53 protein-coding genes, 1 tRNA gene, 1 other RNA gene and 1 riboswitch (2 of these 56 only partly in view) are annotated in these 56817 nt (G+C 58.3%); of the genes, 22 read left to right on the top strand and 33 right to left on the bottom strand.

The features are described 5' to 3' along the window. Positions 1 to 22, bottom strand: partial view of a nicotinamide riboside transporter PnuC gene (pnuC, locus tag HMPREF2681_RS02470; protein WP_049192843.1) — the 5' portion only. 698 nt of this gene lie to the left of the window's left edge; 22 of the gene's 720 nt are visible here — the first part of the coding sequence; its start codon is at positions 20 to 22; the stop codon falls past the left edge of the window. 10 nt (positions 23 to 32) lie between these two features. After that, a riboswitch (FMN riboswitch) is annotated at positions 33 to 202 on the bottom strand. A 109-nt stretch (positions 203 to 311) separates the two neighbouring features. Between pnuC and HMPREF2681_RS02465 the strand changes: the two genes are divergently transcribed. Together HMPREF2681_RS02465 and HMPREF2681_RS02460 are read left to right on the top strand one after the other, a co-directional pair. Continuing rightward, positions 312 to 1106: a YwiC-like family protein gene (locus tag HMPREF2681_RS02465; RefSeq protein ID WP_065421705.1), complete on the top strand. Its 795-nt coding sequence runs from the start codon at positions 312 to 314 to the stop codon at positions 1104 to 1106. A 51-nt stretch (positions 1107 to 1157) separates the two neighbouring features. After that, a complete protein-coding gene (locus HMPREF2681_RS02460) occupies positions 1158 to 2114 on the top strand; it encodes a MinD/ParA family ATP-binding protein (RefSeq protein ID WP_246822697.1) in 957 nt (318 codons plus the stop codon). On the opposite strand, the gene HMPREF2681_RS02455 is transcribed toward HMPREF2681_RS02460, so the two are convergent. From HMPREF2681_RS02455 to ftsE, 4 genes are all read right to left on the bottom strand, one after another. After that, the gene (locus tag HMPREF2681_RS02455) at positions 2111 to 3238 is read right to left on the bottom strand and encodes a 3-hydroxyisobutyryl-CoA hydrolase (RefSeq protein WP_070545964.1); all 1128 of its coding nucleotides are present in this window, start codon (positions 3236 to 3238) and stop codon (positions 2111 to 2113) included. The genes HMPREF2681_RS02460 and HMPREF2681_RS02455 overlap by 4 nt on opposite strands. A gap of 100 nt (positions 3239 to 3338) precedes the next feature. Then, on the bottom strand, positions 3339 to 4244 hold the full coding sequence (ppk2, locus tag HMPREF2681_RS02450) for a polyphosphate kinase 2 (protein ID WP_049189557.1): 906 nt from the start codon (positions 4242 to 4244) through the stop codon (positions 3339 to 3341). 83 nt (positions 4245 to 4327) lie between these two features. Continuing rightward, on the bottom strand, positions 4328 to 5230 hold the full coding sequence (gene ftsX / locus HMPREF2681_RS02445; protein WP_070545962.1) for a permease-like cell division protein FtsX: 903 nt from the start codon (positions 5228 to 5230) through the stop codon (positions 4328 to 4330). 48 nt (positions 5231 to 5278) lie between these two features. Then, positions 5279 to 5968 (bottom strand): cell division ATP-binding protein FtsE, encoded by a 690-nt coding sequence (gene ftsE, locus HMPREF2681_RS02440; RefSeq protein WP_048759837.1) that lies wholly within the window; start codon positions 5966 to 5968, stop codon positions 5279 to 5281. Positions 5969 to 6392: 424 nt separating this feature from the next. On the opposite strand from ftsE, the gene HMPREF2681_RS02435 reads away from it, so the two are divergent. Then, a complete protein-coding gene (locus HMPREF2681_RS02435) occupies positions 6393 to 7766 on the top strand; it encodes an HNH endonuclease signature motif containing protein (RefSeq protein WP_246822696.1) in 1374 nt (457 codons plus the stop codon). Positions 7767 to 7768: 2 nt separating this feature from the next. Here HMPREF2681_RS02435 and prfB read toward each other — a convergent pair whose 3' ends face one another. Continuing rightward, entirely contained in the window at positions 7769 to 8881 is a 1113-nt protein-coding gene (gene prfB, locus HMPREF2681_RS02430; protein WP_038626269.1) for a peptide chain release factor 2, read from the bottom strand. Positions 8882 to 8928: 47 nt separating this feature from the next. Between prfB and HMPREF2681_RS02425 the strand changes: the two genes are divergently transcribed. Continuing rightward, a complete protein-coding gene (locus HMPREF2681_RS02425) occupies positions 8929 to 9813 on the top strand; it encodes an inositol monophosphatase family protein (RefSeq protein WP_070545958.1) in 885 nt (294 codons plus the stop codon). Between the two features lie 10 nt (positions 9814 to 9823). Next, entirely contained in the window at positions 9824 to 10624 is an 801-nt protein-coding gene (gene hisN / locus HMPREF2681_RS02420; protein WP_070545955.1) for a histidinol-phosphatase, read from the top strand. Positions 10625 to 10666: 42 nt separating this feature from the next. On the opposite strand, the gene HMPREF2681_RS02415 is transcribed toward hisN, so the two are convergent. Further along, a complete protein-coding gene (locus tag HMPREF2681_RS02415) occupies positions 10667 to 11005 on the bottom strand; it encodes an ArsR/SmtB family transcription factor (RefSeq protein ID WP_070437520.1) in 339 nt (112 codons plus the stop codon). 72 nt (positions 11006 to 11077) lie between these two features. On the opposite strand from HMPREF2681_RS02415, the gene arsB reads away from it, so the two are divergent. Together arsB and HMPREF2681_RS02405 are read left to right on the top strand one after the other, a co-directional pair. Further along, positions 11078 to 12145 (top strand): ACR3 family arsenite efflux transporter, encoded by a 1068-nt coding sequence (gene arsB, locus HMPREF2681_RS02410; RefSeq protein WP_070545954.1) that lies wholly within the window; start codon positions 11078 to 11080, stop codon positions 12143 to 12145. A 15-nt stretch (positions 12146 to 12160) separates the two neighbouring features. After that, entirely contained in the window at positions 12161 to 12589 is a 429-nt protein-coding gene (locus tag HMPREF2681_RS02405; RefSeq protein ID WP_070545952.1) for an arsenate-mycothiol transferase ArsC, read from the top strand. On the opposite strand, the gene HMPREF2681_RS02400 is transcribed toward HMPREF2681_RS02405, so the two are convergent. Further along, positions 12586 to 12984: a hypothetical protein gene (locus HMPREF2681_RS02400; RefSeq protein WP_246822695.1), complete on the bottom strand. Its 399-nt coding sequence runs from the start codon at positions 12982 to 12984 to the stop codon at positions 12586 to 12588. The two genes, HMPREF2681_RS02405 and HMPREF2681_RS02400, sit on opposite strands and share 4 nt — an antisense overlap. A 318-nt stretch (positions 12985 to 13302) precedes the next feature. Here HMPREF2681_RS02400 and HMPREF2681_RS02395 point away from each other — a divergent pair, with 318 nt between their 5' ends. The 3 genes from HMPREF2681_RS02395 (at position 13303) to HMPREF2681_RS02385 (ending at position 16917) form a co-directional block, all read left to right on the top strand. After that, positions 13303 to 14259 carry a DUF418 domain-containing protein gene (locus tag HMPREF2681_RS02395; protein WP_049192834.1) on the top strand — a complete coding sequence of 319 codons (957 nt, stop codon included), beginning with the start codon at positions 13303 to 13305 and terminating at the stop codon, positions 14257 to 14259. Between the two features lie 2 nt (positions 14260 to 14261). Further along, entirely contained in the window at positions 14262 to 15350 is a 1089-nt protein-coding gene (locus HMPREF2681_RS02390) for a trypsin-like serine protease (RefSeq protein ID WP_070545950.1), read from the top strand. 229 nt (positions 15351 to 15579) lie between these two features. Then, positions 15580 to 16917 carry a sodium/glutamate symporter gene (locus tag HMPREF2681_RS02385; RefSeq protein ID WP_070429513.1) on the top strand — a complete coding sequence of 446 codons (1338 nt, stop codon included), beginning with the start codon at positions 15580 to 15582 and terminating at the stop codon, positions 16915 to 16917. 462 nt (positions 16918 to 17379) lie between these two features. Here the strand turns inward: HMPREF2681_RS02385 and HMPREF2681_RS02380 are convergent. Beyond that, positions 17380 to 17453, bottom strand: a tRNA-Met gene (locus tag HMPREF2681_RS02380). 184 nt (positions 17454 to 17637) lie between these two features. Beyond that, a complete protein-coding gene (locus tag HMPREF2681_RS02375; protein ID WP_049189694.1) occupies positions 17638 to 20625 on the bottom strand; it encodes a UPF0182 family protein in 2988 nt (995 codons plus the stop codon). A gap of 151 nt (positions 20626 to 20776) precedes the next feature. Here HMPREF2681_RS02375 and HMPREF2681_RS02370 point away from each other — a divergent pair, with 151 nt between their 5' ends. Together HMPREF2681_RS02370 and HMPREF2681_RS02365 are read left to right on the top strand one after the other, a co-directional pair. Continuing rightward, entirely contained in the window at positions 20777 to 21358 is a 582-nt protein-coding gene (locus HMPREF2681_RS02370; protein ID WP_016423245.1) for a PPA1309 family protein, read from the top strand. A gap of 262 nt (positions 21359 to 21620) precedes the next feature. Beyond that, complete coding sequence (locus tag HMPREF2681_RS02365; RefSeq protein WP_049193069.1) at positions 21621 to 22460, top strand: GDSL-type esterase/lipase family protein; 840 nt, start codon at positions 21621 to 21623, stop codon at positions 22458 to 22460. A gap of 105 nt (positions 22461 to 22565) precedes the next feature. On the opposite strand, the gene HMPREF2681_RS02360 is transcribed toward HMPREF2681_RS02365, so the two are convergent. Together HMPREF2681_RS02360 and ssrA are read right to left on the bottom strand one after the other, a co-directional pair. After that, positions 22566 to 24278, bottom strand: coding sequence for a heavy metal translocating P-type ATPase (locus HMPREF2681_RS02360; RefSeq protein ID WP_246822694.1), 1713 nt, complete (start codon positions 24276 to 24278; stop codon positions 22566 to 22568). A 125-nt stretch (positions 24279 to 24403) separates the two neighbouring features. After that, positions 24404 to 24788: a transfer-messenger RNA gene (ssrA, locus tag HMPREF2681_RS02355) on the bottom strand. Between the two features lie 357 nt (positions 24789 to 25145). Here ssrA and HMPREF2681_RS02345 point away from each other — a divergent pair. After that, positions 25146 to 25541: a hypothetical protein gene (locus HMPREF2681_RS02345; protein WP_070545946.1), complete on the top strand. Its 396-nt coding sequence runs from the start codon at positions 25146 to 25148 to the stop codon at positions 25539 to 25541. A gap of 28 nt (positions 25542 to 25569) precedes the next feature. On the opposite strand, the gene smpB is transcribed toward HMPREF2681_RS02345, so the two are convergent. Then, positions 25570 to 26073, bottom strand: coding sequence for an SsrA-binding protein SmpB (gene smpB, locus HMPREF2681_RS02340; RefSeq protein ID WP_070545944.1), 504 nt, complete (start codon positions 26071 to 26073; stop codon positions 25570 to 25572). Between the two features lie 178 nt (positions 26074 to 26251). On the opposite strand from smpB, the gene HMPREF2681_RS02335 reads away from it, so the two are divergent. From HMPREF2681_RS02335 to HMPREF2681_RS02325, 3 genes are all read left to right on the top strand, one after another. Further along, the gene (locus HMPREF2681_RS02335) at positions 26252 to 27895 is read left to right on the top strand and encodes an AbgT family transporter (RefSeq protein ID WP_049189696.1); all 1644 of its coding nucleotides are present in this window, start codon (positions 26252 to 26254) and stop codon (positions 27893 to 27895) included. Positions 27896 to 28058: 163 nt separating this feature from the next. Continuing rightward, positions 28059 to 28826 (top strand): alpha/beta hydrolase family protein, encoded by a 768-nt coding sequence (locus HMPREF2681_RS02330; protein ID WP_048733555.1) that lies wholly within the window; start codon positions 28059 to 28061, stop codon positions 28824 to 28826. 20 nt (positions 28827 to 28846) lie between these two features. Further along, the gene (locus HMPREF2681_RS02325) at positions 28847 to 29821 is read left to right on the top strand and encodes a cation diffusion facilitator family transporter (RefSeq protein WP_016423250.1); all 975 of its coding nucleotides are present in this window, start codon (positions 28847 to 28849) and stop codon (positions 29819 to 29821) included. A 29-nt stretch (positions 29822 to 29850) separates the two neighbouring features. Here the strand turns inward: HMPREF2681_RS02325 and HMPREF2681_RS02320 are convergent, their stop codons facing one another. The 6 genes from HMPREF2681_RS02320 to metG all read right to left on the bottom strand — a co-directional run bounded on the left by HMPREF2681_RS02320 (position 29851) and on the right by metG (position 37168). Beyond that, positions 29851 to 31680, bottom strand: a complete 1830-nt coding sequence (locus HMPREF2681_RS02320; protein WP_049171263.1) for an ABC-F family ATP-binding cassette domain-containing protein — start codon at positions 31678 to 31680, stop codon at positions 29851 to 29853. Next, positions 31664 to 32179: an NUDIX hydrolase gene (locus HMPREF2681_RS02315; RefSeq protein WP_049171266.1), complete on the bottom strand. Its 516-nt coding sequence runs from the start codon at positions 32177 to 32179 to the stop codon at positions 31664 to 31666. The genes HMPREF2681_RS02320 and HMPREF2681_RS02315 overlap by 17 nt, the downstream gene beginning before the upstream one ends. 23 nt (positions 32180 to 32202) lie before the next feature. Next, entirely contained in the window at positions 32203 to 33117 is a 915-nt protein-coding gene (rsmA, locus tag HMPREF2681_RS02310) for a 16S rRNA (adenine(1518)-N(6)/adenine(1519)-N(6))-dimethyltransferase RsmA (RefSeq protein WP_049171269.1), read from the bottom strand. A 65-nt stretch (positions 33118 to 33182) separates the two neighbouring features. Then, on the bottom strand, positions 33183 to 34334 hold the full coding sequence (locus tag HMPREF2681_RS11295; RefSeq protein WP_272715417.1) for a resuscitation-promoting factor: 1152 nt from the start codon (positions 34332 to 34334) through the stop codon (positions 33183 to 33185). A gap of 167 nt (positions 34335 to 34501) precedes the next feature. Next, positions 34502 to 35326 carry a TatD family hydrolase gene (locus tag HMPREF2681_RS02300; RefSeq protein ID WP_049171274.1) on the bottom strand — a complete coding sequence of 275 codons (825 nt, stop codon included), beginning with the start codon at positions 35324 to 35326 and terminating at the stop codon, positions 34502 to 34504. Positions 35327 to 35341: 15 nt separating this feature from the next. Next, positions 35342 to 37168: a methionine--tRNA ligase gene (gene metG, locus HMPREF2681_RS02295; protein WP_049171277.1), complete on the bottom strand. Its 1827-nt coding sequence runs from the start codon at positions 37166 to 37168 to the stop codon at positions 35342 to 35344. Positions 37169 to 37283: 115 nt separating this feature from the next. On the opposite strand from metG, the gene HMPREF2681_RS02290 reads away from it, so the two are divergent. Next, positions 37284 to 38549 carry an aminodeoxychorismate synthase component I gene (locus HMPREF2681_RS02290; RefSeq protein ID WP_069359638.1) on the top strand — a complete coding sequence of 422 codons (1266 nt, stop codon included), beginning with the start codon at positions 37284 to 37286 and terminating at the stop codon, positions 38547 to 38549. Here HMPREF2681_RS02290 and HMPREF2681_RS02285 read toward each other — a convergent pair. Beyond that, on the bottom strand, positions 38546 to 40222 hold the full coding sequence (locus HMPREF2681_RS02285; protein ID WP_049171282.1) for a BCCT family transporter: 1677 nt from the start codon (positions 40220 to 40222) through the stop codon (positions 38546 to 38548). The two genes, HMPREF2681_RS02290 and HMPREF2681_RS02285, sit on opposite strands and share 4 nt — an antisense overlap. 160 nt (positions 40223 to 40382) lie before the next feature. Next, a complete protein-coding gene (rsmI, locus tag HMPREF2681_RS02280) occupies positions 40383 to 41237 on the bottom strand; it encodes a 16S rRNA (cytidine(1402)-2'-O)-methyltransferase (protein ID WP_187269939.1) in 855 nt (284 codons plus the stop codon). Between the two features lie 82 nt (positions 41238 to 41319). Between rsmI and HMPREF2681_RS02275 the strand changes: the two genes are divergently transcribed. Further along, on the top strand, positions 41320 to 42876 hold the full coding sequence (locus HMPREF2681_RS02275; protein ID WP_070545942.1) for a dolichyl-phosphate-mannose--protein mannosyltransferase: 1557 nt from the start codon (positions 41320 to 41322) through the stop codon (positions 42874 to 42876). Here the strand turns inward: HMPREF2681_RS02275 and HMPREF2681_RS02270 are convergent. The 6 genes from HMPREF2681_RS02270 to HMPREF2681_RS02245 form a co-directional block, all read right to left on the bottom strand. Beyond that, positions 42873 to 43655, bottom strand: a complete 783-nt coding sequence (locus HMPREF2681_RS02270) for a zf-HC2 domain-containing protein (protein WP_049193057.1) — start codon at positions 43653 to 43655, stop codon at positions 42873 to 42875. The two genes, HMPREF2681_RS02275 and HMPREF2681_RS02270, sit on opposite strands and share 4 nt — an antisense overlap. Before the next feature lie 51 nt (positions 43656 to 43706). After that, a complete protein-coding gene (locus tag HMPREF2681_RS02265; RefSeq protein WP_049193070.1) occupies positions 43707 to 44111 on the bottom strand; it encodes a DoxX family protein in 405 nt (134 codons plus the stop codon). A 236-nt stretch (positions 44112 to 44347) separates the two neighbouring features. Next, complete coding sequence (gene glpR, locus HMPREF2681_RS02260) at positions 44348 to 45619, bottom strand: divisome protein SepX/GlpR (RefSeq protein ID WP_016423263.1); 1272 nt, start codon at positions 45617 to 45619, stop codon at positions 44348 to 44350. 173 nt (positions 45620 to 45792) lie between these two features. After that, positions 45793 to 46425, bottom strand: a complete 633-nt coding sequence (locus HMPREF2681_RS02255) for a GNAT family N-acetyltransferase (protein WP_049193056.1) — start codon at positions 46423 to 46425, stop codon at positions 45793 to 45795. Between the two features lie 30 nt (positions 46426 to 46455). After that, positions 46456 to 47727 carry a molybdotransferase-like divisome protein Glp gene (gene glp, locus HMPREF2681_RS02250; protein ID WP_005511382.1) on the bottom strand — a complete coding sequence of 424 codons (1272 nt, stop codon included), beginning with the start codon at positions 47725 to 47727 and terminating at the stop codon, positions 46456 to 46458. Positions 47728 to 47805: 78 nt separating this feature from the next. After that, entirely contained in the window at positions 47806 to 48780 is a 975-nt protein-coding gene (locus HMPREF2681_RS02245) for a UTP--glucose-1-phosphate uridylyltransferase (protein WP_070545940.1), read from the bottom strand. A 132-nt stretch (positions 48781 to 48912) separates the two neighbouring features. Between HMPREF2681_RS02245 and HMPREF2681_RS02240 the strand changes: the two genes are divergently transcribed. From HMPREF2681_RS02240 to mscL, 3 genes are all read left to right on the top strand, one after another. Continuing rightward, positions 48913 to 49587, top strand: coding sequence for a 5-formyltetrahydrofolate cyclo-ligase (locus HMPREF2681_RS02240; protein WP_049171297.1), 675 nt, complete (start codon positions 48913 to 48915; stop codon positions 49585 to 49587). 105 nt (positions 49588 to 49692) lie between these two features. Further along, positions 49693 to 50238, top strand: a complete 546-nt coding sequence (locus HMPREF2681_RS02235) for an SAF domain-containing protein (protein ID WP_224433571.1) — start codon at positions 49693 to 49695, stop codon at positions 50236 to 50238. Positions 50239 to 50490: 252 nt separating this feature from the next. Then, on the top strand, positions 50491 to 50907 hold the full coding sequence (gene mscL, locus HMPREF2681_RS02230) for a large-conductance mechanosensitive channel protein MscL (RefSeq protein WP_016423268.1): 417 nt from the start codon (positions 50491 to 50493) through the stop codon (positions 50905 to 50907). A 292-nt stretch (positions 50908 to 51199) separates the two neighbouring features. On the opposite strand, the gene HMPREF2681_RS02225 is transcribed toward mscL, so the two are convergent. From HMPREF2681_RS02225 to HMPREF2681_RS02200, 6 genes are all read right to left on the bottom strand, one after another. Continuing rightward, positions 51200 to 51769: a MogA/MoaB family molybdenum cofactor biosynthesis protein gene (locus tag HMPREF2681_RS02225; protein WP_126108175.1), complete on the bottom strand. Its 570-nt coding sequence runs from the start codon at positions 51767 to 51769 to the stop codon at positions 51200 to 51202. A 72-nt stretch (positions 51770 to 51841) separates the two neighbouring features. Beyond that, positions 51842 to 53161 carry a S1C family serine protease gene (locus tag HMPREF2681_RS02220; RefSeq protein WP_070545938.1) on the bottom strand — a complete coding sequence of 440 codons (1320 nt, stop codon included), beginning with the start codon at positions 53159 to 53161 and terminating at the stop codon, positions 51842 to 51844. A 158-nt stretch (positions 53162 to 53319) separates the two neighbouring features. After that, positions 53320 to 54876, bottom strand: a complete 1557-nt coding sequence (locus HMPREF2681_RS02215) for a sensor histidine kinase (protein WP_049189711.1) — start codon at positions 54874 to 54876, stop codon at positions 53320 to 53322. Further along, a complete protein-coding gene (locus HMPREF2681_RS02210) occupies positions 54876 to 55568 on the bottom strand; it encodes a response regulator transcription factor (RefSeq protein ID WP_005511429.1) in 693 nt (230 codons plus the stop codon). Before HMPREF2681_RS02210 ends, HMPREF2681_RS02215 begins: the two co-directional genes overlap by 1 nt. Before the next feature lie 242 nt (positions 55569 to 55810). Continuing rightward, positions 55811 to 55984 (bottom strand): 50S ribosomal protein L32, encoded by a 174-nt coding sequence (gene rpmF / locus HMPREF2681_RS02205; RefSeq protein ID WP_005511439.1) that lies wholly within the window; start codon positions 55982 to 55984, stop codon positions 55811 to 55813. Positions 55985 to 56005: 21 nt separating this feature from the next. Beyond that, entirely contained in the window at positions 56006 to 56272 is a 267-nt protein-coding gene (locus HMPREF2681_RS02200; RefSeq protein ID WP_005511390.1) for a type B 50S ribosomal protein L31, read from the bottom strand. 456 nt (positions 56273 to 56728) lie between these two features. Between HMPREF2681_RS02200 and rpmB the strand changes: the two genes are divergently transcribed. Continuing rightward, positions 56729 to 56817, top strand: the start of a protein-coding gene (gene rpmB, locus HMPREF2681_RS02195; protein WP_016423274.1) for a 50S ribosomal protein L28. Its footprint extends 148 nt past the window's final position; only the first 89 of its 237 coding nucleotides appear in the window; its start codon is at positions 56729 to 56731; the stop codon falls past the right edge of the window.

Here is a 56817-nt window from a genome sequence, read left to right as displayed (position 1 = left end):
AAAAATCCGACACGTATTCCACGAATTATTCAACTCCTTCTCTTTCATCCGGACTATGACCGTCGGTTTCGGATTCCAACCGAAATCTGCTTGTCCCCTACCTGACGACCCTTCTGGCCACAGGTAGGGCGCTCGTGGACTTGTCTGCGTCAGCCGCAGCATCACCACCGGTGAGGAATTTCACCTCGCCCTGAGAATGCGAGTTCAACGTTAGCACTGTCGCCTTGCGCGCATGTGCATTTTATTCAATGAGGTTTCAATATGAGGTTCTAATACAGCCTCGACATAATTACGCATCTACAATGCGTAGTATGAGCCAAAAGCCCCGCCAACCACGTCCTCCCCGCCCCGCCCGCCGCTCCCATCACAAGCGCTCCGCTGGCTGGGTTCCGGACCAGCACGGCGCCTGGTTCATGGTCACCATTCCCCCGCTGACCGCTCTCGCCCTCACCCCCACAGGGACAGGCCTTGCCGTCACCGCGACCTGGCTGCTCGGCTACTTCGCATTCTTCGCCGTGAGCGTCTGGCTCCGCTCTCGTCGCCAACGCCGCCACCTCGCACCCGCCGCCACATACACCGCGCTCACTGCCGTCGCCGGCTGCATCACACTGCTTGCCGACGTTTCCCTCCTCACCTGGGTCGCCCTCATTGCCCCTCTTGCCGCTATCGCTATTTGGGAGACCTACCGCCGCCGACCGCGCTCACTTCTCTCTGGTGTCTCCACCGTTCTGGCCGCTAGCCTCATGGTGCCTATCATCGCCGGACCAACCCCGAAAGCTTGGGCAATTGCGGCTATCTACGCTGGATATTTCGTCGGCACCGTGCCCTATGTAAAAACTATGATTCGCAAGCGCGGCAACCGCCAGTGGCTCATTGGCTCGGTCACGTATCACGTTCTCATTACCGCCGTGGCCATCATCGGGTGGCTCCTCCTCCACGACCGGAACCTCATCAGCATCGGTGTGCCCATCGTCGCAATTGGGCTTCTCATCAGGTCTTTTGCCATGCCAATCTCCGGCGCTCGCCGCGCTCGGCCGTGGACTCCGAAACAGGTCGGAATTCTCGATGCCTTCTTTGGAGTCGCCGTCGTTCTGGCTGCGTGGTAAAAACGACGGCGGGGACATACTTTGGGGATTTTTGGGGAGGGGATGAAGTCTATGACTTCCACCAAACACGCAGTCAATCACGCAGTTTCCGTCTCAGACTTGGCCGCTAGCCTGAACTCGCGGCAGGCACCACAGTCGGGCTGGCGCAGCTGGGTTCATAAGGCCACCTGGGGCGCAATTTCACCGCGGGAATCATCGTCGGCACGCAAGCAACGCGAGCTGATAGAGCGGGTGCGACAGCCTATCTACGGTGACTACAACATCGCTGTTGTCAGCGTGAAAGGTGGCGTCGGCAAGACATCGACAACCATGTGCCTGGGCGCCACGCTTGCAAGCCTGCGCAGTGACCGAATCGTCGCAATCGACGCGAATCCGGACTTTGGCACCCTCGGCGCACGCGTCACCGCGGCCAATCCCGCATCAATTCGCGATCTGCTCCGAGCCCCGGATACGGACAAATATGCGCAGGTCCGCGCGTACACATCTCACACTCCATCGCGCCTGGAGGTTGTCGGCAGCGACCAAAACCCGACATCGACGATCGCGCTTTCCGACGGTGAATACTGCGCAGCCCTCGACATCCTTCGGCGTCATTACAATGTGAGCCTGACTGATTGTGGTACCGGCCTGACGCAGCCCATCGCCGCTTCGATTCTTTCTGCGGCCAATTGCCTGGTGCTGGTCACCACGCCCGCACTGGACGGCGTGAAAAGCGCCTGGACGACGTTGGATTGGCTTTCAGCGCACGGCTTCGAACGGCTGGTTTCTACCACTGTCGTGGTGGTCAACGAGCTAAATAAACAGGGGCTGTCCACAGAGACCGTGCACGAACTATTTGCCCAGCGCTGCCGCGCAGTGCAGGTCATCCCCTATGACCCGCACATTGCGAATGGCGCGAATATCGAGCTGGACAATCTCCAGCCCGCCACTACCCAGAGCTATCTCGAATTGGCGGCCATGATTGCCGATGACTTCGCGCCGACTACGGGCCGTCACAGTTTTGTTTAGCTCAGGTGCTGACGAATCCCCTCGACATCGACCTCCTGAACGGAGGCGGGCTTGAAGGTGGCGTCGCGGTCCTTGTCCACCAAAACCGCCCGCACGCCTTCGGCAAAATTGGGGTGCTGACGCATGTAAGCGCCGAGCTTCATCTCCCGGTTCAGAGCCTCCTGCAGCGTAACCCCCGGACCCGCGTTCGCTGCATAGAGCTCCGCTGCCGCCACGAGACTCTCCGGGTTGGCGGGTGCCAGCAGGTCGCGAAAAGTCTCCACTGTTGACGATGCACAGGAGCCCGCCTCAGCGGCTTCGTTGAGAGCTCGCTCAATCTCCGCCCAGGTATCAGCCCCAAAGCAAGCCTCAATGCAGTCGCTCCACTCGGCCAACTGCGGATCCCCGAGCAGATCACGAGCCTCAGCTGAGTCCACATCGAGCGCATACTCCGCGAGCGCCGAATCAATTCCATCGCGGTCCAGAGCCGCAACAAACTCGTCCAGCTGCGCGGATGGCACCGCATGTGTCGCCCATCCAGACCACAGCATGTCCGCCGCAGTTAGGCGGTAACCGGTCAGCCCGGTAAACCTCGCGATTGCCGACGAGGGCCCTCCTAACCGCGTGTTCACATGCTGCGAAAAGTGGGTAATTCCAACGTCGGGAATAAAGCCGATTGCCATTTCTGGCATGGAAGCGCTGGCACGCTCGGTCACGATTCGGTGGGAGCCGTGCATGGAAACACCAAGGCCACCGCCCATAGCGATGCCATCAATAATCGCGATATATGGCTTGGACTGCGCGAATTCCGCAATCATCGCGTTCATCTCGTACTCATCCCGGAAAAACTCCTCCCCCTGCTCCGGAACGCCATCGAGCACAGCCTGCCGAACTGCGCGCACATCACCACCGGCACAAAACGCCTTGGGGTGACCGGATGAAACAACAATGTGGTCCACCGAGTCGTCGTCACGCCATGCGCGGAGCCCCTCGACGACCTCGGTGACCATATCCAAATCGAGCGAATTAAGTGCCTTCGGCCTATTCAGCCGAAGGTGACCAGATCGCCCGTGGACTTCTCGCAGCACCTTCGGCTCATCGACCTCGGTGCGTGCAGTGCCAGAACCGTTATCAGTAGCAGTCATGTCACCCAGTGTGACACAGATAACTAACCAGGGAAAGGTTCTGACGGGAAGGTTCTGCTGCGAAGGTTCTGACGACCAGAACCTCACTGAGACTAAGGAGCTACTTCTTCTTGCTCTTCTTGTCCTTTTTGCCCTTCTTGTGCTTCTTGCCCTTCTTATCGGACTTGCCTGCGCCCTTTACGCGGTCAGCCTCGAGATTGGCGGCAACGTCCGGCACATAGCGGAACTCCGTGCGCGGCGGACGCTCGTAGCTTCCCTCCGACTCCGGACGCTCCGGGATTTCCGGAACATCGCGGTGAATGCGCTCGTACGGAATGGTCGTCAACAGGTGGTTGATGACATTGATACGCGAACGCTTCTTATCCTCAGACTCAACCGTGAACCACGGTGCGGACGGGATATCGGTGTGGATGAACATCTCATCCTTTGCACGGGAGTAATCCTCCCAGCGGGTGATGGACTCCAAATCCATCGGCGAGAGCTTCCAGCGGCGCAGCGGATCCTCACGGCGGGACTTGAAGCGGGCAACCTGCTCCTCGTCCGACACAGAGAACCAGTACTTACGCAGGATAATGCCATCTTCGACCAGCAGACGCTCAAAAATCGGCGCCTGATGCAAGAAGCGACGGTACTCCTGGGAGGTGCAGAAGCCCATGACCCGCTCAACGCCGGCACGGTTGTACCAGGAGCGGTCGAAAATCACGATTTCGCCGGCAGTCGGCAGCTTTTCGACATAACGCTGGAAGTACCACTGACCCTGCTCACGGCTCGTCGGAGCCGGCAGAGCCTCAATGCGACAGGTACGGGGATTCAGGTACTGCGTGATGCGCTTAATGGCCGACCCCTTGCCGGCGGCGTCACGACCCTCCATCACGATGACAATTCGGGCACCGGTTTCTACCACCCACTGCTGCATTTCGACGAGCTCTGCCTGGAGCTTTTTGAGCTCGGCCTCATAAGCCTTCTTGTCGAGCTTCGGTGGGCGCTGGACGTCGTCATTATTCATAGCTTTCAGCTTACCTGGCACCCTGCCCTGACCCTATTCACCGGGTTTAACCGAGGGGTCTAATCGCAAACCTAATTGGAACCCTAGTCACGCGAGTAAAGACGCAGCGTGACCTGTGCAACAAGCCCAGCAAAGACCATGCCGATAATGACCACGATTGGCGCCACCACACCAATATCGCCGTTGGTCAGCGGCGCCAGAAGCTGTGCCTTGTACAGGTTACTCAGCGCCGGATCGATGACCGTCGCCTTACCCAGGAACAGCGCACCGATAGCCAGCAGACCACCAATCAGCGACGCAATCACAGCCTCGAGGACGAACGGCGCCTGTGTGAACCAGCGGCTGGCACCGACCATGCGCATAATCTCAACTTCCTTACGACGCGAGAACGCCGCAATCTGGACCATGTTCGCAATCAGGAACACAGCGGCAACGGCCTGCACCGCCGCCAGCAGGAAGGTCGCATTTCGCACCGAGTCCAGGTTCTGAGCTGCAGTACCGATCTCTTCATGCTGGTCAGTAACGTGGTCGACCTGTGGCAGCTCCCGAATCGGATCGAGCGGGCTGACATCGGTCGGATCGCTCAGACGCACCATCACGACAGCCGGCAGCGACTCCGGCGTCGCGTTTTCCACGAGCACGGGGTCGCTATCCTTGAACATCTCCACAAAGTGGTCAAAGTTTTGCTGACGATTTCGGAAGGTCACCGAATCAACGCCGTCAGTCTCTTCAAGCTTGCCGACGACCTCAGCACACTCCGGCGAGGAGCAAGTTTGGTCTTCGGCGGAGATTTGTTCATTCAGTTCGATCTGCACTTCTACGCGATCGAGATAGAGATCCTTCGTGCGGCTGGTCTGCTCAGTAACCAGGATGCCAGTCGCAAGCAGCGCCAACGACACCGCAGTCGTAATAATCATCGCGATGGTCATCGTGATGTTTCGGCCCAAGGAGGAGAAAGCCTCACCGAGGACAAAGCGAGTCTTCATAGGTCAGTAATACCTTTCGAATGAGTTCTTCTACCGATGGACTGTCTGCTAGTTGTTCAGGCCGTAAACACCCGTGGCGTCGTCACGCACGAGACGCCCCAGCTCCAGCTCCAGCACGCGGCGACGCATGGAGTCCACGGCATCGTTGTCGTGAGTCGACACAATAACGGTCGTGCCCATGCGATTGATGCGGTCAAGCAGGAGCATGATGTCACCGGAGGTGCTTGGGTCGAGGTTGCCGGTGGGCTCGTCGGCAAGCAAGATGAGCGGGCGGTTGACGAAGGCGCGAGCAATGGCGACGCGCTGCTGCTCACCACCAGACAACTCGTGCGGGTAGCGGTTTTCCTTGCCCGAGAGCCCGACCATTTCAAGCGTTTCCGGAACAGCTTTGTCGATTTTCGCCTTCGGCTTGCCAATTACCTGCAATGCGAACGCGACATTTTCGTACACGGTCTTCTTTGGCAGCAGGCGGAAGTCCTGGAAGACGTACCCTACCTTTTGGCGCAATTTCGGGATGTTGCGGCGAGAAATCTTGGTCAAATCCTGGCCTGCGACCGTCAGTTTTCCTGAATCCACTTTCTCTTCACGCACCATTAGGCGCAGAAAGGTCGACTTACCAGAGCCCGACGGTCCAATGAGAAAGACAAACTCACCTTTATCTATGTGGACTGAAACGTCGTCTAGAGCTGGTCGGCTAGAAGTCGAGTAGGACTTGGTAACCCCGTCGAAAGTGATCATAAATAGACACTCTAATCACTTAAGCCACTCAAGTCACTCTGGAATGCGTGGAATTGGACGCTGGAATAGCGAGGCTGCGGCGCAAGGTGGCGTTGCCCCCCCCCCCGGAGCGCGCGACCACACAGAAGTACACACTACGACAGAATTCGAAACCATTTTCCCCAAAAATCTTTACCCCCCCCTTTACTTCGCCTACCTGTTCGATTAAAATGAGCGATGAAAGATTAAACGCGAGGATTAAAAACACCAAATAACGTCGCCGAGCTGCTTAAAGCTCGGAAAATTGACGCTCAGAGTTAGTCGAAAATATTTTCTCTACCTCTTCCTTATTTCAACATTTCAACGTCCAGGCCTTATCTTTCAGGGGGATTCAACAATGGCCAGCGGGGAACATATACCACGGAAACGCACGTACGCTGCGGCGATGGAAGCAACAGCGCCACGCTTTCACCATGAGATTTCTCAAACAGCACCAGCACGTCTTGGAATTGACCGTAATCGAGCTGATCTGCAGCTTGCCCTTGCTTGTGTTCCGTCTTCTTCAACAAAAGATGTCGAAGATTACATCGCCAAAATCGCTCCAGCTCTTGGCATGTCGCGCGGGAGAACACTCCAGTACATCGATATCGGGATGCAGCTAGAGCGGCTCCCGCGGTTGAAAGAGCTTCTGCTCAAACGCGCACAGCTACCGCTTCCACACATGCGGGTCATTGCCACAGCCATCCTCCCCTTGGATGACGCCTCTACTGTGAAATATTTCGAAGACCATCTCCTCGAACTGATCACGCCGAGAGTCAATGGTGAAGTTCTTCGCGGGGTTCGGAGTCTTCAACAGAATATTCAGCGATTGATTAATGAAGTCAGCCCGCTATTGCGCCCTAAAAATGAGTACGACCCGCCGATTACTTCGTTTCAAAAAGGCATCGAGCAAAAAGCTGGCGAATCTATAAAGTTCGAGTTAAAGGACAACCTCACTGAAGTCACCATGGAACTGATGCCTGAGCGGGCAATTGAGTTTCAGAAGGTCTTGGAAGAAATTACCGCTGATCAGGACTGCGGCTTCGTCGAGGCTTTTTCACACCTTCTGCACGGGACTGCTCAGGTCACCGCCACGTTGAATCTGTACTGCCCACTTACTCAAGACAAGCCGCAGGAGGCATGGATCGGCGGTCTGGGGTGGATCAACAAAATCGCCACTGAATCCTGGCTCGATCGAGTCACTAGCATCCGGCTACTAGCGGACGAGAAAACGGAAAAGTACTCGCCAACAGAGCGACAGCGTACTTACGTCCAAGGTAGAGACGGCACCTGCCGCTTTCCCGGATGCGATGTCGATGCGACGAAGTGCGACATCGACCACATTCAGCCGTATAACCACGAGAATCCCGACGAAGGTGGCCAAACCGAAACGCCTAACCTCCATTGCCTATGCCGTCGCCACCACAATCTAAAAACGGCCGGTCTTTGGAATGTCGTGCGCGATATCGACGGCGTGGAGTACTGGACCTCCGCCACTGATCAGAGCGCTGAAAAAGCTGCCCTAATCAGCACAGAATCAGGGCCGCTCTCCGGCCACGGTCGCTACTCTTTCGACCTGCGCAAGACAAAGAAAGCACAGACGCTCAAGGAGTACAACGAGCAGAGGTTGGAAAACCTCCGCGAATCACAGGAGCTGACAAATCAGGCTCGCGAAGAACTGGGAATGAACAAAAACGAGAGAAACGGAGAAGCCGACGAGCCCACCACACCGGAAACACCCGAGGCACCGGAAGCGCCCGAAGACGAACCGCCCTTCTAGCGCTACTCGCCTTCGGACTGCTGAGCCATGCGCCAGCGAATACCGGCCTCGATGAAACCGTCTAGGTCACCGTCGAGGACCGACTGTGGGTTGTTGACTTCGTATTCGGTACGCAGATCCTTGACCATCTGGTACGGGTGCAGCACATAGGAGCGCATCTGGTTACCCCACGAGGCATTGCCGCCTGCGCCGAGAGCATCCAGCTCCGCGCGCTCTTCCTGGCGCTTCTTCTCCAGCAACTTCGCCTGCAGAACTCGCATGGCAGATGCCTTGTTCTGGTGCTGGGACTTCTCGTTCTGGCAAGTCACCACGATGCCGGTTGGGACGTGCGTAAGTCGGACCGCGGAGTCCGTGGTGTTCACCGACTGCCCACCTGGGCCGGAGGAGCGGTAGACGTCGATACGCAAATCTGACTCGGGGATGTCGATGTGATCGGTTTCCTCCACAACTGGCAGCACCTCGACCTCAGCGAAGGAAGTTTGGCGGCGCCCCTGGTTGTCGAAAGGACTAATACGAACCAGACGGTGCGCGCCCTGTTCGACCGAGAGGGTGCCGTACATGTACTCGCCGTGAACGACGAAGGTGGCGGACTTAATACCGGCCTCTTCGGCGTAGGACGTGTCGTAAACCTCGACCTTATGCCCGTGCTTGTCGGCCCAGCGCAGGTACATGCGCATGAGCATCTCGGCCCAGTCAGCGGCATCCACGCCACCGGCACCGGAGCGGATGTTGATGACCGCCTCGCGCTCGTCGTAAGGCCCCGAAAGCATCGTCGTGACCTCGAGGGATTCGATGTCGGCACGCAGCTCAGCGCGTTCGGCATCGGCCATCTCGACGGCGTCGGGGTCGCCCTCCTCTTCCGCGAGTTCATACATCACGGAGAGATCGTCGAGGCGCCCGCGCAGCGAGTCGATCTTTTTCTTCTTCGCCTGTGCCTGCGATAGTGCGCTGGTGACCTGCTGCGCGTGGTCGGGGTCATCCCACAGCGACGGGTCGGCGGCCTGGGCTTCCAACTCCCTGATCCGGTCGGAAAGCTCGTCGACATCGACCACCTTCTCAATGGTGGTCAGCGTCGCGTCGAGTTCTTTGAGGTCAGCATTCAGATCCGGGTTCACGGGTACTACCTTAGCTATACCGCCTGTTTCGGTGCACAATAGGACGTATGTCTGAATCCACCGCCAGCCAAGATTCCAGCCAGGACCTGCACCAAGATTCCAGCCAGGACCTAGAACTCTTTCTCGCCCAAGTGTCCGAGTCGATTGTGGCATCGGATACCAGTGTTGCGGTTGCCATCGTGAAGCGTGCCGCTGCCATTGCTGCTCGCATGCGCGACGAAGGCCTGGTCACGGAGTACAAGACATCGATTTCCGACGTCGTCACCGCGGCCGACCGCGCAGCGGAGAAGTTCGTCGTCGAGGCTTTGGCCGCGCTCCGCCCGGAGGACGGCATTCTTGGCGAGGAAGGGTCGGCGAAGGAGTCCCAGTCTGGTCGCACGTGGGTGATTGACCCTGTCGATGGCACCTACAACTTCACCACTGGTTCGGACTACTGGTGCAGCGCATTGGCGCTGGTTATGGGCGATGCGAACAATCCGGATGAGGTCGTCCTCGGCGCGGTGCACCGCCCGGCAACGGGCGAGAGCTGGATTGGTGGCCCCAATCTCCCGACCACTCGTATCAACCTCGATGGCACTGTTGATGACCTCCGGGTCACTGACCACCCGCTTTCGGAAGTCTGCGCAGCGACCTACCTCCACACCACGGTGGTGAGCTCGAGCGAGGAATCCGAGGCCACGGCTACAAAGTCCTGGCTGGATGCGGTGTCCCGCAGCGCTACCTGGCGCATGCTGGGCTCAGCGTCGGTGGATATGGCAGGCGTTGCCGACGGCCGCATCGGCGTGTGGTTCCAGCGCGACGTCGCCGCCTGGGACTGGCTGCCTGGGTATGCGCTTATCTCGGGCGCAGGCGGCGAATGTACGTCGGTGGGGCGCTGGAAGCTTGCGGGCTCGAGTGGCCAGGTCGCAGAGTTACGTGAGGTTCTGCGCTAGAATTTCGGCCATGACCACCTCTTACTCCGAAGATCTCGCCCTCGCACTCTCGCTTGCCGACGCAGCCGACGACCTCACGATGTCCCGCTTCGAGGCGGCCAATCTAGTCGTCGAGTCCAAGCCCGACCTGACTCCGGTCTCCGATGCCGATATCGCGTGCGAGAAGCTGCTCCGCGAGATTCTGTCGGACAAGCGCCCGAGCGATGAAGTTCTCGGCGAAGAATTCGGTGGCGAAGCTGTGTTTGAGGGCCGTCAGTGGGTCATCGACCCCATCGACGGCACCAAGAACTTCGTGCGCAATGTCCCGGTCTGGGCCACCTTGATTGCCCTGCTGGAGGACGGCAAGCCGGTTGTCGGCGTAGTCTCTGCCCCAGCACTGGGCCGTCGCTGGTGGGCATCCAAGGGCGACGGCGCATTCAAGCGCACCCACGTCGGTGGCCGGGAAGCCGCTCAGCGCCGCATTGAGGTCTCGAAGGTGGCGGACATCGCGGACTGCTCAATTTCCAACTCTTCGCTCACCGGCTGGGCTGAGCGCGACCTGCGCGACAACTTCATCGGTCTCACCGATGACGCCTGGCGCCTGCGTGGCTATGGCGACTTCTTCTCCTACTGCCTGGTAGCGGAGGGTGCGGTCGATGTCGCCGCAGAGCCGGAGGTTTCCCTGTGGGACCTGGCAGCTCTTGCGATTCTGGTGGAGGAAGCTGGCGGCCGCTTCACTTCCCTAGCGGGAGTCGACGGGCCGCACGGCGGGGACGCGGTTGCGACGAATGGGGTGCTTCACGACGCCGTCGTCAAGCGCCTGGGCGGGTAAACAGGGTTTTCCAACCTATCGCAATTTGCGACGAGCGGCTCACTATCTCCCGTCCGCGTGACCGATATCCAGGATACGTCGCAGCTCAGCAAATACCTCAGGGCGTACCTCATGGGTTACCACCCGTCCACTCTTAGACCTAGTTAGCAGCCCGGCATCCGCCATGGTCTTTAAATGATGCGACACCGTCGGCTGACTAAGCCCAGAAACAGCGGCCAGCTCCCCTACGGTCATCGGACTACAGCCAGCGGCAGCGAGCTGAGACAAAATTTGCAGGCGCGCCGGTTGCGCCAGCGCTTTGAAGAGCGTTGCCGCAGCTTGCGCTTCCGCCGTGTCGAGAGGCCGACCGCCAAGTGCACAGCATTCTGAGATTTCGTCCATACCCGTTGAGGCTACACGGCCTCCCCTCTAAATATATTGACAATCATCGATATATTGATTACACCGGAAACTATGACACAGACTACAAAGTCACTCAGCTTCCTAGACCGCTTCTTGCCGCTATGGATTGCAGCTGCAATGGCAATTGGCCTCATTCTGGGCAAAATTGCACCGTCACTTGTGAACTGGCTGGCAGAGGCAAAAATTACGACAATTTCCGTACCAATCGCCATCGGATTGCTGGTCATGATGTACCCACCGCTCGCAAAGGTTCGATACGACAAAACGGGCAAAATTTTGACATCCAGGAAGCTGATGGGCATCACAGTCTTCCTCAATTGGATTCTCGGCCCCGCACTGATGTTCACCCTTGCCTGGATATTCCTCAGTGATAGTCCAGAACTGCGCACTGGCGTGATCATCGTCGGTCTCGCCCGCTGCATTGCAATGGTTTTGGTCTGGAACGACCTATCTTGCGGCGATACTGAAGTCGCTGCCGTATTGGTGGCCGTAAACTCGCTATTTCAAATTTTCATGTTCGGCGCTCTAGGGTGGTTCTACCTGCAGATTCTGCCCTCCTGGTTGGGACTGGAAACCACTTCCGCCACCTTTTCTTTTTGGGCAATCGCACTATCTGTAGTGGTATTCCTCGGTATTCCGCTTCTGGCTGGCGCGGCATCACGCATAATTGGTGAACGCACCCGTGGTCGCGACTGGTATGAAAATGAGTACTTGCCCAAAATCTCACCATTGGCACTTGCCGGCCTTCTATACACAATCGTGTTGCTCTTTGCGCTTCAGTCACAGCAGATTCTTGAGAATCCCTGGACCGTTGCGAAAGTGGCACTACCACTAGTGATCTACTTCCTCGCCATGTTCGCGATCGCTCTCACTTCGGCCAAGGCCGCGGGCATGAACTACGCAACCTCCGCATCGATTGCCTTTACGGCCGCCGGAAATAACTTCGAGTTGGCAATTGCGGTTGCGGTTGGCACCTTCGGCCCATTGTCCCAGCAAGCACTTGCGGGAACGATTGGACCACTTATTGAAGTACCCGTACTCGTTGCACTTGTCTACGTCACCCGCTGGCTCGGGCCACGCCTTTTTCCCAATGACCTTTCCGTACCGGACAAACTATAGAAAAAGGATTCTGAAATGAAGGAAATCCCGAAGGTACTTTTCATCTGCGTGGCAAATGCCGGTAAATCCCAGATGGCCGAGGCCATTGCGCGTGCAAAATATGCCACGCAGTTCATCGCCCTTTCAGCAGGAACGAACCCCAAAACTACTACCAATGCGCTTGCAGCCAAATCAGTTGCAGAAATCGGCGCTTCTATGGACGGTGCATCACCAAAGCCGATTGACCCCACGATTCTCCGGACTGCAGATCGTGTTGTCATCATCGGCGATGCCGCTCATGTAGAGCTCCCCTCGGACGCTCAAGGCTCACTCGAGCGTTGGCTTACTGACGAGCCTTCAAAACGAGGCATCGACGGAAAAGAACGCATGGACCTAATTCGCGATGACCTCGAGCGCCGTATCGACGAGTTAGCTGTCGAACTCCGTTCCACTAAGAATCCCTAAGCGGCAGAATCCAACAAAAGCCTCCTTATCGCCAGCGTAAGCCACACGACTGCGCCGACGCCTGCGATGAGGCCGAGGAGCAGGAATATCAAACCAACTCCCCAAAGCCCGGTGGTGTCGTCAGTGCCGGCGATGATGCTCCAGCACAGGGCATAGCCGGCGACCGCTGCCCACCACGTGGGCAGAAGGTTCAGAGTTGGGGCGGGCACGCGCATCATGGCAGAGGCAGTAAGGATGACCATCGCGAAGCCACTGCAGAAAACCTGCCATGGCGAGTAGTCGTATTCGCCCTCGAGCGTCCACGCGAGCGTACAAAAGCAGATTAGGAATGCTGCGACAAAGACGAAAATCGTGTGCCCAAACGCGATACGCTCGCCGTATTTTTGGCCAACCATGCGGCACCCACCCATGCGAGAGCGGTGGGGATGGCAATGATTAATAGGTACGCGAGGAAGACGCCTGGCACCTCTGCCCAGGTGAAACTCGTCAGCATCGATGTCATGCCACCAGGTTACGCCTGCCTCTTAGCTTTTTGAGCGCGCTAGTTTCCCAGTAAAAACACAGACGAAACACCATGATTTACACATAGTCACTTAATGTATTGTCAGGTTCGGTTGCTACAACTAGAAAGTCGTTTTCAATACGCCATTTGTAGAGAGTGCTTTTTACCAAAGAGCACCTCCCTATAAGTTGTAGTAAAGGAGAAATCTGGGGTGAATAAACCTACCCGAATCGTGGGGCTTGATATAGCGCGCTCACTCGCCATCATCGGCATGATTATTGTCCATATGGCCTCACTACTTTGGAGCACAAAGGTTGTGCTCTCTGGCCTACCCTCATCACTGTTCGCCATCATCGCCGGCGCCACAATGATGATCATCGGCCGTAATTACAGCAGCACTACCTTCTTGCGTCTAATCACCCGCGGTGCCCTGATCATTCTCATCGGCCTGGCACTATTGCCGGTCGGTGGAGAAATTCAGGTGGTCCTCGTCATCATGGGCCTGGTAATGATGCTGGTTTCCTGGATGCCAGCGCTCGGAACTTGGTGGCGAGTCGGCTTCTTCATCGCCGCAACCATCGCCGCCACAATCAAGTACGCGCCTATGACGCTGCCACAGATCTATCCGCTACTCGCGTGGATTGCATATTTCATCGGCGGCATGCTGCTTTACGACGTCTACTTGCGCGGTCGCCTGCAAAGCACTTCCACCTCTGAGACCAACGCCAATACTCGGTTGAGCTGGATTGTTACCGCTGTCAGCGTTGTCGTCACTGCCGTCGGCATGTACTTCCGATTTGATCCAGAGATTGCTGGCTGGCTCCGCTTTACCGGACACACTGGCGTCTTCGGCGAAATCATTCTCTCCGTCGCTGTTGCCGCTATTGTGTTGCACTTGTGCCTGTTCGTAGGCGATCGTTTCCCAGCTGTGGTTTACCCATTCGCGGCTATGGGAACAATGTCACTGACTATCTACATCCTGCACGTTCTCACCGCGTTTTATTGGCAGCAGAATGTTGTATTGCATTCCACGTTGTCCGCAGCCGGTTTCATCGTATTCTTCCTCGTCATTGCTAGCCTCTGGAAGAAATTTGTCGGACAGGGCCCTGCCGAAAAACTCGTTGCCACCGCAATCAAGGCCATTGTTCCTTCTGGGAAAGGGAAATAACCGTGAAGAAAACATCTTTTTCCATCGCAGCAATTGTTAGCAGCACCCTGCTTCTATCTGCAGCCCCAGCTCTTGCATTGGAAAACGGCGAACCCGCACCTGCGAATGCTGAAAGCAGTTCTGTGGCCGCGCTGAAGATTGGCAAAATCGGCAATTTCGGTGACTGTACCGGGACGCTGGTTGCCGACCAGTGGGTGCTCACTGCACGCCACTGCCTGGAGTCTGTGAACAACGAAGGGACCCAGGCCCGCATCGGTGGAAAGGTCTACGATGCCGATTCTTGGGCGCTTTCTCCAATGTCTGATGCGGGATTGCTTCACCTGACCGAAAAGGTCACCGACGCAAACCCGGCGAAGGTCTCCCGCGATATCCCCACACCTGGACAGACGGGAACTCTCTACGGCTGGAGCAGCAGCTCGTCCATGGCACGATCCGGGCAGCTTCCGATGACCAAGATGGTCGTCAATGAGCTGCTGGGCGGCGGGCCGACTGAAGGAACTCCAGGTGAGGCTGCGCCTGGTGGTGCTGTTCCGGGTGACGCTACTCCAGGCGAAGCTGTTCCGGGTGAGGCTATTCCGGGCGGCGCTGTTCCGGGTGACGCTGTTCCGGGTGACGCTATGGAATCAATGGAGATGCAGCCACGAGCTGCCATGCCAGATGACTCCAAAACCGAGTCGATTCCGGCAGGGACAGAAAGTATCCCAGCCGACGCTGCCATGATGCCAATGATTCAAAGCGCCATCCTGGACGCACATTCCGTTTCTGGCGCGGGTATGCAGGGAGGCGACTCCGGTGGTCCATTCTTCGTTGACGGAGAGCTCGCTGGTCTCGCTACCGCCGGAACCTCCAATGGCGACCCTGACCTGCCCTCCCCCAGCGCAGCTATCACTACCCTCGCTGGCACTGCTGACTGGATCGATGACATCACCTCCGGCCGTGACACAGAAAGTGTGCTAACTGCGGAGAACACTCCTGCTCCGCCAAAGACCATTCAGACCAGCGGTGATCACATGTGGGCCTACCTCGCCATCGCATGCGCTGGCGTGGTTATCGCAGCGGCTTGGTCGCGCATTAGGAATGGGCGACAGTAGAACCGTCTGACCTCAACCAAGACCACCTCCCAGAAACGAACTGGGTAGGTGGTTTTTTGCTGCGAAGGCAGTGAGCTCAACTGGGGCCGAAGCCTCAAAATCTCGCGGTAGCTGACATAAAATCGCAACCGTATCCCTATGGTTCTAACCCTTTTCTTAGAATCCATGATGTGGTTCGCATAATTGTTAAATGGTGAAACCCCACCAACGAGAAAGGTAATCAATTCCCGTGGATGGCTACACACCCTTCGACGTCTTGATGGATATCGGTTGGATCTCGCTGCTGCTCATCATCGGTAATTTGATGCGGCGGTTCATCCCCTGGTTCCAAAAGCTTCTTATCCCCGCACCGATTACTGCGGGCTTGCTCGGCTTGCTGCTAGGCCCCAACGCTTTGGGAATAATCCAGTTCAGCGAGCATTTCGGCGACTACGCAACCATTCTCATCGCGGCAGTCTTCGGTGCCCTGCCATTCACAATGGATTTCGATGCCAAGGTACGCCAGCGCGCGCGAACGATGTGGTCCTATTCCGTAGGCATGTACCTGGCGCAGTGGGGATTCTTCGCGCTGCTTGGTGTGATTCTTTTCGCCCCGCTTTTCAATACTCCGGACTGGTTCGGCATCATGCTGCCCGTCGGATTCGTCGGCGGTTTCGGCGTGGCCGCAGCAGTTGGTGGCGCACTGGACTCGGCCGGCATGACCGAGGCCACGAGTTTGGGTTTCACAGCCGCTGCGGTGGGCATGTTTTCCGCAATTATCGGTGGTGTAATTTTCGCCCGCTGGGGGTCAAAGAAGGGGCACACCAATGAGCTGCCCGCCTTGGATAAACTGCCGGAGGACATGCGCACCGGCATTATCTCTCTTCCCGGCCAGCGTCCAAGCGTGGGACGGGCGACCACGAGCCCGTCCTCAATTGAGCCGATTGCGCTGCACGTTGCAGCACTAGCGGCGACGCTCTTCCTGGCAAATATCCTGACTAACTTGGTCAATGACGCTTTCCCGGCCTTGAGCTTCCCGCTGTTCGCGATGGCCTTCCTGGTCGGCCTGGCGGGTGTTGGAGTACTGCACCTGATTAAGGCACCGCACTACCTGGATACGAAGTTGATGGGTTCGGTCTCCGGCGCGTCGACGGACTTCCTGGTTGCAGTCGGCATCGCGTCGATTGTGCCGGCAGTGGTGGCCACCTACATCGTCCCGCTAATTGTCCTGTTCGTCGTGGGCCTGGCCTTCTGCCTGGTGTTGTTCTTCTACGTCGCACCACGCATCTTTGAACATGGCTGGTTCGAGCGTGCCGTATTCAGCTGGGGCTGGGCAACTGCCTCCGTGGCCACGGGCATCGCCGTGCTGAAAATTGTGGACCCGGAGCAGAAATCCGGCACGCTCGAGGAATTTGGCATGGCCTATGTGGGATTCGCGCCCTTCGAGATCGCGGCAGCCATCCTCGCACCCATCGCAATCCTCGCCGGACTGGTGTGGCTATTCGGTGGAGTCGCGCTTATCGGCGGGCTAGCCCTGTTGATTCCGCCGATGATCATGCTGAAGAAATCGAAGACCAGGGCTTCGTAGAGTTCTTTATAGAGGGCGGGGACAGGAAAAGTTTTCTCCCGCCCTCTACTGTTGCGACCCCACCGTGGACTGACCAGGCCCGTCTGCCAGCTATTTTCTAGCGCTGCGCTCACTTATCGATGCATGATTCACCTATCGATGCGCTCCAGCGTATCCATAAGTGAATAACTCATCGATATGTGAAACCGAAAGCCAGCAGCGCGTACATGAGCTGAGGCGAATCGACCGGAACAAACCAGCACCCCCTCAAGCTAAGTACCTTCAGGCCGACTAATCGAGCAGCGCCTCACACCGCATTTCTGATGGCCGCCCCTTTAATGCCCGGTTGTGCAGTGCGCGAGTTCGTCAGACCCAACGGCTACCCAACGACTTACCCCCCAAAAAAACGGTGAAAAACGGTGATTTGGCCCCAGAATAAAGAAGACCCCTACCGGCGTTGCACCGGTAGGGGTCTCTTCTTAGTGGCGGGGGCAGGATTCGAACCTACGACCTCTGGGTTATGAGCCCAGCGAGCTACCGAGCTGCTCCACCCCGCGTCAACTGTCCTGGCTTTTACAAGCACTCACAGCGGGCGCTGGTCTCTCTGACCAACGAGAAGTAACTGTAGCACGACGCTCCCAACAAAGACCAATCCCCAGTTCATAGCCAATTTCGCTACAACCTAGGGAGTCTTCGGACCATAGAAACCTATGATTCTCGGTTAACTACTCGTTGCACGTCTTACTGGCCGTTGGCCTTCTGGTAGTCAGCGGCAGCGCGGTCGAGCTCAGCAAGTGCCTGGCCCTGGGCTGCATAGTCACCGTTCTTCTGGGCGTCGTTAAGCTTCTGTAGCGCATCGGAGATACGGCGAGCGGCGTCGTCACGCGCGGCGACATCAACCTTGCGCTCTTCCTTCGGTGCCTCGTCGTCGGACTCAGCGTCGGCGGCATCCTTGTCCTTATCCGCCGACTGCTCCTCAGTCTCTTCCTCACCGCGGACCTTGGTCGCGGCGGAAGCATCGATACCGACCTGACTCAGAGCCTCAGTGACCGTGGCGCCATAGCCCACCTGACCGCGGTAAGCGACGAGAATACGCAGCAGCTTCGGGAATGCGGTCTCCTGGCCCTTGCGCTGGGTGTAGACCGGTTCGACGTAGAGAATCTCGCCATCGCCGACCGGCAGCGTCAGCAGGTTACCGTTGGTGACCACGTTCGTGCCCTCGAGCAGAGTACGGTCCTGGGCGACCTCATCTGCGGACATCATCGTGTCCTGCGCCTGACGCGGACCCATGGTCTGGGTGTTGGTCGGCAGGGCACGGATGGTGATCTGACCGTACGTCTCCGGATCGGAGGAAGCGCTCATCTGGGCGGCGAGGAACTCGCGCTCCAGACCGCGGAAGGCGGAAATCAGCTGGAAGCTCGGCTTTCCGGTCTTCGGATCGGAAGCGACAACGTAGTACGGCGGCTGGGAGAGGTTCTGCTCTTCCGGCGCGGTCGGATCGGACGGGACGGACCAGAAGGAGTCATTGGCGAAGAACACGCCCGGATCGCTGACGTGGTACTTGGCCATCAGCTCACGCTGAACCTTAAACAAGTCCTCCGGGTAGCGCAGGTGCTCCTGCAGCTCCTCGGAAATCTCCGACTTTGGCTTCACCACATCCGGGAAGACACCCTCCCAGGCCTTGAGCACCGGATCCTTCTCATCGAACTCGTAGAGCTCAACGGTGCCATCGTAGGCATCGACGGTCGCCTTGACCGAGTTGCGGATGTAGCTGACCTCGCTGTTCGGCAGCGGGCGTGGAGTGCCATCCGGGTTAATGGAGTCCTGCGTGGTCTCCTGGAGGCTCATGCGCTGGGAGTACGGCATCTTGGCCAGCGTGGTGTAGCCGTCGACAATCCACTTCATACGGCCATCGACTACAGCCGGGTAGGTCTTGGTGTCAGTAGTCAGCCACGGGGCGACCTTCTGAACACGGTCACGCGGATCGCGGTTGTAGATGATCTTGGAGTCCGGCCCAATGCGGTCGGACAGCAGGATGTTGAGCTCCTGGTAACGGGTGGCGAAAATCATGCGGCTGGCAAGCCCGCCTACGCCAACACCGCCCTCACCGTCGTAGGTGAAGTTACGGCCGTCGGCATCGTACTCATAGTCCTTGCCGTCACCGTTACCGCCAACAATCGCATAGTCGGCATCGCTGTTGGCGATAACCGGACCGTAGTAAATGCGCGGCTGCTTCAGGTTCAGGTTCATGCCGTTCGGGTCCTCGGACTCGAACAGGTCAGCCACGGTATACAGCGGGTAACCGCCGCGGGCGGAACCGGACTCGGAGGCAACCTCGTCGACCTTATTAGCCGGCGCAGCAACGAAACCATTGCCGTGGGTGTAGACCGTGTGACGGTTAATCCAGTCAGTCTGGTTACCCTGCAGCGTCTGCGGGTTCAGTTCACGAGCAGCGACGATGAAGTCACGGGACGCACCATCGATCTGGTAGCGGTCAATGGCAAGCGGATCGGAGAAACCATAGAAGTTCTTCAGCTGGCGCTGCTGCGTGAAGGTACGTGGCAGCACTTCCGGATCCAGGATTCGGATATTGGCCAGCGTCGCAGCATCGCGGGAAATCGAGTCCGCACCTTCCTTCGCGGCTTCCTTATCGCCTTCCTTTTCAGCCGGAACACCCCAGTCGCGCTCAACCTTCACCTTGTCGTCAGTAAGCCCGTAGTGGTAGCGCGTCGATTCAATATTGCGCGCAATGTATTCGCGTTCCTTGGAAGCGCGGTTCGGGTTAACTGAGAACTGCTCAACTGCCATCGGCCAGGCCACGCCAATCAGACCTGCGGAAACCAACATCAGCACGGTGGCAAACGCCGGGATCGAAAGATTGCGCAGGAAAATGGCCGCGAAGAATGCAGCGGCCACGACGATTGCGATGACCAGCAGCGTAATCTTCGCCGGCAGCAGCGCATTGATATCGGTGTAGGAACCACCGGTGAAGGTCTTCTGCTTGTTATTCAGCAGCTCATAGCGGTCCAGCCAGTAAGACACAGCCTTGAGCAGCATGAAAACACCGGCCCAGCACGCCAACTGCGCACGAGCCGCATTGGAAACGCGGGTCTTCTCCCCTGTAGTCGGGTTACCTGGGCGGATGCCACCAAGGAAGTAATGCGTCACCAGCGACAGCAGGAACGCAATAACTACCAGGACAACCAGCGTCGAAATGATGTACGACCACAGCGGCAACTGGAATGCATAGAAGCCCAAGTCCTTGCCGTACTGCGGGTCAGTCTCACCGAAGGACTGCCGATTTAAGAACAGCTGCACCGTCTGCCAATTACCCTGCCCCACAAGGCCACCGAGTACGCCGAATACAACGGGCAGCGTGGTGAACATCGACTTCGAACCGGATTCAGCCATCCGTCGGTACACTGCCTGCGGGCTGCGTGGATCCGTCAGTCCGAGGTCGACGGGCCGCGAGCGCCACGCCAGCCACATAGATAGAAATGTCAGTGCGCCCGTTATCAGGCCTACAGTGATAAACAGGACGATACGAGTGAGCCACGTGGTGGCGAATACCCCTCGATACCCCACTTCACCGAACCACTGAAAGTCCGTATAAAAATTGACGGCGATTGGAATAACAAAGGTCAGCGCGGCAATCACCAACACGGTAATTGCCAGCCACCCCGGTCGGCCACCCGCCGATCGTCTCGGTCGAGTCTGGTTTAGAGACAACGTCTCTCCTGTTCGAGTTGAGCTTGACTTGCCAGCGAGCTGGTAAGTCGGTCGTACGCTTATCTGTCATCTACTCTAAATAAAGTTCCTAACATTTGACTAAGGATGCTGTTAATACAGCGTTGCCAGGAAAGGGGCGTCGTCAAGCGTCATGAGCGAAAACAACGGCACTCAGACTCATCTCAGCCAGCAGGCACTCAATCGCGCCGTGCGCGAAGCTGTCGAATACGTCCACACCGAAGGTTGGGACCGCGCTCCGAGCCTCTTCGCCCTCGTCCCCACCGCCGCGCTTGCCGACGTGCTTGCCGACGAGCTGATTGACAGCGCCCCATTGACTGTCGTTGCGCAGGAACCCCTCCCCGAGGGAATTGAAGGCGGTAGCCCTGAGTTGGCGGACTTTATCGCTCGGACATCGTGGCCGGCAGGTGTCGTCGGTGCCGTGTTAGCGCAGGAAATAATGGTCATCGCTCCGGAGCAGGCGGACAGCTTTGAGGGTGCATCCCTGGACGAGGTGCGGGCACAGGCGGATGGTGAGGCGGCTCGCCAGGCACGTCTTTTCAGTGGTGTTATCAGCGAAGGTCCACACCTAACACTGATCCAACCTCGCCCCACAGAGGCGGAACTGGATGAGCGTGGGCCCTTTGCTGAAGATGAGATTGAGCTAAAAGATGGTTCTGGGGTAGCCGATGGTGTCATCGCTGCGTTGTATTCCACGTTCGGAAGCGCCTCATAAATCCACCTACCAGCGATAAGAGACAAAAAGAGGTATTGAAAGCGCCGAATATACATATAACTAGCTGATTCCGGTTGACATCGGACTTAGAACCTAGTTGTATAACAAAGTGATAAAGGCGCGTCTCTAAGTATCCGCTCAGGGTTCTGTCGGACTTGGTTCTGTCGGACTTGGTTCTTCCAGGGACGGTCTGTGGCGAAGAAATCGCGAGTGTAGCGCGAGTTTTTCCTTCTATAGGTTTTCAACTAAGAGGTTTTTAATTATGAAGAACAACGTTGTTCGCCGTGCAGCAGCCTCGGCAGCTGCAGCTTCTGCGCTGGCAGCCTCCCTCCTGACCGGTGGTGTTGCCAACGCTCTTCCTACTGGTAACTACGTTGCCTTCGGCGATTCCTTCGCTGCTAACCCGGGTCAGTCCGATCCAGCCGTACCGGGCCGTGGTGGCTGCCCGATTTCGGTCTCGAACATCGGCTCTCACGTTGCTCGTGAGACTGGTCTTGAACTGCACGACTACTCCTGCAACGGCACTACCGCTTTCATGCCGACTCAGCCGCAGAAGTCCCTGATGGGCCAGGTTGACAACGCCATCGCTCAGGGCTCCCTCGGCCCGGCTACCCAGCTAGTAACCATCTACGTTGGCGCCAATGACGCGATGCAGGGCGCTGTGCTGCCAATGCCGGTTCAGGATGACCTGTACACCACCAACGTTGTGGCCGCTGTGGAGAAGATCAAGGCCGCTAACCCAACTGCTCGCGTCATGCTGATTGGTTACCCGGCTTTCACCTCTAATGACCCGACTCACTACGCTTGCCCGGTTAACGCCGCAGGTTTTGCACCGCACATTCCGGCTGCCGGCATGCACCACTTTGAGATGGCTCTGCAGAACCGTCAGCAGCGCGCTGCCGCTGAATCCGGCATTGGTTTCGTCAACATGAAGGAAGTTACCCACATCGACGTCGCAATGTGTGGTCCGGACGGTGAGCGTCAGGTCTCCGCAATCCTGGATACCGATGTTGCTTCCTACAACATGACCAACCACCCGACTTTCCACGGCTCGGCAGTTACTGGCACCACCATCGCCAACGTCTACAAGAGCACTTTCTAAGACTTCTCAACGTCGCTCAGGCGTTATAGAGCGTAAAACCCTCGACCCCGCTTTGAAAAGTGTGGTCGAGGGTTTTGCTTTCCCTTGCGCTGCGGGCTCCAGTTTTTACACTTTCGCTTCCGCCACGTCCGCTTCTGCAGTGACCTTAATGCGTTCTCTTCCCTTCAGCGCGCGGAGGGCGTAGAGAATTGTTGCTAGGTCGATAACCTCCTGCAGTAGTGCACCGACCACTGCTGGGATGTAGCCGAATGCCGCAACAAGCATCAGCGCAACGGAAAGCACGATACCAATCCAAATGGCTGTCTTGGCTACGGTCAGTGTCCAGCGTCCAATATCGATAGCTCGTGCCACTCGCGAGATATCGTCGCGAGTGATGACCACATCTGCGGCCTCGGAGGCTTCCGTGTCACCGCGCGCGCCCATGGCAATACCGACGCCAGCAGCTGCGAGCACCGGGGCATCATTGATTCCGTCGCCCACCATGATGACCGGGTGCGGCTCCATCTCCTTCAACAGGCGTACCTTATCCTGCGGCAGCAGCGAAGCATGGTATTCGGAAATACCCACCTGACCTGCAATTGCATGCGCGGTATTGGCATTGTCACCGGTGAGCACCACAGTCCGTTCAAAGCCGTGGTGCTGGAGCGCACTAACTAGCTCCGCTGCATTTGTGCGTGGCTGGTCATCCAGGATTAGCGCGCCGGCGTACTTATTGTCGATGGTGACGTACGCCGCCGTCTGCCCATGACGGAAGGCAATTTCCCTGACTTCCGGCGCTACCCGACGAATAAAGTCCAGCGTGCCGACGTGCACCTTCACCCCAGCTACCGTGGCCTCCACACCTTCAGCATCTACTTCCATACCATCTTCGGCCACTGGGAGTTCCAGCCCTTCGGCGGCCTGAATAATACTGTCGGCCAGGACGTGCGTGGAGAACTGCTCGGCTGCCGCAGCGTAAGCGAGCACCTGGTCACGATCGATGCCTTCCGTGTGGACCTCGGCGACTGTTGGTCGGCCGTAGGTCAGCGTGCCGGTCTTATCGAAGGCGATTGACTTAGCAGCAGCAAGGCTCTCTAGGACGGCACCGCCCTTAACAATCACGCCGGCATTGGATGCACGACTCATACCACCGAGAAATGCCACCGGAGCACCGATTAGCAACGGGCACGGGGTCGCCAAAACGAGTACCTCAGCGAAGCGCACGGGGTCGCCGCTGACACTCCATGCCACAGCTGCGATGAGCAGTGAAACTACTGTAAACGGCACCGCGTAGCGATCCGCCACACGCACAATTGGTGCCTGCTGATCCTCCGCCTGACGCACCAGCGCAATAATCTTCTGGTACTGAGAATCGGCTGCCGACTTGGATGCTTGAATGCGAACTGCCTGTGTTCCGTTGACGGAACCTGACAGAATCGTGTCCCCGACATTCTTATGTACAGCCCCTGCCTCACCTGTCAGCGAAGACTCGTCGACCGACGTTTTATCAAAAGTCACTCCGTCAACCGGAACGACCTCCGACGGGCGTACCAGCAGGTAGTCGCCTTTTGCGACATCCTCAATGAGGATTTCCTCCGCATCATCCGGCGTCGCATCCAGCGACGGCAGACGACGCGCCATATGCGGTGCGCGGTCGAGAAGACTGCGCAAATCCCGCTTTGCGCGGTAGGCCGCGTAGTTTTCCAATGCCTCACCGCCGGTGAGCATTAGAGCAATAATCGATGCCGCGATATACTCCCCCACCGCAAGGGTCGCAACCATTGCAATAACAGCAAGAATATCTAACCCGAATTCTCCACGCATTACCTGCTTTGCCATGTCGAATGCTGTCAAAATAATGACAAATCCAACAAAAACAGTCGCAACATGATGGGAAAAGCGACTACACGACATAAAAAATATAAAAAGCAAAATCCCCGGTCGTAATGACCGGGGATTTCCATTTGTGGAGCTGCCGAGAATTGAACTCGGGTCCACCGCCAACTCGCCAGGGCTTCTCCGTGCGCAGTTCGCACGATCGCCTCTACTCGACCCTTCGGCTCAGGCAAACATGTCCGAATGACGGGCCCAGCCGCAAGTAAGAAGATCCCCGATGAGCCTTACGGCACACCCATCGGGCGAGCCCCTTTAAGTCGATGCCAGGGTCCGGACCAAAGGGCAAGCCCGGTCTGACAGACACGCTAGTCGCTTAATTAGGCAGCGAGAGCGTAGTCGCGCTGAGTGTTCTCGGCGCTTAATCAGTTGCTACGACGCTTAAACGGTGGTCTCTAGCCTGCACCGGCACGCTTCCCCTGGCTCACTGTACGGTGTCGAAACCATGTCAGCCCCATACAATGCCTTCGAGCACGGGAAAGTGCGTTGCGCTCAAAGGATGTTCAAGAATAACGCTTTACGACGGGAAAAGTCAACAAGCTTCGCCGCAAGGCCCACAGCCCCCCCCCCGAATGTCAACTCCGGGTTGACACTGACGTCAACCAATGGTTGACTGCAGTCATGGATCCATTGACGACAATCCGTCACCGACTGCAAGCAACGAACATTGCCGAACAAGAACTTGAAGATGCCGTGGCGCAGGCTCGCGCAGCGGGCCATTCATGGGCAGAGATTGGAAATGTACTCAATATCTCCCGGCAAGCGGCATTCAAGCGGTTCGGAAGTGTCCAAAACCCCGTTTCAGGAGAATTGATGACTGCCACAAAAACTACACATATCGCCGAGCTCGGCGAAATATTCCTTCGCCACATCATCAACGGCGAAGAAGCAGAAACCGTAAGCATGATTTCCCCAAAGCTCCGGAAGGATCTCCCCTGGTCCACTATCTACTCTGTCTGGGAAGATGTTCTCACCGAGACTGGGGCGTTCGAATCTTTCGACGACACCCAAGTCACCAGCCTCGGGGGAACCAGGACTAAGGAACCGACCTCGCAGAAACTCCTGTCGAAGATTCTCGGCACAAGTCTCGTCATCACCACCCTCAAACATGAGGCTGGCGAATGGATGGCTCGAGTTGCCTTTGACCGTCACGAAAACGTCATTGGCCTACTCATCCTCCCAGTCGATGCGACTGAGTTCCCCTTCTAAAAAGGGTTTCTTCTAATGAAGACCTCTTTTACCCCTTGATGCCCTTCACACGACGGCCCAGCGCACGAGTAACTTCGCGCTCCTCCGTGCGGCGCTTGATGTCCTGGCGCTTGTCATAATCCTGCTTACCGCGGGCGAGTGCGAGCTCGACCTTCAAGCGGCCGTCGGTGAAATACAGCTTCAGGGGTACAAGCGTGTTGTTGCCATCGCGGACCTTGCCCCACAGGGTGTCAATCTCCTTGCGGTGCAACAACAGCTTGCGCGAGCGACGCGGTGAGTGATTAGTCCACGAACCGTAGGAGTACTCCGGGATATGCAGCCCGCGGAGCCACACTTCGCCGTCGTCGATGGTCGCGAAGGCGTCATTAAGCGATGCTTTGCCCTCGCGCAGCGCCTTGACCTCAGTGCCCACGAGAACGACACCGCATTCGTAGGTGTCCAGAATGTTGTAGTCATGGCGGGCACGACGATTGGTGGCCACCACCGCGTTGTTGGCGCTGACCTTTTCTTTCTTCGACTTCTTCTTGCCCATAACCTGATTAACTCTAGTCGAAGAAGGTGCACTACAGCTATTCCCTAGCTATTCCCTTAACTTTCCCTTATGCGCCTGCTCGCACCCGACATACATATGCCTCTGGCCTTTTACGTTGTGACGCAACTTACTTTCCCCTAACCTTTTACCAACGTCTAACACAGAGGGATTTATATATATGGGACAGTCAAAAACGTTGGAACCGGACAAAGCGCCACCGAAGCCAAAGGGGTTCCTAGCAACACTGGAACGTATCGGCAACGCACTGCCAAATCCATTTTGGCTATTCGTGATTCTTGCCGGTGTAGTCATCGTTTCTTCGTGGCTCGGTGAGGCTGCGGGTATGCAGGCCAAGGATCCCGCGTCGGGTGACATCATCGAGGTGGAAAGCCTTGCTACCGCAGAGTACCTGCAAAAGATGGTCTCTGAGGCGGTAACGAACTTCACGGACTTCGCACCAGTTGGCCTGATTCTGGTGTGCATGCTCGGTGTCGCAATTGCGGAGTACTCCGGTTACATCGGCTCGGCAATCCGCGCGGCAATTTCCAAGGTGCACTCCCCTGTCCTGCTGACATTCATTGTTGCACTGGCCGGCGTGACTGGTTCAATCGCTTCTGATGCCGTCTACGTGATTCTCATTCCGCTGGGTGCCGCCTCATTCGCCGCAGTTGGTCGTAACCCTATTGTCGGTGCGATGGTCGCCTTTGCCGCCTCGTCGGCCGGGTTCAATTCGTCACTGGTGCTCAACATCACCGATGTGCTGCTGGCAGGTATCTCCACGCATGCAGCGCACTTCGTGGATCCGGAATACGTAGTTTCACCGCTGGCCAACTACTTCTTCACTATGGCCTCGTCGATTGTGCTGGCTCTGATTATTACCGCCGTTACTGAACTGTTTATTACCAAGCACGTGGAGAAGACCGTCCACGACGACCACATTGACCACGATGCCGCGGAATTCACCAAACCGGGCGCTTCGGAGGAAGCTGCCGAGGAAAACGCCAAGAAGGAGGAGCGGAACACCGCATCTAGCAGCTCCAGCAATGGCCGCGACAAGCTAATCCTCAACGATGCCGAACGACGTGGCCTCCGCTACGGCAACATCGCCGCTGTCATCTTCCTGGCGCTTTGGTTCGCTGCCCTGTTCATCCCGGGTTCGCCTCTGCGCGGCGAAGGCGACGGCATCTTGAATTCCGTGCTGCTTACCGACGTCGTGGCGTCCATCGCCCTCTTCTTCGCAGTGGTCGGCATTGCGTACGGCATCGGTGCCAAAACCATCACCTCCTCAGCAGACGTGCCCGCCTTCATGGAACGCGGCCTGGGCACACTGACCACAATGATGGTGCTCTTCTTCGCCGTCTCGCAGTTCACGGCCTACTTCAAGTGGTCCAATATCGGCCAGTGGACCGCTATCAAGGGCTCCGAATTCCTGACCAAGGCGGATCTGCCGCCGCTGTTGCTCTTTGCTGCCTTCGTCCTGATGGTGGCTGTTCTCAACCTGCTGATTACCTCGGGCTCCGCACAGTGGGCTCTGATGGCGCCGGTCGTTGTGCCGATGCTGATGTACGTCAACGTCTCTCCAGAGGTCTCCCAGCAGCTATTCCGTATTGGTGACTCCCCGACCAACATCATTACGCCGATGTCGCCGTACTTTGCGCTGGCGCTGACTTTCCTGCAGAAGTACTACAAGCCTGCGGGTGTCGGCACGCTGATGTCGCTGGCTATCCCGTACTCGCTGTGCATGATGGTGGGCTGGTTCCTATTCTTCGTCCTCTGGTATCTCGCGGGCATTCCGCTGGGGCCGGGGGTTCCGGTGCGTTAACTCACAGCCACTAGGAGATTGAGGGATTGGTCGAATTTTTCGCCCAATCCCTCACTTATTTGTGGCACCCGGGCTTAATATTGCGTACGGTCGCCACCACAACGGGCGTCGTAAAGCGAAAACGTACACACATTGAGCACACACTGAGACGCGGATATAACCTATGCCAACAAAGCACCTAAAATTTACGGGATCGACCGGCGAGACTCTGGCTGCATCAATTGATTTGCCGGACGGTCAGCCACGCGCGTGGGCGCTATTTGGTCATTGCTTCACGTGTAATCGGATGGTGCCCGGCGCGTCACGCACCTGCAAGGCGCTGGCGAAGAAGGGCATTGCGGCATTCCGGTTCGACTTCACTGGCCTCGGGCAGTCCACTGGTGATTTCGGTGAGACGACGTTCCAGACCAACATCGATGACCTTAAGGCCGCCTACGAGTTCATGGAGGCAGAATTTGAGGCCCCCTCGCTACTGATTGGGCACTCGCTCGGTGGCGCAGCGGCGCTGAACGCCGGCCACGATATGCCGAAAATCAAGGCGGTAGCGACAATCGGTGCACCCTTCGATCCGGCACACTCGATTGTGCGCATCGCCGGTGACATTTCGACGGTCGATGAGCACGGCACGCAGGTTCTGCAGATTGAAGGTCGTGGCATTCCCATCTCCCGTGAGTTCTTGGAAGTGTTGGCGGACTACAACCCGGAGGTTTATCTCAGCCAGCTGCGCAAGCCACTGCTTATTCTGCACTCCCCGACCGACCAGACTGTTGGTATCGATAGCGCCCAGAAGATTTTCCAGGTCTCTCGCTATCCAAAATCCCTGATGAGCTTGGATCGCGCAGACCACTTGCTCACTCGCGCTAAGTCCGCCGCGCGCGCTGCTGACCTGATTTATGCGTGGGCGGATAGCTATCTTCCGGAGGCTGAATAGCCCTGTTATCATTAGGGGCTATGGACACAACTGAACACTCTGGCCACTCACACGGCCACGGTCATTCACACGGTCATTCACACGGCCATGACCACGCTCATATTGACCCCGCGAATACTCCTGCCCGTCGCCTGCTCGCAGCTGCGGGTCTAACTCTTGTCGTATTTCTCGCCGAGCTCATCGGCGGCTTGGTCTCGGGTTCACTGGCGCTGCTGGCAGATGCCGGCCATATGGTGACGGACTCCGCAGGCCTGCTTATGGCAGTTGCCGGTTTGGCTATCGCCCAGCGCGGAGCCAATCACCGCGCGACGTACGGGTACCGTCGTGTTGAGGTTCTGACTGCTCTCGTCAACGGTCTGACAGTTTTCATCATTGCCGCTGTGATTCTCTGGGGCGCAATCCGGCGATTCGGGTCAGTGGAGCAATCTGAGATTCAAACCACGTCGATGCTCATCATCGCAGTCATCGGCCTGCTCACCAATGTGATTGCGGCGTTTCTGCTCGCCGGCGCTGCCAAGGAAAGCGTCAACGTCCGCGGCGCGTATCTGCACGTGCTTGTCGACGCCGCTGGTTCGGTCGCCGTCATTATCTCCGCTATCGCTATCGCATACACCGGCTGGACTGCCATCGACTCGGTGGTCTCTATCGTGATTGCGCTCTTCATCGTCCCCCGAGCCGCCGTTCTGGTGCGCGACTGTCTCCACGTGTTGCTGGAGTACACCCCGAAGGGCGTCGACACTGAGAGAATCACTGCTGACCTGTCTGACTTGGACGGAGTGGTCGATGTCCACGATCTCCACGTCTGGTCCCTCAACGGCAGCGACCTACTGGCATCTGTCCATCTCGTGCGCTGCGACACGCTCCCCAACGGCGACGAGCACGCATTGCTCGACCGCGCGCAGGCACTGCTTCACGACGTCCACGGGATTGAACACGCCACGGTGCAAATTGAAAGAACCGGGCACGCTGACCACGAGTACCCGGCTCATACCTAAAATGTTCGGCTAGTAGCTGAAGTAAGATGCTAGCCCTCGAGCTGCTCCCCTAGCTCCAGCCACTCCATCTCCAGCTCTGCCTTCTGCTCAACCACCTCCGCAGCACGGCGATCGAGGTCCGCCAGCTTTTGTGTGTCCAAGTTGGCTACATCAGCACTCGCTTCCGCCATCTGCGCATGCAGTTCACTTTCTTGCTGGCTGAGCTTCGCCATCTTCCGCTCCAGAGCACTCATCTTCTTCTGGACAGCATGAGCTTCCGCAGCCGAGAGCTTCGAGGTATCCTCCTCTGAAGCTGCGCCACGGGTCTGCGGACTACCGGCATTTGCTTGAGAGGCACCACCACTAGCGGCCGAGTCAGCCAGCTGTGCGCGACGCTGGAGGTACTGACTAATCCCGCCTGGCAAGTTCGTCAGCTCGCCATCGCCGAAGAGGGCCCAGGTCGAGTCGGCAATACGCTCAATCAGGTAGCGGTCGTGCGAGATGACCACCAACGTGCCCGGCCAATTGTCCAGCAGGTCTTCCAATTCCTGCAGCGTGTCAATATCCAGGTCATTCGTCGGCTCGTCGAGCAGCAGGAAGTTCGGCTCACTCATCAACACGCGTGTGAGTTGCAAGCGGCGACGCTCACCGCCGGAGAGGTCTGCGATTGGGGTGCGCTGCCGCTTCGGGGAAAAACCCAGTCGCTCCGCCAGTTGCGAGGCGCTAATCTGCTTCTTGCCCAGGTCAATGTAGGTCGCCACGTCCTCCACAGCGTCGAGCACACGCATATCCAGCGGCAGATCATCGAGCTCCTGTCGCAGCCAACCCAGACGCACCGTCTTGCCCTCAATCCGCTTGCCATCGCTTAAGGGGTAGTCTCCCGCCAATGCGCGCAACAAAGTCGTCTTACCCGAGCCGTTGACACCGACCAGGCCAATGCGCTCGCCGGGGGCCAGACGCCACGTGACGTCGTTAAGCAATTCCCTACCATCGGGCGTTTCCAGGGACGCATGCTCTAGCTCTACGACCACCTTGCCCTGTCGACGCTGCGAAAACGCCATCAACTCCACGGAATCACGCGGCGCCGGGACATCGGCGATGAGAGCCTCAGCTGCTTCGATGCGGTAGCGAGGCTTCGAGGTGCGGGCCGGCGCACCCCGGCGCAACCACGCGAGTTCCTTACGCGCAAGGTTCTGGCGACGCTGCTCGGCGGCATCGGCTTGGCGCGCACGCTCGGCACGCGCGAACGTCCAGTCGTTGTAACCGCCATCGTAAAAATCGACGGTGCCATCGTGGACTTCCCACGTCTTCGTGGCAACGGTATCCAGGAACCAACGATCGTGCGTGACGACGACCAGGGCTGCCCGGCGCGAAAGAACATGATCGGCCAACCACTGCACACCCTCAATATCGAGGTGGTTCGTTGGCTCATCGAGAATGAGCAGATCCAGATCTCGGACCAGCGCGGCCGCCAGGTTAACGCGACGGCGCTCACCACCGGAGAGATTGGCGACCTTGGTATCCATACCGAGGTCATTGATACCGATGCCATCGAGGACCTCGCGGATGGAAGCGTTACCCGCCCACTCGTGTTCAGCGAGTCCCAGCGGTGCAATGACGCACTCAAACACGGTGGAATTCGGGTCGAGCTCGGCGCCCTGGGTGACATGCGCCATGGCCATGTCGTTGGCTCGCGAAATACGTCCGGAGTCCGCTGGCTCCACGCCTGCCAGAATCTTCAGCAGTGTGGACTTGCCGCCACCGTTCAAACCGACAACACCGATGCGGTCGCCCTCTTGAACACCGAGGCTGACGCCGTCGAGCAGAGTCTTGAGCCCGAAGGACTTAGAAATATTCTCGCAATTAATCAGATTCGCCATGATGAGTATTTATTGTGCCCCATTCGACGTTGCCAAGCACACGCCGGACATACCAGGCCACCGGCAGCTCATCGAACTGCTCTCGGGTTACCCATTTAAATTCCGGATGCTCGCCGCTGAGCTGGACATTCTGCGTGTCGTCGGCCTCGCGTACTAGAAAGGTCACCGTGTGGAAGCGGAAATTCTCCCCGCCCAAGTCCGGATTGGAATAATGGGCAAATTCGCTGACCTCCGCTGCGCGCAAGCCGGCCTCTTCACGCAGTTCGCGCACAGCGGCCTCCACGGGCTCCTCCCCCGCGTCTAGCTTGCCACCGGGCAAATCCCACTGGCCCCCGAGGAAGCCCTCGTATTCACGCAGCAGAAGCAGCAAGCGGTCACCGCGGAAAACTATGCAGTTGCACACCCAGCCGTCGTCGTCAGGCCAGAACTTAGTCCAAGCCAGGCTGCGCGGTTCGCGCCGGCCGATCTCGGCCCTACTGGGGGTGTCGTCACGGTGCATGGGGAAAGATTGCCTGTCCTTTATTAAAAGCGCTGGTCTCGTGAGACCTCAGCGAGACGAACGAAATCGGCAATTTCAAGCTTCTCTCCTCGCTGCTTGGGGTCAATCCCCGCTGCCATAAGCGCCTCTTCGGCTGCGGCACCAGATCCGTAAATCCCCGATAGGGCCGCCCGGAGGGTCTTGCGGCGTTGCGCAAAAGCAGCGTCGATAAGCGGGAAAAGGCGTGCGCGGAACTGCGGCGAGATTTCCCACGGGGCCTCGGGGGCATCGGCGGTCTTGGAGTTCTCTGGAGCGTCGGAGCGAGCGTAGCAGTCAATGCGAACGAGCCCGGAATCAACCTTGGGGACCGGCCAGAAGACGTGCGGACCAATGGCACCGGCGCGACGCACTGTGCCGTAGTAGGCGGCCTTGACACTGGGGACACCGTAGATCTTGGAGCCCGGCTGAGCCGCCAGCCGGTCAGCGACCTCAGACTGCACCATCACGAGCACGCGACGGATGGTGGGCAGCTCGGCAAGCATGTGCAGGAGCACCGGTACAGAAACGTTGTATGGCAGATTGGCCACCAGCGCATCTGGGGCAGTCTGAAAGTCCTCGCGGCTGACCTTCAGCGCGTCTTTCTCAATGAGCTCAAGTGCGCAGCCCTCGGCGCGCTCAGTGACTGTCTGGGGCAGACGCGCCGCCAGCCGCGAATCGATTTCAACAGCCGCCGCGCGGCCGCAGTGTTCGAGCAGCCCGAGGGTCAGCGAGCCCAAGCCGGGGCCAACCTCAACAGGGTAGGAATCCTCCGGCAAGTCCGCCGCAGCGACAATTCGACGCACGGTGTTGGCGTCGTGGACGAAGTTCTGCCCCAATTTCTTCGTCGGGACAATATCCAACTGCGCCGCCAAGTCGCGTACTTCGACCGGCCCCAAGAAAGAAACTTCTGCTTTAGTCACAGTTAGATACTACGGGGTCAACACAAAAAATAGGCTTAGCTCGTTATGGCTAGACGGAACTAGCTTTAACGAAGCCCCATGGAAGCGGTACAAGCGGGCCATGCGCCCCAACCCTGACCAGCCTGGACACGCTCAGCGACAGCAATCTGCTGCTCGCGGGAAGCCTGCGATGCACGCGGTGCATACTCAGTACCGCCGTAAGCTGCCCAAGTGGAATCGGTGAACTGCAGACCACCGGAGAAACCGTTACCGGTATCGATAGCCCAGTCGCCGCCGGACTCACACTGAGCCAGCTGATCCCACACGCCGTAGCCGGCAGCCGGAGCTGCAATGCGGGACTTAGTGCCCTGGCGAATAGTGGAGATACCCGGAGCCTTTAGCTCCTTTTCTTCCAGGACCTCGCGTCCGAGCTCTTCACCATCGCGAGAGGTGACCTTGACCTGACGCTCTACCTGGCCCGGTTCACCTTCCTGCTCAACGATGCGCTCATCTTCGAACATCGAATCATCTTCAATGATGTTCTCGTGAGCTGGAATCTCCTCAGTCTCGGTGATGGTCTTATCAATCAGACGAGACAGAGCGATGCGCATCCCCTCGGTGACCGGAGCATCCAGACCCGGCTCGACGGTGTCATCTTCACGCAGTTCAATGCCACGCTGAGCCAGCACATCTCCGACGGTCATAGCCGGGACGGTCAGGTCGATGTCCTTGGCATCGTCGTGAAGCACAATATTCTTGGCACGAACGACGTCGAGTTCGACTCCCTTAGCGGAAATCTCGCCCTTTTCGACCTCGACCTTGTCCTTATCGGAGATGAGCCCCTGCTTCTTCAGACCTTCAATCAGCTCATCGGTAGTGATGGCATTGGTCTTGTGCTCCTGCGGCTTGCCATCGACAATCATCGTGACTGGCTTGGCAGAGCGGTAGACCAGCTTGCCGCCGTCCGTGAGATCGCCCTGACGCTGAACCAGGTCGCCACCGGTGGTTTCGACACCAGCCTTCTGCAGAATGGCCTTGTCATCCTTGGACCAGGTTGCGATTTGCTCAACCTTACCGTCGATTTCGACGGTGATGGTGTCATAGTTGGATGCTGCGACAGTACCACCCAGAGCAACAGCAGCGACCAGACCGCCTGCGGCAATCTTGGACGAAGTGGAGACTCCGTCATTAGCACGATTGAGATGACGCTTCTTCGCAGCACTCACGGGGTTCGTCACAGCCTTTCGGAGGATGGGGCAGCTAGCAAATGAAAGAAATACAGTTTGTAACAGTACGGTAAAGATTCAGTGTTGTCTAAAATATATCGATAAAAGTGACGGGAAATACAACAAACCGCCCCGGCTGCATTTCCACAGCTCAGGGGCGGCAATACGCCAGCACGTGCTTAAATGCCGTACACCCGACGTGCATTATCCGTCAAAATCTGTGCCATCTCCTCCGCCCCGATTTCTCGGGCTGCGGCCATCGCACGCGCCTGATGACCGATAAAAGTGGACTCGTTGCGCGCACCTCGGAAAGGCTCCGCGGTCATGTACGGGGCATCGGTTTCCACCAGCAGCTGCTCCGCCGGCGCCTCAGCCACAGCCTGCCGCAGGTAATCATTGCGTTTGAAGGTCACGTTGCCGGTAAAACTCAGCAGGTAACCGCGTGCAATGGCTTCGCGGGCAACCTCGATGGGCGAAGAGAAACAGTGCAAAATGACCGTATTGTCGTAGCCGTCCAACGCCGCCATCAGGTCTTCATCGGCGTCGCGGTTATGAATCATCAACGGCTTGCCGACGGTTGCTGCGAGCTCCATATGCCACTGCAACGCAGCCAGCTGTTCGCTCTTCGACGCGCAGCCGTCGAGGGAATCCAGCCAGTACCAATCCAATCCCGTCTCCCCCACGGCCACAACCCTGGGGTCGGCAGCCATTTCGGTTAAGCGGGCCTTGGCGTCGTCGTCAAGCTCGTGCGCGCGCGTCGGATGGATGGCGGCGGCGGCCCAGACGTTGGGGTGCGCGTGCGCAGCGGCAAAGGCCAGTTCGGTTTCCGGCATGCCATCGCCGACCGTGCAGACTCCGACGACGCCCGCTGCGGCGGCCCGGTCCATGAGCGCCGCAATCTCTTCCGGAGTTTGCGCCCCACAGGACGCGAGATGCGTGTGGGCGTCAAACAGCGGAGTGAGATACTCCGCGGGTTCTGCAATCTTGCGTTTGCGCTTTCCCATACCTCTACTGAGCCCCTACTTCACCTGTGCCCACTCGGGGCCGTGCTCAGCCAACTCAGAGTCGAGCTTGGTGAAAATCGGCTTCGGCTTGGCCAGCGCCGTACCCGGCTCAATGTCGAAGCGACGCCAGGCGGCCTTCTGATTGACGTAGTCACCGGTGATGATTGGGTAGCTCCTACCCTCTGCCGGCAGGTCAGCGCCGACCGGTTCGACCGGCATGTCGTCCTGGACTTCCTGGACTTCTGGCATTGCGGCCCAGATCCCCTCGCCGCCCAGGGTCTCGAAGACCTTCTGCGAGCTTTCCGGCAGGTACGGGGTCAGCAGCACATTGGCGTCGCTGACTACCTGCAGTGCTGTCCACAGCACGGTGGCGAGACGCTCGCGCTGGGACTCGTCCTTCGCCAGCTTCCACGGCTCCTGCGCAGCAATGTAGGCGTTGGCCTCTCCGACCAAGTGCATGGCGGCGGTGATACCGGCGCGGAAGCGGGACAGCGCAAGCGCGTCGCCGACCTCGGCGAAGGAACGCTCAGCCAGGTCGAGCAGTTCACGGTCAGCGTCAGTGAGTTCGCCCGGAGTTGGCACCTCACCGAAGTTCTTGAAAGCCATGGACACGGTGCGGTTGACCAGGTTGCCCCAGGAGTTGGCCAGCTCGTTATTCACGCGGCGGACGAACTCATCCCAGGTGAAGTCGGTGTCCTGGTTCTCCGGGCCTGCCATCGCGATGAAGTAGCGCAGCGGATCCGGACCAAACTCCGCCAGGAAGTCCTTCACATAGATGACAACGCCCTTGGAAGAGGAGAACTTCGAGCCCGACATGGTCAGGTACTCCGAGGAGACGACCTCCGTCGGCAGGTTCAACTCACCGAGCTCCCCGACCTCGCCCCCGCGGGAGCCCTCGCCACGGTAGCCCAGCAGCTCAGCCGGCCAAATCTGGGAGTGGAAGGTGATGTTGTCCTTGCCCATGAAATAGTAGGACAGCGCCTCCGGGTCATTCCACCACTTGCGCCACGCTTCCGGGTCACCAATGCGCCAGGCCCACTCGATGGAAGCGGATAGGTAACCGACGACGGCGTCGAACCAAACGTAGAGTTTCTTCGTCCCGTTTTCCGACCAGCCCTCCAGCGGAATCGGCACACCCCAGTCAATATCACGGCTCATTGCACGCGGACGGATGTCCTTCAGGATGTTCAGGGAGAACTTCAGCACGTTCGGGCGCCAGTCCTTGCGCTCCTGCAGCCACTCGGTCAAGGCCTCTGCCAGAGCCGGCAGGTCTAGCAGGAAGTGCTCAGTTTCAACGAACTTCGGGGTCTCGCCGTTGATTTTCGACACCGGATCAATCAGATCGGCCGGGTCAAGCTGGTTACCGCAGTTGTCGCACTGGTCGCCGCGGGCACCGGAAGCGCCACAAATTGGGCAGGTACCTTCGATGTAACGGTCCGGCAGGGTGCGACCGGTCGACGGGGAAATCGCACCCATCGTGGTCTGCTTGACCATATAGCCGTTTTCGTAGAGCCCACGGAAGAGCTCCTGGACAACGGCGTAGTGGTTGCGCGTGGTTGTGCGCGTAAACAGGTCGTAGGAAAGCCCCAGACCCGCGAGGTCCTGCACAATCTGGCGGTTGTAACGGTCGGCCAATTCCTGGACAGAAACGCCTTCCTTCTCCGCCTGCACAAGCAGTGGCGTGCCATGCTCATCAGTACCGGAGACCATCAGCACGTCATTGCCAATCATTCGCTGGTAGCGAGCGAAAACGTCCGAGGGGACACCGAAACCTGCAACATGGCCGATATGTCGCGGACCGTTAGCGTACGGCCACGCAACTGCTGTGAAAATGCGAGACATATCTAACAGGGTAATAGATGACCTACCATCACGATGAACTGTGCCCTCATGAAGTCTTCCAAGAACTGTCCCTTAGCGTCATCGCGCGCTCGCGCAGTCACTACGCTTATGTCCTATGTCCACTCGGTCCACCTCCTCCGACTCGGCCGCTGACTTCACTTCGCGCGCGACCACTGCGCTAGCTCGTCTTATCGCCGCCGGTCATCGCCCCGCCGCACTCGTCGGCTCCTGGTTCGGTTATCGCGCGGTTCTCGCCGCTAACGTCGAGCTCACCGCCTGCGATTCGACAGCGCTTTTCACCAGCCCCGACCCCAATGCGTGGCTATTTGGGTTCCGCCCCTACTCCGGCACCAGCGCGCATGGGATCGCTGCCTGCGTCGCATTGCTTGCCGACGACGGCACGTGGCATTTCGACGGCCCCGGCACCGGTGACCCCTCAAATCCGGATTTCCAAGCCCTTCAGGAGACCATCAAATACTCGCACGAAAACACGCGTGACGACGCGCTCCCCGCGGCCACACCACTGGAGTGGGATCAGGGCGACCGAGAACGCCACCAGCTTGCAGTGGAGAACTGTAAGGAAGCAATTGCCGCGGGCGAGGTGTACCAAACCTGCATCTCTACACGCTTTCACGCGGAGCTGAATGCGGGATCGGGCACGAACGTCGATGTGGACAATGCTGCACTAGCCCACGCCGGTGCGTGGTTTTCCTCCCGCGTGGCGCGGTATCAGCCGGCTCGAGCAGCATTCTTGCCCGGCAACCTCGACGCTGGAATTCCAATCCTGGCCTCGCTGAGTCCTGAGGAGTTCCTCATCCGCGCAGGCACAAGCGTGACTGAAACTCCCATCAAAGGCACGATTCCCGCTGGCCGGCCCCCGAACGAGTTATTGCGCAGCGACAAGGATGTCGCCGAGAACATCATGATTGTCGACCTGGTGCGCCATGACCTCGGTCAAGTTGCCAAGACCGGCACCGTGAAGGTCACAGACCTGCTCAGTGTGCGTCCGGCACCGGGCGTGTGGCACCTCTTTTCCACAGTTTCCGCGGAACTTCCCGATCAGCTCAGCCACGCTGAACTAATCGAAGCCTGCTTCCCACCGGCCTCAGTCACCGGTACACCGAAGCTGCGAGCAATTGAGCTTCTGCGCGAGTGGGAACCCGAACCCCGTGGCGCTCACTGCGGCGCGATTGGTGCGGCCCACGGTGATGCACTTGAGCTCAATGTCGGTATTCGTACCGCTGAGTACACAAAAGACCCGAACTCGGGGAGAGTTCGGGTCGAAGCTGGCATCGGCGGTGGCATCACCATCGGGTCTACACCCGAGGGCGAATGGGCCGAGATTGAGGCCAAGGCCGCACCGCTGCTGTTGGAAAGCTAGTTGCGCAATTTACGAGCACGGCGGCGCTCGCGCTGTTCGGCCGCTTCCGCCAAGCGGCGCTCACGAGCCATGCGCAGGGCAAACTGACGCTGTTCCTTGTCATCGAGGTACATCGGATCGTCGGAAAGCCCCTTAACCAGCGAAACCATCAGCGCCAAGATAACAATGACGAACGGGCTTGCCGCCAAAATGGTGATGTTCTGCAGGTTCGACAGGGCATCGCTGCCACCGGTGACCAATAGGACGATGGCAATCAGAGCGGTGAAAATACCCCACATAGCAGTGACCGTGCGCGACGCTGTGAGTCGACCGAACTGACTCATGGTACCCATCACCGTGGAGGCGGAGTCTGCCGAGGTAATGAAGAAGGTAGCCAGCAGAATCATTGCGATAGCGGAGGTAATCGCGCCACCCGGCAAGGATTCCAGCAGATTGAACAGCTGACTCTCGGCCGAACCGTCACCGTAGATGGACGCACCCTGCTGCTCGTGGGTAATGGCGGTGCCACCAAAGATGGAGAACCACACTGCAGAGACAATCGACGGAACGGCGACGACGGTGAAGACGAACTCACGGATAGTACGGCCGCGAGAAATACGTGCGATGAACATACCGACAAACGGCGACCATGAGATCCACCAGGCCCAGTAGAAAATTGTCCAGGAAGAGAGCCATTCACCGGCGGTGCCGTCAGCGGAAGCACTGGAGCGGGAGGCCATCTCAAAGAAGGAATCCAGGTAGCTGCCAATAGAGGTCGGAATCAGGTTCAGAATCACCACGGTAGGGCCGAGGACCAACACCAGCAGAGCCAGCAGACCTGCGGCAACCATGTTGAAGTTCGAGATGTACTGAATTCCCTTGCCCACGCCCGACAGTGCAGAGACCAAGAAGGCACAGCCCAGAACGAGAATAAGACCAATCCACAAAGGTGCGCCCTTGATGGCGTTGAACCCGTTGATTTCCAAACCGGCGGAAATCTGAAGTACGCCCACACCGAGAGAGGCTGCCGTACCGAAGACGGTGGCAAAAATCGCAAGCGCGTCGATAAGCTTGCCCAACCGCCCCTCAGCGCGACGCGCGCCGATGAGCGGGATGAACGCCGCCGAAATCAGCTGCTTTCGGCCGAGGCGGTAGGTCGAGTAAGCAATTGCGAGACCGACGATGGCGTAGAGCGACCACGGGTGCAGAGTCCAGTGGAACATCGTCGAAGCCATGGCGGTACCGACTTCCTTCGGCTGGTGGCCCGGCACGCCATCGCGATAGAAGGTCAGCGGCTCAGCGACACCGTAGAACATCAGACCGATGCCCATACCGGCGGCGAACATCATCGCAATCCAGCTAGGCGTGGAAAACTCTGGTTTCTCGTTGTCCTTGCCCAAGCGGATGTGACCGAACTTGGAAATCGCGATGGACACAATGAAGAAGACAAAGACGGTACTGGCCAAGATAAACAGCCAGCCGATGTTCTCCACGACCCAGTTCAGAGAGCTAGATGCAAACGTCGAGAAACTATCCGGCCACGCCAGGCCCCAGACGATGATTGCCAGAATTGCGACAACGGCGGGGATGGTAACCCCGAGGTTCACGGGAGCGTGAGAATCGTCGGCCCTGACTTCGCCGACGACTGACTCCCCTACTTCTTGTTGTATTTCATGCTCTGGTGGATTCGTCATTCCTCCACCATGTCCACCATTGACCTGGGATTTCAACTCAGGATGTGGATTCTCTCAGGTTTTCCTCATTTCCCGTCTGAATTACAAAACTCCCAATAACAGCGTTTACCCTGTTCACTGGCGTGCGCTGGAACATTTTCTGGCACAAAGTAACAATCGGCTAACGATTTCCCTCACGAGCAGCCAAAACCGCCTGATAGAGATCACGGTGCTTTGTCATTCCAGCCTCTGCCGCAACCTGCTTCGCGGCATCCTTCAGCCGCATGCCATCAGCCACAAGCTCCTCCACGCGGTCAACCAAGTCCTCCGTGGATACCTCCGTCGCCTGCTGCCCCGCGCCCTCAATCACCACCGTAATTTCGCCGCGGACACCTTCCTCCGCCCACGCAGCCAGCTCTCCCAGCGTCGCACGGCGAGTCTCTTCAAAACGCTTGGTCAGCTCACGGCTTACCGACGCGCGCCGCTCCTCACCCAAAATCTCCGCGGCATCGGCCAACGTAACAGCCAACCGATGCGGCGACTCAAAGAAACAACAGGCCCGCTTCTCTGTCTTCAGTGATTCCAGCCAGATCCGGCGCGCCCCCTGTTTACGAGGTGCAAAACCATCGAAGCAAAAGTGGCCGACGCCCAACCCGCTGAGAGCCAATGCGGTAGTCACCGCGCTCGGCCCCGGTACGCAGGACACGGGCACGCCCGCGTCGTGAGCAGCCGCCACCACAGCCAGGCCAGGATCCGACACCACCGGCATCCCCGCATCGGTCACCACAATGACTTTCTGTCCCGCCTTCGCCGCCTGAATCAGCGACTCAGTGCGGCTCTCTTCGTTGTGATCGAAGTTTGAAACAAACTTCCCCTTGGGGGAAATGCCCAGCGCTGTGGCCAGGTTGCGTGCTCGCCTGGTGTCTTCCGCGGCGATGATATCGGCGTCGATAAGCGCACCGCGCAAGCGGTCGGAGGCATCGGCGATATTGCCCAGCGGCGTTGCCACCAGAGTGATGCCAGGGGCCAGCGTCATTGCCTCGCTAAGAGGCGCGTTCTCGTGCGGTTGGAAGTTCGATGCCGAATGCGTCATGATTCCATAGCTTAAACTGACATTCGTGACCGATGCCGCTTTAACCCCACCACCGGAAACCGAGCGCCGCGCGAAAAAGCGTTTCCTGCGCCCGATTCCCCCGGTGCCCTCGCTGCCGCCACTGCGGCGGTGGGACAAATGGGATACCGCCACTTTTGTGGTTCTCGGAATCGTCGCAGCGCTAACCCGTTTCATCGGGCTTGCTGCCAAGACCGACAATGGCACCCCGCTCTTCGATGAAAAGCACTATGTGCCGCAAGCATGGCAGATTCTGGAGTCCACCCGCGACCCCATCTCGTCTGGCATTGAGGACAATCCCGGCTACGGTCTGGTTGTGCATCCGCCAGTGGCCAAGCAGGTCATCGCCGTGGGCGAATGGATCTTCGGTTACTCACCAATGGGCTGGCGGTTTATGTCGGCGGTGTGTGGCACGCTGGTCATACTGCTGCTCATGGACATCGTCCGACGCATCTCTCGCGGCTCGCGGTTGGCAGTGGGTATCGCTGGTCTCTATGCGCTTGCCGACGGAGTGCTGTTTGTCTCCTCCCGGGTCGGCATGCTGGACATGATTCAGACCTTCTTCATCACTGCGGCCGCGTGGGCACTTCTCATCGACCAGGTCGATGCCCGCAAGCGCCTGGAATCCGCCACGGAGCTAGGTAGTTTCGGCCCCTATCTCAGTTATCGCTGGTGGCGACTGCTCGCCGGCATCATGCTGGGGCTTGCCACCGGGGTGAAGTGGTCCGGTCTGTACTACATGGCCGCATTCGGCCTGTGGTCCGTTTTCACGGATTTGGTGTCACGCAAGAATGCCGGTGCGGACAAGCCCGTGCTCGGCGCACTCGCCCGCGATACCGCCCCGGCGTTGCGTGATCTGGTGGTGGTTCCGCTGGGCGTTTACTTCTTGAGTTGGCGTTCTTGGTTCGCCGAAGAAACGTCGGTCTATCGCCATGTCTCGCCCGAAGACCGCGATACGGGACTCCCCGGCACCGGCTGGCTTCCCGAGGCCGTGCAGAACTACCTGCACTACCAGAACAGCGTGCTGAAGTTCCACGCCGAGCTGACCACCTCTAATGGCCACAAACACCCTTGGGAGTCCAAGCCCTGGGAGTGGCTGGTCAGCTGGCGGCCAATGCTCTACTACTCCACCGAAACCACCTGCAGTGGCGGCCAAGAGTGCAAGGGCTGGATGATGCTCTTTGGCACCCCGCCCATCTGGTGGTTGCTGGTCCCCGTGGTCCTGTGGGCCACATGGCGCTGGCTCGGCCGCCGCGACGGCCGCTACGCGCTGCCAGTCATCGGGTTCCTCGCCTCGTGGCTGCCGTGGGTCATCGGCTACGACCGTCAGATGTACTTCTTCTACGCCACCGCGCTGATTCCATTCGTACTCATCGCCTTTGCTCTGCTTGCCGACGATCTCTCACACTGGCGGCCCCGCGGTAAGCCGGTGGGGTTGGTAATCGTTGGCACGCACGCCGCACTAGTGGTGGCCGCGTTTGTGTTCTGGCTGCCGATTTTGACCGGCTACCCGCTGCCTCTCAACCACTTTGACTGGCGGTTCTGGTTGCCGTCCTGGAGCTAGTCCCGCTGTGGCGGCACGCCTGTGACCGGCAACCCCGAGGCGGCCCGCCATGCCTGTGCGATTGCCGTCGGCGTATAGCCACCCAGCCACACAACGGCCAGCGTCAAAGCGGAGACAAACATCAAGGCCAGACCAGCGATCTCTGATGCTCCCTGGGCACCGATGAGAATGTCACGAATACCAAAACCGATGCTGAACGTGGCGACGGCACCGTAGACCGGCGCCATGCCCATGGCAGCACGCGGCCGCCAAGCAGCCCAGAACAATCCCACTGCCAATGCAAGCCGAATTGCCGCGAGTTGAATGGCAAGGCGTGCTCCGAGCTCCATTGGGTCAACGGTGGCAGTGGAACCGTCGATAGGCGATCCCGTGCTTGTTGCGATTCCCGCACCGTCCTGCGGCTGTGTCGAGGAAAGTCCAAGCGTCATCATGTCGGAGGCGTCGACCAGCGTCGCAATCCCCCAGACCGCCCAGCAAAGTCCCAATGCGATGAGCACCCCGCGGGCTGTGCCGGCTATGAGCAGCCAAGCGCGCTCACGCCGGCGGCGCTCCGGTTCGATAGAGACCAAAATGCGCTCCGAGAGATCATCCGTGGAAATCTCCGGCATGCCATCGGCAGGCCCAACCGTAAGGGCGCGGTTCAGCCGCACCGCTCGCTCGTACCAAGCTCGGCACTCCTCGCAGGCCCCAAGATGGGCATCGATGACTTCATCGGCAATACTTGCCTGCTCGCCATCGAGGCGAGCGGACAATGCTGCGCGAATTTCCTCGCACTCCACGGGGAATCTCCTCCGCTTTTAACTCTTAAGGGGGTTGTACCTAATGAGGTCTTACCTGATGAATTGCCTGTCCAAACTGAAACGGCCGGCTCCGAAAACGAAAATCATCACCAGACCGCCGATGAGTGACATCACGAGCTCCGCACCGTTGTCACGGATAAACAGGCCATTGCCCAGGTGCATCGACCACCAGGCACCAATCATCTCAATGATGAAGACCATCGCCACCGTCGGGGCCAAGAGCCCCAGAATCAGCAACGCGCCTCCGACCAGTTCGACTAGAGCGACAACCCAGACCGTCAAGTGCGCCTGCGGGATATTCGCAGCGACAAAGTAACCGGTCGTCTTGTCAATACCGGTGACAAAAATCTTGTCCCAGCCATGGCAGATGAAGATAATTCCGAGTATTAGGCGGAGAATCACGAGCGCGATATCGCGCATTACCGGTCGATCCATGAGGGACATGCTACCCGACGGCACGGTCAAAGCACGGTAGCACTGCGGCAGCGAAAGGCCAGCGACTTTAACATGCAAAAAGGCTTCTCCCAACCCCTCGGGAGAAGCCTTCCGCCAAACACACCCGGTGTGTCATGTCTTAGGTAGTGACATCGTAACAGGCCGAGTTTCTAACAAAAAACCGCGCTGACGTGCTCAGACAACTTTAAGGTTGTTCTACGGCTCAGCTCACAGGACTAGCTCACACGAGCCTGTGGCATTTCGTCATAATCGTCGTCATCAAAGCGGTAGTCAGTGTAGGCCAGATCTGCGAAATCCGGGTCCTCATCATCAAGCTCGACCACTACCGCGCCCGGACGGCGCAGACGCTGTGGAATTCCCAGCTCATCATCCTCGCGGTTACGCACGCCGAGGCGGGCCATCTTCATACGGCGAATTCGGCGAGCCCGCAGTTCCTGCTCTGCACGCACGGTGCGGCGCAGGTTGACCAGATACAGGGTCATCAAGCCGACACCGACCAGTGGAATCCACCAGGTCCAACCACCGGCGAAAGCAGCGATGATGACCGTGACCGCGATGAACGCTGCCAGCCCAGCAACCGAACGGCGGCGGCGGGCAAAGCGAGTCTCAGCGTACTGGGCATCCGAAATCGGATCGAACCCACCACGACCACGGCGCTTCTCAGCGAACGCGTAATCATCTTCGGTCAAGGTGTCATCGACAGCGACTGCGTCATCGTTGGACTCGACACTGTGGTCGCTGTCGTCCTCGACGGTCTCGTCGGGTTCCGCCTGCTCGTCTACGGTGTCTGCTGCCTCTTCAGTCTCAGAGAGAGCCTCAGCGTCCGCGTGCTCAGCGTCAGCCGCGGCACCGGAATCAGCGTCAGATTCAACGGCATCTTCGAACATCAAGTCATCGGCGTCGACAAACTGACGGCGAACGTCAACGCTCACATCGGAAGAGGACTCATCTGCACGAACCACGTCACCTTCGGCGGAGGCAACGGCGGAGTCAGATTCAGCATCCTCGTCATTAACGACAGCCTGCAGCGACTGGTCTGCAGACTCATCATCGGACACGTCCATGTCAGAGCGGTCAGAAGACTCAGCAGTGGCTTCCTCGGTAGCGGAATCATCCGCCTGCGGGGTCTCCTCTTCTGCATCTGCCGCTTCCAGCTCGTAGACGATATCGCCGTCAACGACGGCCGGGTCGGCCGCCTCGTCCACGGTGTCGTCGATAAGCACGTCGCTGACATCGAAGTCATCGTCGACCTGCGCGTCAACGGTTTCGAGAGAATCGTCGACTTCTTCGGCTACGCGCACGTCCGACTCCTTAAAAGACGGACGGCGGCGCGTCGTGGCCAACTCCTCGCCACCACGATGCAGCACGCGGGTCTTACCTAGCGCATCGGAAGTACGACGAATCGGCTTGCGCGTATTGACCACCAGCGGGGCCAGCACAAACAGCCACAGTACAACGATGAGTATCAGCAACAGTGAAGTTGACATATTTTGTGTCTCCTTGCGATTTCGCCCGGGGTTTCGCCGTCTCTCCCCGGCCCAAATACGCCACCCACATGCCCTTCCACAGAGGCATTTGCGAAGGCAGTCAGCGTATCTAGAGCGAATTCGCCCAATAGTAGAGTTGTCATCACCCTATCGGCGTGTGTTACTCAGACTACTCAGGCGCGCCGTTGCGGTGGGTATTTCTCCGCCTCTTCATATTGCGCGCGACCACTCGCCACGATGAGGTCCACTGCACTGTCCTCCCCCACCCGCGCATAAGTCAGATGATCGCGCCACGCGCCATCCATATGGAAGGCTTCCCGCGCCACGCCTTCGTACTCGAACCCACAGTTTTCCAGCACGCGTATCGACGGGACATTGCTGTCCAACACAGTCGCTTCAATTCGGTGGACGCCAACTCTCTTGGCATAATCCGACGCCAACGCCACTGCCGCAGTGGCGACCCCTCCACATGTAAAGCCGCTGCCGACCCAGTAGCCAATCCATGCGTGAGCGACGGGGAAAGGTGTAATACCGCCGAGTGTGAGCATGCCAGCGAACTGGCCGTCTACTTCAATGGTGGAGACAATCATGTCTCCCGCAGCCTCTGAACGACGCCAACTGCGCAGGTTACGGCGGAAAACAGAAGCCTTGTGGGCGTTATCCCAGTCGTCCTCGAGGGTTGGCTCCACGGGGCGCAAAATGGGCTCGTCGCGCAGCCGCAGTGTCCGCCATGCAGAGGCATCAGAGCGCTCTGGCACACGCAGGCGGACTCGGCCGCCACTGGTTACTAGACGAGAAGTACGCACAGCAACAATACTCGCGGTAGTGGAGTGAGGTTAGGCCTGGCGCGCCATGAACAGCACGTCAACTACATCTCCCGGACGCACGTGCAGCACGTCTTCCGGAATCACGATGAGGCTGTTGGCTTCCGACATACCGGCCAAAAGATGGGCTTGCGCACCGCCGGAACCTCCCAGCGGCTGCACCATGTATTCGCCGGTCTCGCGGTCACGCATGAGCTGGCCACGGATGTAGCCACGGCGCTTCTCCGCCGACTCGATCGGGCCGACAGCACGAGCGGTGACAGCGCGGCGGCGGGGATTGCGCTTCCCCAACGCCAGTCGGATGAGGGGACGAACCATGACCTCAAAAACGACCAATGCGCCGACCGGATTCGACGGCAGGAGGAACGTTGGAATCTTGTCATCTCCCAGCAGACCAAAGCCCTGGACTGAACCAGGATGCATAGCGATGCGGGAAACATCAACCTCGCCCAATTCAGCCAGCACACGGCGAATCTGCTCACCCGCGGCACCGCCGACAGCCCCCGTGATGACCAAGAGCTCACTGCGAATGAGCTGGCCTTCGATGATTTCCCGGATGCGGCGGGGCTCACCGGTGGCAATACCCACTCGGTGTACCTCAGCCCCAGCATCGCGGCCGGCTGCAGCCAGCGCGTAGGAGTTGACGTCGTAGACCTGACCGAGCCCCGGTGTGCGGTCAACATCGACCAACTCATTACCAATGGAAATCACGGACATACGTGGCTTGGGGTGCACCAAAACCTTCGAACGCCCCACCGCTGCCAGCAATCCAACCTGTGACGGCGAAATCACCGAGTCCAAGGACACCGCCACGTCACCCGGCTGCACGTCGTCACCGACCTTGCGCACAAAGTCACCGGAGTAGACCGGATGGAGAACATTAACTCGACGGCCACCGCGGTCGGTCCAGTTTAGGGGCACGACGGCGTCGGCAAGCGATGGCAGCGGCGCACCAGTTTGTACGCGCACGGCCTGCTTCGGCTGGAGACGCATCGGGTGGTGAGAGCCGGCTGTCACCTCACCGACAACAGGCAGCTCGACCTCGCGAAAATCAACATCACTCTGACGCGCATCCGGAGGTAAAGAACCAGATTCGCCGACGATATCGACAGCGCGCACCGCATAACCATCAATCGCTGACTGCACGAATCCCGGCAACGGCTGCTCTGCGATGACATCTTCAGCGCACAGCATGCCGAGGGATTCCGAAATAGCAACGCGCACAGGATCAGGCATCACAGCGTGTGCGGTGATTGCCGCCAACTGTTCTTCCACAGAACGCATGTTTTACCTTCCTCGGCACCAACCCGCGGTGCGCTTTATGCTATTCAGCTTCTCAGTACAAGCCTCTATAAAAAGGCTTTAAGCCTGTTCATCCTGCGCCAGACGCTGCTGCATGTAGTCGCGCAGCCCCTCGCCGTAGTCCGGATGCCTGAGTCCAAAGTCTACGCAAGCACGAATGAAGCCACCAGGATTTCCCAGGTCATGGCGGAACCCCTTGTGAACGACCACATGAACCGGATGCCCCTCTTGAATCAGCAGCTCAATTGCATCGGTGAGCTGGTATTCGCCGCCCTTACCGCGCGGGATGCGGCGCAGCGCATCGAAGATGGCGCGATCGAGCAAGTAACGTCCGATTGCAACGAAGTTGGATGGAGCATCCGCAGGGTCCGGCTTTTCCACCATGCCCTTGACTCGCTTCACATCGTCCCAGGCATCAGCGTCGGCCGCGTCAGCACCGAGCTCACCAGACTCCGCCGGGGTGGCGTCCTCAATATCGAAGACACCGTAGTTGTAGACCTCTTCATGAGGAATTTCCAGCGCACACAGCACCGAACCACCAAAGCGCTCGCGCACTTCCGTCATCCGATCCATCACGCCCACTGGGAGCACGAGATCGTCGGGAAGCATGACAGCAACGCTGTCCTCATCGTCTTCGAGCAGCGGCTCTGCGACCAACACCGCATGCCCCAGGCCCAGCGGTCGATCTTGAACAACGGATTCCACGCGAATGACCTCGGTGGCGCGGCGTACCTTCGCTGCAATCTTGTCCTTGCCACGCTCGGCGAGAGTCTGCTCAAGGTCCGGGCGCGGGTCGAAGTGCCCAAGCACGCCATCCTTACTCGGCGCTGTGACAATAGCCAGGCGTTGCGCACCAGTGGCGGCGGCCTCTTCAGCAATCATCTCGATGCCCGGCGTATCAACTACGGGCAGCAATTCTTTCGGCACTGTCTTGGTGGCAGGCAAGAATCGCGTACCCATGCCCGCGGCAGGAACGATGACAGTTCGAACCGGAGTAGTCATGTCCGAACCAGACTCTTTAGACGATGAGACCATAATGGCAACGATACCTATATAACTTCCATTTGCTCGGAGGCTGACCCCGCTTTTTCAACGCATTAATCAGAAATTTTCTCCTGCGCTGACGACAGAGGTCGCTCCCCTACCTGACAGAGTAGGTTTGCAGGTATGGCTCCGCTTCCCGAAACCACGTCTGATTTCAAAGCCCGCACACGGCACGAGGTACTCGCCGCACGCGCCGCCAAGGGGCAGCGTGAGCGCATGCTTGACGACGAAGCACTGGTACAGCGGTTGCAAGAATGGTTATCCAACACCGTCGGCGACCTCGCAAAACCTGTCATTGCCGCTTATGTCCCCGCTGGTGACGAACCCGGCGCAAGCGTTTCTAGTTCGACTGGCGGTAAGCCCGGCCAGGGCTTTGTGGAGGCTCTGGCAAACGCGGTTTCCGGAGCACGAATTCTGCTTCCCGTCTGCCCGCCCGGTCCACCACAACCGCTGCACTGGGGTTACTACAACGGCAGCTTCCACAAGGGCCGATTTGGACTCTTGGAACCTGTTTCGGTGGAAGACTCTGCTGGCCCAGCTGAGCTGGGTGTTGCCGACGCCATTATCCTGCCGGCAGTTGCGGCCGACCCCGCAACCGGGATGCGGTTAGGGCGTGGCGCTGGTTACTACGATCGCAGCTTGGTTTTCGCTCGACGCGACAGTGATACGGATGGGGTGAGAGCTGCGGCCATCGCTGTTGCAGTTTTCAACACCGAATTGCGCACGGAGCTTGCCTACGATGAGCACGACATTCCTGCCGATTATGTGATCACGCCAGCGGGGATTTCACAGATTTAATGGAACCGATTCCGGGATTTTCGCGCCTAACTTAATATGAGCCCAAAATATTCGTCCCGGTTTCCGCGTCCATTCCGAAAGCTCCGCCCCACAACTATTCGGCGGATGGTTGCCCTCACTGTTTTCCTATGCGCAGTCGGCCTGGCGGCGGTGGAGTCATTGACACCCCGCAGCGGCCATATTCGGGTAGTGGTTAGCGCCAAATCCATTGCCGCTGGCGCATCGGTGGCAGAACAAGATGTGGCTTTCAAGGACATTCCCCGGGAGCTCGTTCCCGGTGGAGCCGTAACGGACATCGCCTCTGTGCGGGGACGCACCCTGGCCACCGGCATGTCACCGAGAGAGATAATTACAGAGCAGCGAATGGTCGGCCCGTCACTTGCCAAGTCGCTGACGGGGACGTCGGAAAGCAAAATTATTGCCATCACGTTGACTGATGCGGGCATTGTGTCCGCTCTTCGCACTGGTGACAGCGTGGATATTGTGTCGACAGCGGATGAGCGCGGGGTGGCGGCGCCGCTTGCACACGGGGCAAGGGTGGTCAACATCGTCGACGATGAGGTGGTCTTGGTCGCTCTGCCCACCGGCGCCGCGGAGGTGGTGGCTGCGACATCGCTAGCATCTCCGCTCACACTGTTACTCGCGGGTTAGTGACCAAAATCTCACTGGTTCAAAGATTTTATGGTCCTGAACAGTGTTTTTCGCAGAAAGTTGACTTGTCCCACAACTTAGTGCGGGGATACAATGGCCAGGCAATTCAAAACTACGATTAGAGCGAAGAAGAGTGGCACTGCCTGATATCGCACTGCCCCGTTTCTCAAAATCGTATGGGCCTGCCATGAGCAACACGATGACTCACAGGTCTCGTTTGGTTTGTTCCGTTTCTACAGAAGGAAATTTCCTATGCTTAAGGGCTTTAAAGAGTTCATCATGCGCGGCAACGTCATCGACCTGGCGGTCGGTGTTGTCATCGGTGCTGCGTTCACCGCAATCGTCACTGCTTTCACCGACAGCCTGCTCGAGCCGCTGCTGAACACCATCGGTGGCGCAGAGGTCACTGGCCTTGGCTTCGAAATCATCAGCGGCAACCCGTCGACCTACCTTGACTTCGCAGCTGTCATCACCGCAGTCATCAACTTCCTGCTGGTCGCAGCGGTTGTCTACTTCGTCATCGTTGCTCCGATGAACAAGTTCAACGCGATGCGTGAGGCTCGTCTGGAGACCTCCGCTGAGCCGGAGGTCACCGAGGCTGACCTGCTGACTGAGATTCGTGACCTGCTGGCTGAGCAGAACGGCAAGCCGAAGACGGAGCTGAACTAGCCTCTAGCTGCTAGTTGCAGGCTTCCGATAAGAAGCGAACTAATGCTTTTACACAGCGCTCATCCCCAATGGGGTGGGCGCTGTTTTATCCAATAGTCCACATCAAAATCACGAGCATCCTCCGGGGATTCATCGTGATAGTGCACTGTGCGCGCGGTTTTCGCACTGCGTGACTGGGCAAAGTTTTTCGCCGGTGCACCTGCGCGACGACGTTGCCTACGGCTGCCACTGCGCGGCGCGGCTTGCTCTTGCTCTTGCTCGGGCTGATTGGGATGTTTGGCGTCGCCCATTCCTAGACGCTCCAGCGGCAGAGGTCATCAAGCACATGTGAGACCAGCGGGAGAATTGTCGCCATGCCATCGCGCACTGCAGCGCGAGACTCCGCGAGATTGACAATCACTGTCTGACCGGACACACCGGCCAAACCGCGGGACAGCCCCGCATCCAAGGCGCCAGCTCCCATACCGGAGTTACGAATAGCCTGCTCGATGCCCTGCAGCCGCACATCAAGAACCTTGCGAGTGGCATCCGGAGTCTTCGCACGAGGACCAACTCCAACACCGCCCACCGTGACGACCAAATCTGCGCCACCGACAACAGCGGTATCTAGAGCCTTCCGGATCTCACGCTTGACTGCACCAGTGCTGACCACGGCATCGACCGAGTAGCCGTCTTCTTCCAACAGCTCAACCATGAGCGAAGCCGCACCATCCGGGTTCTCGAAATGGTCCCCCACGAGGACAACGAACGCATTTCGGACCTGGCCGTCGTCGTTGATAAGACGCTCCATCTCAGCGAGGTTGACGTCACTTGGCTCAGTACTCACGGTTTCGCTCATCTGCTCTATCTCGCTTTCTCCCACAGCTTTTCACTCGAAGTTTCACTCGAAAACTCTTCTACAGATGGTGAGGTACTAACTCCACCACGCTGCCTATCAATCCTGGGCTTCTGCCAAGGTGACATCGACCGTTCGCTCGTTGCCGCCTCGCTCATCTGTAACTGTAAGTGTGACAGAATCCCCGATCCGATGCGACCGAATAGCCGCAATTAGTGCAACGCCGTTGTCAAGTGTGCGGTCATCAACCTTGGTAATCAGGTCACCATCTTTCAGACCCGCCTTATCAGCTGGGCCACCTGGCGTTACTTCTCGCACCAGTGCACCACGTGCAATCGGACGCGAATCGATCTGGGCACCAATGACAGGCATCCGCGCCTTGCCGGAATCGATCAGGTCTTCCGCTATGCGACGAGCCTGATTAACCGGAATTGCGAAACCAAGGCCAATGCTGCCCGCCTGTTCCGATGCCTCACTGTTAGAGGCAATCACGCTGGGCACACCGATGAGGTTGCCTTCCATGTCCACTAGCGCTCCGCCGGAGTTACCCGGATTAATCGCCGCATCGGTCTGGATTGCATCAATGACCGAGGACTGACCGTCTTCACCAGCGGCGGTCACCGGACGGTTCTTAGCGGAGACAATGCCCTGCGTAACAGTGGAGGTCAGTCCCAGTGGCGAACCAACGGCCACCACTTCCTGGCCAACCTGAACCTGCGAGGAGTTGCCCAGCGAGATTGGTCGCAGCCCGTTAACACCTTCAATTCGAATAACGGCAATATCCGTAGCCGCATCCCCTGCAACCAGAGTTGCCGGGTGCGTGGTGCCGTCGGAAAGCAGGACTTCCATATGTGCGTCCGGACCCGCGCCTGCAACGACGTGATTATTCGTCAGCACCAGACCGTCGGACGACAGAATGGAGCCTGACCCCGACGCCGTGCCCCGCTCCGAGACAGTGGTGATGGAGACGACACTGGGAAGGACCTTCTGCGCGACCTTCTCCACGGACCCCTCAGCTGCTGCTACCTGACGGGTTTCCGCAGGCTTATCCAGCGCGTTGTCCGCGGGGGCCGACGACTGCGAGTTGTGAACTACCCATGCGCCGACACCGCCACCGATACCGGCCGAGCACAGCATCAGGGCAGCGACTGCCAGCGCCCCCATGCCCTTAGCCCCCTGGGCACCCTTGGTCTTCTGCTGATTGGCCGCAACGTCCCACTCTGAACCGCCTCCGTAAGCGCCGTTCGGCTGAGACGGGATGGTGTTGTAGTGGGAATTCTCCCAGCCGCGCTCATTGACAGAAAACTGGTTTGTCTCACCAGCATCCCCCATGGCACGGTTCTCGCTGAAGTTGTGAGATTGCGAGGAGTAGTGTCCCCGCTCATCTCCTCGCGAGGAATCGTTGAAAGAGTTGCTCATACGTAATACCTTGCACTGTCTGTCTAACAATTGGCTGAGAGCAGTCTGCAGTCTCGCCGAAAATTCCCCGAATGAAACACCGAATCCCCGCCACGCACTTCCTTAAAAGGCTGCGCGCAGCGAGGATTACATCAGCTTTGACGTGGGGTTATGCGTTTCTAGCTAGGCTCTTGAGCGGAATCGGAGTCGTCACCTTTTCCGCTGTGCGGACTGCCCGGCAGCGTTACTCTCATCAAGGCACCGCCATCATCGGACTCATCGGCAGTAATCGTACCCCCGTGGCGGACGATGACCGACTTCACAATGGCCAAGCCCAGGCCGGATCCAGGCATCGACCGCGACTGAATGGAACGGTAGAAACGCTCGAAGACCTTGTCTCGATCTTCCTTCGGGATACCTGGCCCCGAGTCCGCCACCGTGAATTCAGCAACAACCTCGCTGAGCGGCGTCAGACGAACCCGCACGGTGCCATTTTCTGGCGACCACTTTGCAGCATTGTCCATCAAGTTCAAAACTGCGCGACCAAGACCCGCCGAATCCCCGTAGACATACCACGGAGCTGTCTGCACATCGAAAGTAATGTCCGGACGACGACGCTCAACACGCGCCAGCGACGTGGAAATGATTTCGTCGACATCGACATGCTCAATAACCTGTTGCGGGCCATCTTCGCGTGCCAGATCAACCAGGTCACCGACCAGCGTCGACAGCTCTTCCAGCTGTGCGATGACGTCAGCTTCCAGATCCGCGCGATCCTCATCCGAGATTGCCGCTCCCGAACGGGAGGCCATCATCAGCAGTTCAATATTTGTGCGTAACGACGTCAGCGGAGTCTTCAACTCATGACCAGCATCTGCAACCAGCTCCGCCTGCTTAATGCGCGACGCTTGAAGTGCAGCCAACATCTCATTGAAGCTGCGGGTGAAGCGCGCAAGCTCATCGTCGCCCTCCACAGGGATTGGGCGCAGCTCGTCGGTTTCCGTCACCCGCTCCGCAGCAATGCGCAGCCGAGTGACCGGGCGCAGACCCGTTGTTGCCACCGTAATACCTGATCCGATTGCGAAGAGGATTCCGATAGCAGAGATACTCAGCAGCACTGCACTGAGCGCTTTCAAGACCGACTGCGTCGAGCTCAGATCCTGCGAAAGGATCAGCGTCGCACCGTCTTCGGAGCGGACGGCGTATACACGACGGCCGTTGTACTCATCGGTGCGAATCGATTCCTGTCGATTCCCCCGCAACACCGCAAGTTCGGGGCCACCAATAGAGATTGAGCCACCGCCTTTGCCCGCCACACTGCCGTGGGCAAAGTACACCGCGTCCAAATCGGGGTTCAGAATCCTGTTCGAGTCCGCTTCAAAGGAGGGGCCAATGGCAAACTCCGAAGCGTACGGTGACATCAGCAGCTTTTCCGCCTGGCTACGGAGGTTACTGTCCACCTCGCGGTATAGCGCTGCCTGCACAGTAAAAAATGCAGCCAGCGTCATCAGCCCCACCGACATCGCCACAATGAGCGCTGTCAGAATAGTCAGCCGCCAACGCAGCGAAGGGATACGCGAGCTCCGCGGCAGGCCGGGAAGCGATTCCCCTGCCATCGTCTCAGTATTCGCGGACTTCTCTTGCTTACCGACGGTACCTTGCCCCGGATTGACCTCCGTGGCAGAACGCTGATTTGATTGCACGCCACCGCCGGTCGAACGACGACGGCGCAACATCACGGTGCGGTCTCCCGCATCACATAACCGACACCACGAACGGTGTGAATCAGACGCGGCTCTCCCTCTGCCTCAGTCTTACGACGCAGGTAACCAATGTAGACCTCCAGCGCATTGCCGGACGTCGGGAAGTCATAGCCCCAGACATCCTCCAAGATGGCGGTACGGGAGAGTACACGCCGCGGGTTGCTCATCAGCAATTCCAGCAGCGCAAATTCTGTACGAGTGAGGCTAATGCGGCGTTCACCGCGGAAGACCTCACGAGTTTCCGGGTCCAAGGAGAGATCCTCAAACTGCAGAGTTGCGGCATCCTCCATCGCAGGCACTTCCAAAGCAGAACGACGAAGTAGCGAACGGACACGAGCGAGCAGCTCTTCCAATGCGAACGGCTTGGGCAGGTAGTCATCTGCGCCGGCATCAAGACCAGCTACGCGCTCGGAGACCGAATCACGTGCAGTCAACATCATGACCGGCAGATCATCGCCTTCGCTGCGCAGCCGACGGCAAACATCCAGGCCGTCCAGCTTCGGCATCATGACATCCAAAATGGCCAAATCCGGACGATCCTTGGCAATCTTTTCCAAGGCCTCTGCGCCATCCTCGGCGAGCTCGACCGTGTAGCCATTAAAAGTCAACGATCGCCGCAACGCTTCGCGTACCGCTTGATCGTCATCAACTACCAAAATCTTCATACTGCCCATTGTGCCTTGAAAATATAAGGTGAGTGTAAATGTGACACAGATTCTTCGTGAGAGTGCTCCCATAAAACCTGGCCATAGAACTGAAAAACCTCACCCCATCGCCGAGTACAAGCGATGGGGTGAGGTTTAAAAAGCTCTTTATCAACTGTTCCTTACACACTGAACGCGCTCTGGGCGCTCGAAGCGCTCTTCGGTTCAGCGAGGAACGTTGTCAGCATCCTAAAAGATGCGCGTTAGAACTTCTCGACGTCAACCAGGCCGAGCTGAACAGCCTTGGCGATGCGACGAGGAACGTTGTAGACGCGACCGTTTACCTTGACTTCCTGGAGAGCGACGTTGTTGCTCTTCCACTGGGAACGGCGAGCGCGGGTGTTAGCACGCGACATGCGACGCTTTGGTACTGCCATTTTCTTATTCCCCTCCTATTCTTAGTTCTTCTTCGCGCGGCGAATGCGGTTACCGTAACGGCGCTGGAACTTCTCGACGCGACCAGCGGTGTCCATGACACGCTGAGCACCGGTCCAGAACGGGTGCGACTCGCTGGTGACGTCAACGACGATCAGCGGGTACTCGTTACCGTCTTCCCACTCGACAGTGCGGTCGGAGGTGGCGGTGGAACGGGTAAGGAAAGAGTGACCCGTGCCTGCGTCCTTGAAAACCACCGGGTGGTAATCAGGATGGATGTCCTTCTTCATTAATTCTCGTTTCCCTCAGGATTGAACTTCAGGTCGCTTTCCCCCAGCTAAGAGTGAGAGAATCGTGCCTGAGTTGGGTACGAACACGACTTACAATGACACGCACCGGGTCAATATTTCTATAAACCGGCATGTGACACTCGATGGAATATTACAGGCTCGAGCCCGAAAATTAAAAAAGGGCCCTGCACTAACGCCCGTCGACAAGCACGAACTCTATGACGACACTCGAGAGTCGCACCGAGAAAACCACAGTGGAACAGCGATTAGGTTATCCCGCAACTCGTGTGTAAACTGTTCTCTCGCTGTTGTCTAGTTATTCGTTTACGCGCTCAGCGTCGAGTGTCAGTGGGCAGCGCCCCGGAAAAGGCCAGGTGGATTCCTCGGTTATTCAATAGTCCGGCGTGGCGCACCAGTGATGTCGGCATTGGGCGGCAAGGAAGCAAAGGAATCCCTATGTCGGCGATTTGCCAGGTTACGGGACGCAAGCCGTCTTTCGGCAAGACCGTGTCCCACTCCCACCGGCGCACGTCGCGCCGTTGGAA

Source organism: Corynebacterium sp. HMSC064H12, from assembly GCF_001809925.1.
Classification (GTDB): domain Bacteria; phylum Actinomycetota; class Actinomycetes; order Mycobacteriales; family Mycobacteriaceae; genus Corynebacterium; species Corynebacterium jeikeium_D.
This window is presented reverse-complemented; position numbering and strand designations above follow the sequence as displayed.

Coding starts and splice junctions, on each gene's coding strand:
- smpB (WP_070545944.1), bottom strand. CDS start 26,073: ATGGGCAAGAAGAAGTCGAAGAAAGAAAAGGTCAGCGCCAACAACGCG.
- HMPREF2681_RS02200 (WP_005511390.1), bottom strand. CDS start 56,272: ATGAAGAAGGACATCCATCCTGATTACCACCCGGTGGTTTTCAAGGAC.
- HMPREF2681_RS02400 (WP_246822695.1), bottom strand. CDS start 12,984: ATGGTTGGCCAAAAATACGGCGAGCGTATCGCGTTTGGGCACACGATT.
- HMPREF2681_RS02460 (WP_246822697.1), top strand. CDS start 1,158: ATGACTTCCACCAAACACGCAGTCAATCACGCAGTTTCCGTCTCAGAC.
- hisN (WP_070545955.1), top strand. CDS start 9,824: ATGACCACCTCTTACTCCGAAGATCTCGCCCTCGCACTCTCGCTTGCC.
- HMPREF2681_RS02365 (WP_049193069.1), top strand. CDS start 21,621: ATGAAGAACAACGTTGTTCGCCGTGCAGCAGCCTCGGCAGCTGCAGCT.
- arsB (WP_070545954.1), top strand. CDS start 11,078: ATGACACAGACTACAAAGTCACTCAGCTTCCTAGACCGCTTCTTGCCG.
- HMPREF2681_RS02425 (WP_070545958.1), top strand. CDS start 8,929: ATGTCTGAATCCACCGCCAGCCAAGATTCCAGCCAGGACCTGCACCAA.
- HMPREF2681_RS02220 (WP_070545938.1), bottom strand. CDS start 53,161: ATGAGCAACTCTTTCAACGATTCCTCGCGAGGAGATGAGCGGGGACAC.
- HMPREF2681_RS02240 (WP_049171297.1), top strand. CDS start 48,913: ATGGCTCCGCTTCCCGAAACCACGTCTGATTTCAAAGCCCGCACACGG.
- HMPREF2681_RS02465 (WP_065421705.1), top strand. CDS start 312: ATGAGCCAAAAGCCCCGCCAACCACGTCCTCCCCGCCCCGCCCGCCGC.
- HMPREF2681_RS02405 (WP_070545952.1), top strand. CDS start 12,161: ATGAAGGAAATCCCGAAGGTACTTTTCATCTGCGTGGCAAATGCCGGT.
- HMPREF2681_RS02455 (WP_070545964.1), bottom strand. CDS start 3,238: ATGACTGCTACTGATAACGGTTCTGGCACTGCACGCACCGAGGTCGAT.
- HMPREF2681_RS02335 (WP_049189696.1), top strand. CDS start 26,252: ATGGGACAGTCAAAAACGTTGGAACCGGACAAAGCGCCACCGAAGCCA.
- glp (WP_005511382.1), bottom strand. CDS start 47,727: ATGCGTTCTGTGGAAGAACAGTTGGCGGCAATCACCGCACACGCTGTG.
- ftsX (WP_070545962.1), bottom strand. CDS start 5,230: ATGAAGACTCGCTTTGTCCTCGGTGAGGCTTTCTCCTCCTTGGGCCGA.
- mscL (WP_016423268.1), top strand. CDS start 50,491: ATGCTTAAGGGCTTTAAAGAGTTCATCATGCGCGGCAACGTCATCGAC.
- HMPREF2681_RS02265 (WP_049193070.1), bottom strand. CDS start 44,111: ATGGATCGACCGGTAATGCGCGATATCGCGCTCGTGATTCTCCGCCTA.
- HMPREF2681_RS02215 (WP_049189711.1), bottom strand. CDS start 54,876: ATGTTGCGCCGTCGTCGTTCGACCGGCGGTGGCGTGCAATCAAATCAG.
- HMPREF2681_RS02325 (WP_016423250.1), top strand. CDS start 28,847: ATGGACACAACTGAACACTCTGGCCACTCACACGGCCACGGTCATTCA.
- ftsE (WP_048759837.1), bottom strand. CDS start 5,968: ATGATCACTTTCGACGGGGTTACCAAGTCCTACTCGACTTCTAGCCGA.
- HMPREF2681_RS02370 (WP_016423245.1), top strand. CDS start 20,777: ATGAGCGAAAACAACGGCACTCAGACTCATCTCAGCCAGCAGGCACTC.
- HMPREF2681_RS02415 (WP_070437520.1), bottom strand. CDS start 11,005: ATGGACGAAATCTCAGAATGCTGTGCACTTGGCGGTCGGCCTCTCGAC.
- rpmF (WP_005511439.1), bottom strand. CDS start 55,984: ATGGCAGTACCAAAGCGTCGCATGTCGCGTGCTAACACCCGCGCTCGC.
- HMPREF2681_RS02330 (WP_048733555.1), top strand. CDS start 28,059: ATGCCAACAAAGCACCTAAAATTTACGGGATCGACCGGCGAGACTCTG.
- HMPREF2681_RS02210 (WP_005511429.1), bottom strand. CDS start 55,568: ATGAAGATTTTGGTAGTTGATGACGATCAAGCGGTACGCGAAGCGTTG.
- HMPREF2681_RS02245 (WP_070545940.1), bottom strand. CDS start 48,780: ATGGTCTCATCGTCTAAAGAGTCTGGTTCGGACATGACTACTCCGGTT.
- HMPREF2681_RS02360 (WP_246822694.1), bottom strand. CDS start 24,278: ATGGCAAAGCAGGTAATGCGTGGAGAATTCGGGTTAGATATTCTTGCT.
- glpR (WP_016423263.1), bottom strand. CDS start 45,619: ATGTCAACTTCACTGTTGCTGATACTCATCGTTGTACTGTGGCTGTTT.
- HMPREF2681_RS02235 (WP_224433571.1), top strand. CDS start 49,693: ATGGTTGCCCTCACTGTTTTCCTATGCGCAGTCGGCCTGGCGGCGGTG.
- HMPREF2681_RS02290 (WP_069359638.1), top strand. CDS start 37,284: ATGTCCACTCGGTCCACCTCCTCCGACTCGGCCGCTGACTTCACTTCG.
- HMPREF2681_RS02320 (WP_049171263.1), bottom strand. CDS start 31,680: ATGGCGAATCTGATTAATTGCGAGAATATTTCTAAGTCCTTCGGGCTC.
- HMPREF2681_RS02435 (WP_246822696.1), top strand. CDS start 6,393: ATGGAAGCAACAGCGCCACGCTTTCACCATGAGATTTCTCAAACAGCA.
- HMPREF2681_RS02345 (WP_070545946.1), top strand. CDS start 25,146: ATGACTGCCACAAAAACTACACATATCGCCGAGCTCGGCGAAATATTC.
- HMPREF2681_RS02285 (WP_049171282.1), bottom strand. CDS start 40,222: ATGACGAATCCACCAGAGCATGAAATACAACAAGAAGTAGGGGAGTCA.
- HMPREF2681_RS02315 (WP_049171266.1), bottom strand. CDS start 32,179: ATGCACCGTGACGACACCCCCAGTAGGGCCGAGATCGGCCGGCGCGAA.
- HMPREF2681_RS02300 (WP_049171274.1), bottom strand. CDS start 35,326: ATGGGAAAGCGCAAACGCAAGATTGCAGAACCCGCGGAGTATCTCACT.
- metG (WP_049171277.1), bottom strand. CDS start 37,168: ATGTCTCGCATTTTCACAGCAGTTGCGTGGCCGTACGCTAACGGTCCG.
- ppk2 (WP_049189557.1), bottom strand. CDS start 4,244: ATGAATAATGACGACGTCCAGCGCCCACCGAAGCTCGACAAGAAGGCT.
- rsmI (WP_187269939.1), bottom strand. CDS start 41,237: ATGACGCTGGCCCCTGGCATCACTCTGGTGGCAACGCCGCTGGGCAAT.